Consider the following 57,671-nt stretch of genomic DNA (forward strand, 5'->3'; position numbering starts at 1 on the left):
TCGTCCTGGGGCTCTCCGGGATCCTCTGTGTGTGGCTCCGGAGGCGGGAGCGGAGGTGGGGGCGCTCCGTGTGGATCCTGATCGCCTGTGATCTGGGCATGCTGCTCGCGGTCCTCTGGCCGGTCCAACTGCTGCTCGGGGGAGTGGCGTTCGCGGCACGGGGCGTGCCCTGGAGGGGACGGCGATGGTGGCACGGGGCGGTCGCGCTGGCCGGGGCCGGTGCGGCCGTCGCCGGGTCGCTGTGGGGATACACCGGGTACGAGGCCGACCAGCCGTGGCGCGGAGCGCCGACCAATCTGGTGTTCACCGGGATCTGGCGCAGCGGGGACGGCGGGACGCTCCGCCTGGACCGGGACGGCCGATTCACCACCCACGGGGCGGATCCGATGGGCGTCGCCGTCGGTGACTGGCCGGACAGACTGACGAACGCCGAGGGAACCTGGGCGGTGGGCATCGGTGCGGAGGGAAACCTGCTGATCGACCTCACCCCGACCGGTGACGGGCTCGACGGCGCCGACCCGGTGCACCTGTGGCTCGCCGGGGCCCGGGTGCCGTCGTCCCTCATCGCCGAGAACGACGCGTCCGTCTTCGACGACGCGATGCCCGGATTCCATCGTTGAGCCGACCCGGCAACCGGTCCTCCACCGGGTCCGGCGAACGTGTGCGAAAGAAGAAGATTCGTGTGGAACCGGGTGGTGGGAAGTGACGTCTCATCCTTTGCACAGCGAGCACACACTGCCGAGGCACGGTGTTCGGCCGGGGGGATATGAAGCCGGCGGTGCATTCGTCAACATCTGAGCCATTGAGGGGTACCGTCATGCGTTTCTCCACCCGATTCACCCGTATCGCCACGGCCGGTGCGCTGGCCGCCGGAATCTGCCTGGGCACCGCCGGTATGGCGTCGGCGGCCGTGCCCGCCGTCTCCAGCCACCAGGCGGTCGCCCACGCCTCGATCAGCGCCCACGCCAACCGGACCTCGGTGGGCGCCTGGCAGCAGCTGGTCATCTCCGGCAGCACCGCCCACATCACGGCCGGGACCCGCCTGACGCTGCAGCAGCTGCACGGCCGTACCTGGGTCTCGCTGCCGGCGGTCACCACCGTCACCCGCAGCGGCGCCTTCACGCTGCGCGCCGAGCTGGGCCTGAAGGGCGCCGAGCAGCTCCGCCTCGTCGGCGCCGGCGTGGTCTCCAACACCCTCACCGTGACGGTGCGCTGACCGGACGCGGAAGTGATCACTGAAGGGATCGCTTCAAGGATCACTTCTCCAGCAGTACGAGCACGAATGGTGTGGATCGACGGGAATTCTCACTCCTGCCACGACGGCGTGACCGTCGATCCACCGTCCACACGGGTCCGGTGTGATGCCCTGCACGGCGCAGGGCATCACACCGGACCCGTCGGCACAGGTGAATGCGGGAGAGAAGGCGCGATCGACCGGGGAATTCGCCGCGCGCGCGTCCGGCGGAAAGTGGTCGGACGGCGGTGCCGGCAATGACGGCGAACGGGGCGCCGAACGGGTCGAGCAGCATCGCGAGCCGGCCCGCCCCCGGGGTGTCGACGGCCGGGACGATGGCGGTGGCACCCAGCTCCTGGGCCCTGGCCACGGTCGCGTCGCAGTCCTCCACCTCGAAGTACGGGCGCCATTCGCTGGTCGATCCGCGTCGCAGGTGCTCGGCCGGGAGTTGCATGATGTCGCCGTGCACGGTCCGCTCGCCGCCGCCGGGGGGTCCGGCGGGGGTGTAGGCGATTCCCGCTCCCGAGCCCATGGTCAGATCCCGGGTGTCCCACGACAGGACGGTGCGGTAGAAGTCCTTCGCCGCCGCCGCGTCGGTGGTGCAGAGCTCGATCCGGCTGACGCTGCCGGGCCTGTCGACCAGTTCCAGGCCGTCCGTGTCCCCGGGTTCCCACACGGCGAACTCGGCGCCCGTCGGGTCGGTGAGGCCGGCCGTCCGCCCGGCGGTGAAGACCTGTGTCGGCGGGACGCGGACCGAGCCGCCTGCCTGCTCCACGGCCCCGGCGGTGGCGTCGGCGTCCACGGTGCGGAAGTACGGCGTCCACGCGGAGGCCGCGCCCTCCTCGGTCGGCGGGCCGACGGTGCCCACTGTTCGGCCGTCCTGCTGCAGGAAGCCGTAGCCCCGGCTTCCGGCCCTGCCGACCGGAACCGCCGGCCGAACACGCCCTGGTAGAAGGCGACGGCCGCGTCGATGTCGGGTGTTCCCGGGTCGAGCCGGTTCAGCCCGCCCGGAACCGGTGCGGAGGTCAGCATCCGGTGCCCCTGTCGCGTGCGTCGTGCCTCCCGGGGACGGCAGCCCCGGGAGCTCCGGCCCAGGGTGGCAGCAGGCGCGGCCCGGCCGCAGCGCGCAACGCGGAGCGCGCAACTCGGGGCGCAGGGCGCAGGGCTCAGGGCCGGGTCCGCAGTCGGACCGAGCGGTCGCGGACCCGACCCGGTCGCGCAGTGTTCACCATTCCCACCTGGCGGCGTCTTGGTTTGTACATCGACAATCGCGCCTGGCCCACGATCAACATCGCTGGGCCGAGTACCCGTACCTTCCGGCACTCGCTGCCCCTTTGAGGAGTAGTCATGCAACGCAGTCCTGAGCGGCCCGGCCGTCGGCCTCTGGTCTCCCGGATCGGATGGCCTCTGGCACTGGCGGCTTCGGCGCTGGTCGCCGCCGCCGTCGCGTTCCAGCCGCACGGCTCTGACCCGCAGGTGAAGCTCGCCGCCAGCACCGTGCCGACGCCTTCGCACGTGGTGGTGGTGATGGAGGAGAACCACTCCTTCAGCGACATCATCGGCAACACGGCCGACGCGCCGTACATCAACAGCCTGGCGTCCCAGGGCGCGTCGATGACGAGCTACTACGGCATCACCCACCCCAGCGACCCGAACTACCTGGCCCTGTACGCCGGCAGCACCTTCGGCCTGACCGCCGACGAGTGCCCGCTGGCCGAGGGGAACACCGCCAACCTCGGCTCCGAACTCCTCGGGGCGGGCGACACCTTCGTCGGCTACTCCGAGGGCCTGCCCTCGACCGGCTCGCAGACCTGCTCCTCGGGCGAGTACGCCAGCAAGCACTCGCCCTGGGTGAACTTCACCAACGTCCCCGCCGCCGACCAGCAGCCCTTCAGCGCGTTCCCCAGCTCCTCGAACTACGCGAGCCTGCCGACGCTCTCCTTCGTCATCCCGAACCTGGACGACGACATGCACGACGGCACCATCCAGGAGGGGGACACCTGGCTCCAGAACAGCCTCTCCTCCTACGCCACCTGGGCCAAGACCCACAACAGCCTGCTCGTCGTCACCTGGGACGAGGACGACTACACCGAGAGCAACCAGGTCCCGGCGATCATCGTCGGCCAGGGCGTCACCCCCGGCACCTACGACGAGACCGTCAACCACTACAACCTGCTGGCCACCCTGGAGGCCATGTACGGCCTGGGCCAGGTCGGCGGCAGTGCCGGGCTCTCCCCGATCACCGACATCTGGAGCGGCGGCAGCACCGGCACGGCGAACACCGTCACCGTGACCAACCCCGGCGCCCGGACCGCCACCGTCGGCACCGCCGCCTCGCTCCAGCTCGGCGCCACCGACTCGGCCTCGGGCCAGACCCTGACCTACACCGCCTCGGGCCTGCCCGCCGGACTCTCGATCAGCAGCAGCGGCCTGATCTCCGGCACCCCCACCACCTCCGGCACCGATGACGTCATCGTCACCGCGACCGACACCAGCGGCGCCACCGGCTCCGCCGCCTTCGCCTACAGCGTCAACCCCGCCACCGGCGCCGACACCGTCACCCTGACCAACCCCGGCAGCCAGACCGGCACCGTCGGCGCCGCCGCGTCGGTCCAGATCACCGGCACCGACTCCAACTCCGGCCAGGCGCTGGCCTACACCGCCACCGACCTCCCGCCCGGCCTCTCCATCGGCTCGGCCAGCGGCCTGATCTCGGGCACCCCCACCACCGCCGGCAGCTACGACGTCACCGTCAACGCCGACGACACCACCGGTGCCACCGCCGGCACCACCTTCACCTACACCGTCGACGCCGCCACCGCCACGGACCTGTCCGGCACCTCCGTGCTGACGGTCTCCGGTCAGGCGCTGGACGACCTCAACTACTCCAGCAGCTCGGGCACCCAGATGGTCACCCGCTCGGTGGACGGCAACACGGACGAGGACTGGCAGCTCTCCCAGAACAGTGACGGGAGCTACGCCCTGGTGAACGGCTCGTCGGGGCTGTGCCTGGACGTCAAGGGCTCCTCCACCAAGGCCGGGGCCGAGATCATCCAGTCGACCTGCACCGGCAGTGCGGCCGAGAGCTGGGTCTTCACCCCGGCGGCCGGCGGCGGCTACACCGTCGCCGCCGAGGTCAGCGGACTCCCGATGACCACCGCCTCCACCGCCAAGCACTCCCCGGTGACCCAGCAGGCGGCCAGCACCTCCGCCCTGCAGACCTGGACGCTCCAGTAGTGCACCGGCCCTCGGCATCCGGACGGATGCCGAGGGCCGCCAGCAGCACGAACCAGTCGTGGACCGGGTCGCCGTCACCGCTCCGCGCGCCGCTCCGCTAGGGGCGATGGGCGGCGACGAGGGGCATGAAGAGGTCGTCCACGATCGCGAGGACCCGCTCCGGGGGGATCGGCTTGTAGGTCATCAGCATCTCGTGGCGCATCAGGTCGAACGGCATGGCCAGGACGGCCGGGGGGATGCGGTCGAGGTCGATCTCGCCACGCTGGTGCGCCCGGACGAAGATCTGGTCCGACGACAGCGGACGGTCGGCCATGATCTTCTCGCGGACCTCGGCCGGGGTCAGGCCGGTGCTGGCCAGCAGGCCCGAGAAGGTGGCGCTGACGATGGTGGCGAAGCCGACCCGCAGGCCGCTGGTGTTGTTGAGCAGCGCGATCAGGTCGTCGCGCAGGTCGCCGGTGTCGGGGATGTCGACGGGGTGCGTCGTGCCGTAGTGGCGGATGGCCGCGAGCACCAGGTCGTCCTTGTTGGGCCAGCGGCGGTACAGCACCGCCACGCCCGTCCTCGCGCGGGCCGCGACCGACTCCATGGTCAGTCTGGCGAAGCCGACCTCGACGAGGTCCTGCCACGCGGCGTCCAGCAGCGCGGCCTCCAGTTCCTCCCCGCGCCGCCGTTGCCGGGTCCGTTGTGCCTGCTCCGTCATGCCGACCAGGATAGCGGCTCGCGAAAAATAAGAGAGGCTTGCACTCCTTAATGGCCCGCCCTACTCTCAATAAGAGAAGAGTTCATATCTTATGGAGGAGAGTGGCGTGGCAGCGACACCAGCGAAGCCCGCAGCCGAGAAGCTGGACCCGGCAGTGGTCAAGACCGCTCTGATCCTCATCGTCGGCGGCATGGCCGTCGTCTTCGACACCACGATCGTCAGCGTCGCCCTGCACACGCTCTCGGCGAAGCTGGACGCCTCGGTCAGCACGATCCAGTGGGTCACCACCGGCTACCTGCTGGCACTCGGCATCGCGGTGCCGCTCAGCACGTGGGGCCTGCAGCGGTTCGGCGGCAAGCGGCTGTGGATCTTCTCCCTCGCCGTCTTCCTCCTCGGCTCGGTCGGCTCCAGCCTCGCCTGGAACGTCGACTCGCTCATCGGCTGGCGGGTGGTGCAGGGCCTCGGCGGCGGCCTCATGCTCCCGCTGATGAGCACGCTCATCTTCCAGGCCGCCGGCGGCAGGTCGCTCGGGCGGCTCGTGACCTACGTCGCGCTGCCGGCGCTGCTCGGCCCGGTCCTGGGCCCGGTGATCGGCGGTGCCATTCTGACGCACCTGAGTTGGCGGTTCATGTTCTGGGTGAACGTGCCGTTCTGCGTCGTCGGCATCCTGCTCGCCTGGCGTCACCTGAACGTCGACGAACCCGCCCGCCCGGGCCCTGCGGCCGCCGGGCGGAGGCTCGACGTACCGGGACTGCTCCTGATCGCGCCGGGCACCTCGGTCGTCCTGCTCGGCCTGGCCAACGCGGGCACCGCCGGCGGGTTCGGCCACCCGGACGTGATCATCCCGCTCGTGGTCGGCGCCGCGCTGCTCGCGGCCTTCGCCGGCTACGCGCTGCGCACCAGCAGCCCCCTGGTCGAGGTCCGGCTGCTGGCCAAGCGGTCGGTCGGCTCCTCCAGCGCGGTGCTGTTCTTCTCCGGCTTCTCGCTGTACGGAGCGATGCTCCTGCTGCCGCTGTTCTACCAGGAGGTGCGCGGCACCACCGCGCTCGCCGCCGGAGTCATGCTCGTTCCGCAGGGGATGGGCACCCTCCTGTCCCGCACGATCGCCGGCAGCAGGATCGACCGGTTCGGCTCGCGCGCCATCGCGCTGGTCGGTTTCGCCGTCGTCGTGGCGGCGACCGTCCCGTTCGCCATGGCCGGACCGCACACCAACGCCTGGCTGCTCGCGCTGTGGATGGTCATCCGAGGCTTCGGACTCGGGGCGGTGACCATGCCGGTGATGGTCGCCGGCTACATCGGCCTGGACAAGCAGCAGATCCCGCACTCCAGCGTGCTCACCAGGACCGCACAGCAGATCGGCGGCTCGTTCGGCACCGCCGTCCTGGCGGTGATCCTCGAAAGCGCCGTCGCCGCGCACCCGGCCTCACTGGCGGACGCCTTCCACGTGGCGTTCTGGTGGTCCGTGGGCTTCTCCGCCATCGCCGTGCTGCTCTGCCTGTGGCTCCCCGGCGTCCAACCGGCGGCCCGGGCCGATCGCGACAACGACCCTGCCCGGCGCGCCGATTCCGTCAAGGCCTGAGCGAACGGCGGGGCGGGAGCGGGGCCGGGTGCACCGCCCCTCCCGCCCGCTCGGGGACCGGTCCGTGCCTCGGTCCGGGCCTCGGCGCTGCGCACCCGCTAGTGGTGGGCCAGCGAGTCCGCGCCCCGGTAGCCCTCCGGGACCCCGTTGAGCAGGATGATGTCACCCTCGATGCTGTTGGTGCGCAGCGCGGTGATCTCCTGGTAGGCGGGGGAGTGGTACCAGCCGTGCGCCTGCTCCCGGTCGGGGAACTCGATCAGGATCGCGCCCGGCCCCCAACTGCCCTCGACGACCGTGAAGTCGTCGCCGTGGGCGCGGAACCGCCCGCCGAACGGGTCGAGGGTGGCGTCGATGCGCTGGAGGTACTCGACCACCTCCGCGTTCGGCTGGGCGGGGACGGAGCGGACGTGCATCAGGGCGTAGGCGGTCATGGAGAACTCCTTCGTCGGTGTGGTGCGGCGGGGCCGTGCTGACGGGTACGACACTACGAAGAGGCAGCCGACGGGGAATCAGTCAGCCATAGGTACTTTCCGCGGATCGACCGCAGCGGCGGACCGTGATCCCGTTCCGCTCACCCGGCGTGACCGCCCCGGGCTGCTGTCGGTGATCTGTGCGAGGATCACCGCCAGGGCGGCGCTGCCCATCGCCGTGGGAGCGCACGGCCCCGGCAGGTAGGCGTTCGGACGTTCACGGGGGTCATCGTGTGCACGGTGTTCGTCAGTATCGAGCCGTCCTCGGCCGTTCCGGTCCTGCTCCTCTCGGTCCGGGACGAGTACCTCGGCCGGCGGTGGCTGCCGCCGGAGCACCACTGGCCGTCGCGGCCCGGTCTCGCCGGCGGCCTTGACCTGGTGGCGGGCGGAACCTGGCTCGCGGTCGACCCGGGCCGCGAGCCGGCGGACGGACCCGTGGCCGCGTGCCTCCTCAACGGCTTCGGCCCCACGGCGCCGCCGGAGATCCGGCTCTCCCGTGGAGAGCTGCCGCTCATCGCCGCGAGCACCGCCGGGCTCGACCGCATCGAGCCGGAGCGGTACGACCCGTTCCACCTGGTCCTGGCCCGGTCGACCGGGGTGCGGCTGCTGAGCTGGAGCGGGAACAGGCTGGAGGACCGCGAACTGCCGCCCGGTCTCAGCGTCGTCCTCAACGACGGGCTGGAGGGACGGGCGGAGAACCGGACCTCCTCGCCGCAGGTCAGCGCGATGATGACCGCCCGCGCGGAACACTTCCGGGCCCGGCTGGAAACCGTGGCGCGCCCGGAGCCGGTGGACGGTCCGACCGAGGAGGCATGGGGCGATTGGTTGCCGATCGCCTGCGGCGACGGCCTGGGCCTCGACGATCCGGCCGCCCTGATCCAGCGCCGGGACTTCGGTGACGGGCGGATCTGGGGCTCGACCTCGATCGCCCTGATCGCACTGGCGCCCTCCGGCGCGCGGTACGACTTCAGCCCGGCACCGAGCAGCGGATCCTGGCGCAGGATCGACCTGGCTCCCGGTGGGGCCCAGGTCGAGCGGGAGAGCCGCGTCGGGAGGGGGCCGGCCGCCGGAGCGCCGTAGGGTCGTGCCGTGGACGACTTTGCGGAGCGGGACGCCTCGTCGGCGGGGCTGCCCACCGGGGAGGTCGCCCGGCGCCTCGGTGTCTCGCCGGTGACGCTGCGCTCCTGGGAGCGCCGCTACGGGCTGGGGCCGGCCGACCGTGCGGACGGGCGCCATCGCCGGTGGACCGGTGCGGACATCGCCCGGCTGGCGGTGATGTGCCGGCTGACCGCGGACGGTGTCCCGCCCGCGGAGGCGGCCCGGCTGGCCGCGGGGCCGCCGGCCGGATCCGGTGCGGAGACGGCGCCCGAAGCACCCGGCGCTGCCGGGCGGCAACCTGCGGGGGACGGCGGAGCCGGTGGCCGGGCCCGGGCCCGGGGACTGGTGCGAGCCGCGGAGCGGCTCGACGGGCCTGCGGTGGCGCAGTCGCTGCGCCGGGCCGTCGCCGAACTGGGGATCCTGGCGGCCTGGGAGGACGTGATGACGCCCGCGCTGCGCGCAGCGGGCCGCAGCTGGGTGGCGTCGGGCGAGCGGTACGTGGCGGTGGAGCACCTGCTGTCCTGGCATGTCTCGGCAGCGCTGCGGCAGGCCACCGACTGCCCGGCCGTGCCGGGGCCGCCGGTGCTGCTGGCGGCCGTACCGGGGGAGCGGCACTCGCTGCCGCTCGACGCCCTGGCCGCCCTGCTGTCGGAGCGCGGCGTGGGCTTCCGGACGTTCGGCGCGGCGGTTCCGGCCGAGGCACTGCTGGAGGCCTGTCGACGCCTCGGCCCGGCCGCCGTGCTGCTGTGGTCGCAGACGACGGCGACCGCCGACGCGGGGCTGCCGCGTGCGGTACTTGGCGGCCGCTGGGGCGTCTCCGGTTCCCGGCGGCACCCGGTGCTGCTGCTGGCCGGGCCCGGGTGGCGGGCGGGCTCGGCACCCGCCGGATGCCTGCGCCCGAGGAGCCTGTCCGCCGCCCTGGCCCTGCTCACGGGCCTGCGCCTGCCGCAGCCCGGCGTGGGCGCGTCGACCGGGCCGGAGGCGCGGTAGCGGCAGCTGTGGCCGTCGGCTAGGGGCGGCTGCCGCGGAACCGGCTCAGGCCCTGGTCGAGCTGTACCAGGGGCTCGGGGTAGTCGAGTTCGGCCCGGAGCGCGCGCGGGAGCTTCCAGGGTTCGTGGACGGCCGGCGCCGCCAGCCGGGACAGTTCGGGCAGCCAGCGGCGGACATAGGCGCCGTCCGGGTCGTAGCGCTTGGCCTGGGTGACGGGGTTGAGGACCCGGTTGGGGCGGGTGTCGGTGCCGGTACCGGCGACCCACTGCCAGTTGAGCTGATTGTTGGCCACGTCGCCGTCGACCAGGAGCGACAGGAAGTACCGGGCTCCGGCGCGCCAGTCCAGGTAGAGCGTCTTGCAGAGGAAGCTCGCGGCCAGCAGCCGGCCCCGGTTGTGCATCCACCCCTCCTGCCGGAGCTGGCGCATCGCGGCGTCCACGATCGGATAGCCGGTGCGGCCCTGCTGCCAGGCCTCCAACTCCTCCGGCGCGTCGCGCCAGTCGTCGCTCCGGGTGCGGTAGTCGTGCGCGGCGGCGTCGGGTCGGGCGGCGAGGACCTGGTGGTGGAAGTCCCGCCAGGCGAGCTGGCGTTCGAAGGCTCTGGCCCCGGGGCTGGTACGGGCGCGGGCGGCCTGGACCAGCTCGGTCGGCGAGAGGCAGCCGAAGTGGAGGAAGGGCGAGAGCCGCGAGGTCAGATCGTCGGCGAGGGCGTCGTGTCCCTCCTCGTAGCCGTCGATACGGTCGCCGTACCAGGCGTTCCAGCGCCTGCGGCCCTCGCTCTCCCCACCGGACATGAGCAGCGGCGACAGCAGCCCGGGCCCGGGGCGTTCCGGCAGCGGGGCGGAAGGAACCCCGGCGGGGGTGCCCAGCCGCCGGGGTGCGGGCAGCGGATCGCGCAGCCGCTGCCCCGCCCACTGGCGGAAGTACGGGGTGAAGACCGCGTAGTGGTGCGAGCCCGCCGGTGTCACCGCGCCGGGCGCCACCGCGGTCACCACCTGCTCGTGGACCACCAGCCGGACCCGGTACGAGGCCAGAACCGCCCGCAGCCGCTGCTCACGGGCGCGGGCGAACGCCGTGTGACCGGCCGCGACGTGCACCTCCTGAGCACCGGTCAGGCCGGCCAGCCGGGCCGCCTCGACGGCCGTCCCACCGTGGCGCAGGACGAGTCGGCTGCCGCGTTCGCGCAGCGAGGCGTCGAGGTCGGCCAGACTGTCGGCCAGGAAGGCCGCGCGGTTGGGGACGCCGAAACCGACCGCGGCAATCGCCGGGTCCTGCACGAAGAGCGGGATCACCTGGTCGGCTCCGTGGGCCGCTGCGTGGAGGACGGGATTGTCCCGGACCCGCAGATCGCTGGTGAACAGGCAGATACGGACGTTCATCGAGTGGCTCCAGGTCGTCTTCCGGGCGTGGCGCTGCGGCGGTGGCGGCGCAGCGCGGGAGGTTCCGTACGTTCCAGGTCGTTCGGTCGGTCGGTCGGTCGGTCGGGTCGCGCCGGGCCGCCGTCCGGAACGGAGGTGCTGCCAGTGTTCGACGGGCAGTCAACGCTGCTCCCGCACAGCCTGGTTGGCGATGTTGCGGACCATGCCGCCGAAGACGAGGGCGTGGAACGGGGCCACGCTCCACCAGTACAGGTGCCCGGCCAGCCCGCGCGGATGGAACAGTGCGCGCTGCTGGTAGCGGCAGCTGTGCGGACCGTCCGGCTGGACCCGCAGCTCCAGCCAGGCCAGGCCGGGGAGGCGCATCTCGGCCCGCAGCCGCAGCAGCCGGCCCGGTTCGAGCTCCTCGACGCGCCAGAAGTCGAGGGAGTCGCCGACGCGGAGCCGGTGGGGGTCCCGGCGTCCGCGCCGCAGTCCGACTCCGCCCGCGAGCCGGTCCAGCCAGCCGCGCAGGGCCCACGCCAGTGGGAAGGAGTACCAGCCGTGCTCACCGCCGATGCCCTCGACGACCCGCCACAGGGCGTCGGCGCCGGCGTCCACCGTCACCTGCCGGGTGTCCTGGTAGAGGCTGCCGCCGCTCCAGCCGGGGTCGGTGGGCAGCGGGTCGCTGGGCGCGCCGGGGATCGAGGCGGAGGACCAGCGGGTGGCGACGTCGGCGTCCCTGATCCTGGTCAGCGCGAGGCCGACCGCGTCGTCGAAGCCGAGCAGGCCCTGCGGCGGGTCCGGGATCCAGCGGGCGATGTCGTGCTCGTGGACGACGACCTCGTGCCGGAGCGACTCCACCAACGGGCGCGCGATCCCGGCCGGGACGGGGGTGACGAATCCGACCCAGAGGCTGGACAGGGCCGGTGTCAGCACCGGAACCGGGATCACCACCCGGCGCGGCAGGCCCGCGACGCGGGCGTAGCGGAGCATCATCTCCCGGTAGGTCAGCACCTCCGGTCCGCCGATGTCGAAGCTCCGGTTCACCTCGTCCGGCAGTCGGGCGGCGGCCACCAGGTAGCGCAGTACGTCGCGGACGGCGATGGGCTGGATCCGGGTGCCGACCCAGCGCGGGGTGACCATGGCGGGCAGGCGCTCCGTCAGGTACCGCAGCATCTCGAAGGAGGCGGAGCCCGAGCCGAGGATGACCGCAGCCCGCAGCTCGACCGTGGGCACGCCGCTGCTCCGCAGGATCCGCCCGGCCTCGGCGCGGGAGCGCAGGTGGGGCGAGAGCCGGTCGGTGGGGACGCCCCTGGGCAGCAGCGCACCCAGGTAGACGATGCGGTGCAGCCCGGCGCGGGCCGCCGCCCGGGCGAAGTTGCGCGCGGTCTCGGCCTCGGTCCGCTCGAAGCCGGGCCCGGTACCCAAGGAGTGCACCAGGTAGTAGGCGGCGTCGATGCCGGCGAAGGCCCCCTCGAGGGAGGCGGGGTCCGCCAGGTCGGCGCGCCGGACCTCGACCTGCCCGAACCACGGCTGGTCGCGGAGCTTCGCGGGTTCGCGACTCAGGCAGTGGACCTGGTGGCCCGCCTCCAGCAGCTCGCGGACCAGCCGTCCGCCGATGTAGCCGGTCGCCCCGGTCACCAGCACACGCATCGGCGCGGTGCTCGGGCGGACGGAGCGCGCGGACTCCGGAAGCGTCATCTCCGACTCCTCCCGCCCGCGATCGCCATGTCCTGCGACAACCCTGGAACGTCGGCGCTGCGCCCGCCACCCGCATCGTTGCTGCATCGAAAAACCGACCGGGTGCTCGACCGCGAAGACGCTGTTCCCGGCGGCCCGGAGCCGGCGCAGCGCCGTCAGGAGGAGTTCGGTGCCGCTCGGTCGGCAGGGCCATTCGAGGAGCCGGAATCTACAGGGGCCGACACGACTCAGGGTCGGGGCACCAGCGACGCGTGCAGCGCCTCGAACAGGTCGCAGAGTTCCGCGGTGTCGATCGGATCGATCTCCAGCTGCAGTTGGCACACGTCGTCGTCGCCGTTGGGGGTCAGGCGCACGAGGAAGGCGAAGCCGCCCCCGACCGGCTCTGCGGTCAGGGCCAAGGGGTTGTTGCGGCCGGGGGTCACCGCCTCGGTGAATCGGCGGCCCGACGGAGCACGCAGGTGGGAGAGCATCCGCGCGGCGAAGTCCGCAGCCTCGGAGTTGCTGAGGCAGGCGCTGAAGTCGGCTGTCAGCCGGGCGCACCAATCGGCGGTGACCTGCCAGTCGTCCCCGCCGTTCTGGACCAGCTCCAGCCAGGCTTCGTCGTCACCGAGGCGTATCCGTGGTCTTTGCATGGTCGCCTTCCGACGTCTTCTGCCAGGGATTCATGATCCTGCAAGGGCGAACTCCGCGAAGCCGTGGCCCGGCCGGCGGTACCGGCGGCGGCGGGTTCATCCGCCCGCCAGTGGCAGCAGTCGGAGGAACAGCACCTCGGGTCGGGCGCGCAGATCCACCACCTCGTCCAGTTCCTCCACCTGGCGGTCGCCGACCAGCAGGAAGAAGCCGTTGGCGCGGAAGGCCCGCTCGGCGAGGTCCGCCTGCTGTTCGCGGTCCTGCGGTGGGGCGTCCGGGAAGCGGCCGGCGAACTCCTCACGGGCGCGGAGGCGTATCAACTCCCGTGCGGTCATGGACTGCGGGACGTCGGGGACCTCGATCGCGGCGACGGCCGCACCGCCGACCGTCTCCGTTCGCAGGATTACCGTGGCCATCAGCTGTTCCTCCTGATCTGGGCCAGGATCGACGGGTCGCTGATCTTCGTGTCGGCGGCGAGCAGCGCGGCCTTGCTGAGGATCAGCGACAGCCGCTCGTCCTCGAACGGGAGGAAGACCTTCGCCGGGCCGCTGCTTCGGGCCTGGACGATGCAGAGGTAGCCGCCGCTCGGCTCCATCAGCACGTTGGCCGAGCCCAGGTGGATCCGGTACGTGGCCAGCGCGCCGCGGACCACCAGGTAGCGGCCCTCCAGCGTGCAGTGCTTCGCCAGCCGGAGCCTCGGCAGGATCCGCTCCAGTGCCTCGCGGCGCACCTCCGCCGACGCGGTGAAGTGCTCGAACGCGGCACGCTGCCAGTACGCGGTGTGCCGTTCCCGGCCCCGGTCGGACCAGGTCGGATCGGCGGCTATGGAGGTGACCGCGACGAACAGGTCGACGTCCCGCATGGCCTCGCTGAACACCTGCGGCGGCACCTCCGCGAGCAGGGCGGCGCGCCACTGCCGCCCGTGCCGGCGCTCGAACCGCACCTGGTCGGTGGCGGCCAGCTCCGGGCTGTGCCGGAAGTCGTCCTCGGCCGGCTCGTGGTGGAACCGGACCCGCCACTGACCCTCGTCGAACTCGGCCCGGGCGTCGCCCTCGTAGCCGCCGTCGTGGCGGGAGAGGTAGTTCGCCTGCCACCCGCGTTCCTTCAGCAGCGCGTAGAGCTGCTGGTAGCGGACGATGTGCCCGGCGAAGCGGTTGGAGTACCCCTCCGTCGCCTCCTCGGCCGGCGTCAGCAGGTACACCTCCCGGAACGCCTGCTTGAACGGCTGCCGCAGCTCGGCCGTGACCAGGTGCTCGCGCCACCGGGCGGTCTCGTCCGCCGAGGCGCGCACCGGCTGCCACAGCCGTACCCGCAGCGGCTCGGTCTCCGGCTCCGTGCCGGGCGCGACCGCCGCCCACGCGCCGTCGCCGTCCTGGAACTCCCAGATCAGCCCGCGGCTGATGGACCCGGTGAGCGGGTGGTCCCGGTAGTAGCGGCACCACTCCTGGTACGGCCAGGAGCGGTCGGTGGAGAACAGCGCCTCCATCCTGGTCCGCTCGGCCGCCAGCGCCTTCCGCAGTTCCTTGACCGCGGCTTTGACCTCCGCCAGTTGTTCCCTGATCGCGGCCGGCGCGGTGGTGGTCGTCCGGCCGTCCGGCGCGGTGTAGCCGGCCCGCACGGTGGCGCCGCCGACCACGTCCACCCGGACCCGGTGGCCGGCCACCGTCCATTCCACCGTCCCGTCCGCCGACAGCCCGTGGTGCGGCACGCTGCGTTCCACCAACTGCGCCGGGGAGATGCCCAACCGCCCGGCGACCGTGGTCAGCGCGGTGTCGATCTGCTTGCGCAGGCCACGGTCCCTGATCGCGGACCGGAGCCGGTGCAGTGCCGCCATCGCCGCCGGATCGGCGATCTCGGCCAGGGAGTTGACGGCCGCGTTGGCGAGCTTGGGACTGTCCGTCATGCCCTGGCGGGGCAGTCCCACGCGCAGCGCCAGCGCGGTGAGCCGCGGCACCGTGGAGGCACCGCCGAGCAGCGCGGCCGCCCAGACCAGTCCGCGCGCCAGGTCGCCGTGCTCCACGCGGACCAGGCAGGTGTAGGAACGGCCCGGCCAGATCTCACCGACCGGCCCGCCCTCGGCCAGGGCGTCCAGCACCGCGGGCACCACTGCGGCCGCAGAGGCGGCCTCGACCAGGCGGAGGCACTCGCTCCGCCACCGCTGCGACGGCCGTGGCCCGGACAGTGCCACCAGATGACGGAGCAGCTCCGCGAAGGCCGGGGTGGGGTCCTGCTCGCGCAGCGGCGCGGCCCACGGGTCGTACGGGGGGATCATCCCCTCCGGGATCTCGGCCAGGTCCGCACGCGTCAGCAGCTCCTGCACCCGGCCGGTCAGTGACCGGCGCTTCACGGCGTCCACCTGAGCCGACGTCAACAAGGTGTACGCCTGTCGCAGCCACGGCGCGACGGCGCGGCACCCGTCGGGATCCAGCCGCTCCGCCGTGGCCAGGGCGCTGCGCAACCGGGCCGTCAGTTCATCCTGGCGCGACGCGTCGCAGGCATGCCGCAGCAGCTCCGCCACCTCGTCCGCCGACCATCCGCCCACCTGCGGCAGCACCGCCTCGACCGCGTCCCGGGCCCGCAGCGTGTCGGACGGGTCGAGCCCGTCCGCCAGCAGCAGGCACAGGAACGCGGCCCGGTGCTCCTCCTCCGTGCTCACCCTGAGCTGCTCGACCAGGCGCGACCACTGCTCCGCCGCCCGCGCCCGGTGCTCCTGGAAGGCCTCCTGCCCGGGCCGGTTCGACATGTCGAACCGTGGTTCCCCCCGGCGCGCGTCCAGGAAACCCACCACCCACGGCACCCGTGCTGCTGCGGCTGCCGCGACCCCGTCACCGTCGAACTCGTTCATGTCGTGGATGCTGCCAGGCCCCACTGACAGTCCGGCCGCCGGCGCCGGCGCCGCCGTTGCCGCGCGACACCGCTCTCACCGGTCGAGGGCGACCGCGTACAGGGCGAAGGCGAGCACGAGCACGCCCACCCGGAGGTAGTGGTAGCGGTTCCAGCGGCGCTCCTGCTGCCTCCAGTCGGCGGGCTTGCCCTCCCTGTCCCAGGTCTTGGCCCGGTTGTTGATCGGCACCAGCAGCAGCACCGACATGGCCACGCTCACCGCCAGCAGCGCGGTGGCCGCCGTGGCCGGCGGGGCGCCCGCGCCGCCCCAGGCCGCGGCGGCCCAGATCGCGCCGAGCACCGTCGAGCCGATGTACCAGTACGGCATGACGCCGCCGAGTACCCGGGCCCCGTCGCTGTGGGCGGCGGTACGGCTGTCGTCGGGGAGCCGGTCCAGGATCGGGTTGACGAACACCGCAACCGCGAACTCCACACCCACCATCATTCCGACCACGACGACCGTGACGACTGCCAATGCGTTCTGCACGACCCCTCCCCAGGGTTGTATCTAGCGGCGCTAGATTCTGGTTCGATGCTAGACATGTCAGTGCTCACTTGTCTAGCAATGCTAGAATTCCGGTATGTCTGCACAGGAACGCAAGGAGCGGGAGCGGGCCAACCGCCACCAGCTGATCGTCTCCACCGCCCGGGAGCTCGCCGAGGCCCAGGGTTGGGACGCGGTGACCACACGCAAGCTCGCCGAACGGATCGAGTACAGCCAGCCGGTCCTGTACAGCCACTTCCGGGGCAAGCGCGAGATCCTCGGGGCGGTCGCGCTGGAGGGCTTCACCGAGCTGACCGCTGTCCTGCGCGCGGCGGTGGCCGAGCAGCCCGCCGGCCGTCCGGCCGTGGCCGCGCTCGCCCGCGCCTACACCGACTTCGCCACCGGCAGTCCGGCGCTGTACGACGCGATGTTCAGCCTCGACAACGGCCTCCCCTTCGCCGCCGAGACCACCCCCGCGCCCCTGCGCGAGGGCTTCCAGGCCCTGCTGGGCCCGCTGGTGGCCTACGCGGGCCCGGACGAGGAGCCCGGCCTGTTCGTCGAGACCTTCTGGGCCGCGCTGCACGGCCTGATCACCCTCACCCGCGTCGGCCGGCTTCCCGCCGACCGGATCCCCGACCGGATCACCCTCCTGGTCAACCACTTCGTCGGCGCCGAGGAGCAGCGCGAAGGAGCGGGGTCTCCTGCGTCGTGACCGCCGGATCCGGTCTGCATCGACGGGTCCGTGTCCGCGACCACCTCTTGGGCGGACGGGAGCTCACCCCGCTCGGCTCGGAGCACTTCTACTGAGCGGTCCGGCCGTCGCCCGGACGTCCGTCGCCCGGACGTACCCGGCTCAGTGCGGACCGGAGTGCCTGGCAGTGTCCGGGCAGGGCGTTCCGCGTCAGTCGACGGACCGGTGCGCGCTCGGGCCGGGATCCGTGTCGACGTGGATGCAACCTCGCTCGGCGCGAAACGCGTTAGGTGGGTGTGGGCCACTCCACCTCGACAAAGGAGCCTTCTCATCGCCGCCTCGTCCACGAGGGTCACCTCCGAGTCCGCCGCGGCTCCGCTCGGCCCCCGGCTCCACGCGTTCCTCGGTCGGCTTCCCGGGGGCCGGTCGGTCCGGTGGATCGTGCTGGTCGCGGTCCTCTACACGTGCTCGCAGCTGCTCCTGGTGTCGCCCTCGATGCCCCTGGGCTGGGACGAGACGGTCTATGCGAGCCAGGTCTCGGCGCATGTGCCCGCCGAGTTCTTCAGCGCCCCGCGCTCGCGCGGAATCACCCTGCTGGTGGCCCCGGTCGCCCTGTTGACCCACTCGACGGTTGCGCTGCGGGTCTGCCTGTCGGTGCTGTCCGGGCTGGGCCTCCTCCTGGCGCTCCTGGCCTGGCGCCGGGTGCGGGACACCCGGGTACTCGCGCTGGCCGGAGGGCTGTTCGCGACGCTGTGGGTCACCGAGTACTACGGGCCGCAGGCGATGCCCAACCTCTGGATCGCCTTCGGCGGCCTCGCCGCCGTCGGTTGCCTCCTCGACGCGCTGCGGCGCCCGGCGGCTCGGGCGCCGCTGCTGGGCCTGGCGTCGGCGCTCGCCGTGGCGGCGCTGATGCGGCCCAGCGACGCGGCGTTCCTGGCGCTGCCGCTGCTGGTGGTGTCCCTGCTCCGGCGGCGGCTGTGGCTGCTGCTGGCCACCTGCGGCGGGTTCCTCCTGGGGAGCGCCGAGTGGATCGTGGAGGCCTACGTCAGGTTCGGCGGCATCGGCGGGCGGCTGCACGCCTCCAGCCTCAACGAGGGCGGGCTCGGGCTGCACTGGGCGGTGGGAGACGCGCTGCGCTCGCTGGACGGCCCGATCCTGTGCCGGCCGTGCACGGTCGGCTGGAACCACAAGCCGCTGGAACTGACCGTCTGGTGGCTGCTGCTGCCGGTGCTGGTGGTCGTCGGCGTCCTGGTCGAGCGGCGGGCCGGCCGACGCGGCGACGCGCTGCTGCCCTCGCTACTGCCCGCGTGGTGCGGATTCTCGGTGGCCTGCCCGTACCTGTTCATGATCGACTACTCGGCGCCGCGCTTCCTGCTGCCCGCCTACGCGCTGCTGCTGGTCCCGGCGGCGGCGCTGCTGGCCAGGCTGGCCGCCACGGCGGCGCGCCGGCGCCGGCCCTGGATGCTGCTCGTCCTGGGACTGGCCCTCGTGCTCCAACTCGCCGGTCAGTACTCGCAACTGGTCCCGGAGGTGGCCTACACCGTCGCCAGCCGCGCCGACCAGCCGTACGCGGTCCCGCAGCTCGCCCGGCTCGGACTCACCGGCACCTGCCTGCTCACCGGCGAGGACGCCGAGCCGATGGGCTACTTCACCGGCTGCCGCGCCGTGGAGATCGACGGCAACGACGCCAACACCACCACCGCCCAACTGGTCCGCGAGGCGACCCGGGAGCCGACCGCCCTGCTGCTCTACCCCGGCGACGCGGTACCGGCCTATGCCCGGCACTGGACCATGCACATCGTCACGGGCCGGAGCGGACAGGCTAACTACCTGGTCTACCGGCCCTGAGTCCGGACGAGCCTCGCGGTGCCGCCCGGATGGACGCGCGGGTCCGGCGACCCAACGAGGGGCGAGTGAGGCGGATCCTGTCACAAGCATTGACATGTATCAACAGATTCAAATAATAACAAACATCAAGCGCAGCCGACTGCGCCGCCTCATCCTGCCGAAGCCCCGTATGCGGTCAGACTTTCGCATGCCAGGTGGGGTGTGGCGGCTCGCATCCCACCTGGCGAAGGGTGTTGCTAAATGTTGGAAATCTGGCCGGATCTATCCCGGTCCCGGCTGCTGAGACTCGGTACGGTGGCCGCGCTCTCGGCCGCCATGTCGATCGCGGCGGTCGCCGTCGCACCGCAAGGCATTGCGGCCACCCGCACGGCCACTCGCACGGCCACTCGCACGGCGGCCGCAGCGGCCGTGACGCCGCCGCTGGACAACGGGCTGGCGCTGACCCCGCCGATGGGCTGGAACTCCTGGAACAGCCTGAGCACCAGCGTGACCGAGCAGAACGTCGTCGACACCATCAACTTCATGTCGGCCAACGGTATGGTGGCGGCGGGCTACAACACCGTCACCATCGACGACGGCTGGTCGCTGGACCACCGCAGCGGGCAGACCACGGACACCGTCAAGAACCAGTACGGCGCCATGCAGCTGTACGACGCCAACGGCAATCCGGTCAGCGGACTCGACGGCTCCGGCAGCGACCCGACCTCGGGCGACCTGATCCCCAATCCGGCCAACTTCCCGAACCAGACCGTCAACGGGCAGACCGTGAACGGCATCCAGTACCTGGCCTGGTACGCCCACAGCAAGGGCATGAAGTTCGGGCTCTACGCCACCGACACCTATGTCACCTGCCAGGGCCACCCGGGCAGCCTCGGTCACGAGACCACTGACGCCAACGACTTCGTCTCCTGGGGCGTCGACTACGTCAAGCTCGACAACTGCCCCTACGGCCCGTCGATCACCGGCCCGGACGGGCACAACTACGGGATGCAGGGGGAGGGTCGGGAGCTGACCGAGTCCATCTACGCCCGCGTGCAGACCTTCCAGAAGGCGCTGGACGCCGCCTCCGCCGCCCAGGGCAAGCCGAAGCTGGTGCTGAGCGTCTCCGCGCAGCCGGCCCACAGCGGCGTGCCGTACCTGGAGTCGCCCACCGACCCGGCGCTGTCGGACTCGGTGGTCCAGGCCGCCGGTACCCCGCAGTACGACGCGCCCGGCTACGCCCCCACCGGGGCCTGGTGCGGGCAGGTCGCCAACCTCTGCCGGATCGGCGGGGACCGCGACAGTGACATCACCGGGGTGTTCTACGGTGCTGCGCTGGGGACGGCGCTGCAGTACTCGGCCAACGTCCGGCCGGGTAGCTGGAACGACATGGACATGATGTTCACCGGCTGGAACGACGTCGACGGCGACTACGGGGTCACCGACACCTGCACCTGCCACGCGCCGTTCACCGACACCGAGTCGCAGACGGAGATGTCGGTGCTGTCGATGATGGCCTCGCCGCTGATCTCCGGTGCCGACATGCGCACGGCGGCCGAGTCGGAGCACACCTCGGACGGCTACACCTGGTCGACCGGCATCAATGCCGACAGTCTCGCGATCTACGAGAACAAGGACGTCATCGCGGTCGACCAGGACTCGCTCGGCCGGCCGGCCACGCTGGTCGGCAGCCCGCCGAACAGCAGTACCGCCCCGGTGGTGCTCAGGCGGACCCTGTCCAACGGCGACACTGCGGTGCTGCTGCTCAACCAGAATCCCAGCAGCACCACGACGATCAGCGCCAGCCTCAGCTCACTCGGGCTGAACGGCACGGTCTACGACTACGAGAACCTCTGGACCAAGGGCACGGGCACGGTCTCCGGCACCCTCAGCGCGAGCGTCGCGCCCGACGGCGTGGCGATGTTCCGGATCAGCAACCCGCCGCAGACGGTCACCCCCTCGCTCGTGGGGGACGGCAGCTACCACACCATCGCCGACGGCAGCTCCTCCGGGAACGTCCTTGAGGTCAACGGCGAGTGCAGCGCCCCGGCCGGGGGCGGCGCCGACCTCAACACCTGGTGGAGCACCCACACCTCCGAGCAGTGGCAGTTCGCCCGGAACGCGGACGGCACGGTCAGGATCTACGACAACTGCTGGACCGGAACCCAGCAGAACGGCACGCTGACCGAGAGCAGCGGGGCCGGCGGACCGGTCACCGTGTCCAACACCTATACCGCAGGCGACGCCTACCAGGAGTGGGCGGTGACCGAGAACAGCAGTACCGGCGTGATCACCATCACCAACCGGGGCACGGGCTACGTGCTCGACGCCACCGGCGCCGCCGCAGGATCGACGGTGGTGACCAACTCGCCGACAACCAGCCCCACTCAGGGGTGGGTGGCCATGAATTGACACTACGTCACTTCATGGGTGGGCGGCTGCCGGACCCCGCTCGGACGCGGCGCCCCGGTTCCGCGCGGGAGCGGGAGGCGGGCGCGTCAGGTGATCGCCGTCCACGGAATCGATGACGATACGACGGAGCGCCCCGGCCGACCCGCCGGGGCGCTCCGTCGGCCCACCCCGGGGCGGGCAGGTCCAGCCGGTGAACTACGGCCGCCGGTCCCCACCTCCGGCCCACCCCTGCCCCGGCGGCGTGTTGTACCCGCCACCGTCGGCGAGCGCGCCGTGCCGGGCGAGGATCGTGTGCAGGCCGCGCAGGACCAGGGGGTCGGGGCAGTCGATCTCGAAGGCCAGGTGTGCCTCGTGCTGCTGCGCGCGCTCGTGCTCGGCGATGTCGGCCAGCTCGGAGCCGGGCGGGACGGTCAGCGTGAACACCTCGACCGTGCGCTGCTCCCCGTCGGGTCCGAGCACAGGTGGACGCGGGATCTCGATGTCGAGTCCGGCGGCAGCCCGCCCGTGGCGCGCGGCCAGCCGCTCGCGGACCACGACGCTGGGCTGCGGAGGGGTGCCGGCGGCCAGCCCGCAGCCGGCCAGATCGGAGCGCAGTGCGTCCGGTGTCGGGGGAAGACGAGCAGCGCGGCGTGCGAGAAACGGCAGCGTTCGGCCAGCGCCCGCAGTTCCAGGGCATCGAGGCCAGGCATCAGGAGCGACAGCAGTGCGTCGGTGCCCTGCTCCCGGACGAACTCGACTGGCGCTCGCAGGCGGGCGGGACGGTCAGCGTGAACACCTCGACCGTGCGCTGCTCCCCGTCGGGTCCGAGCACAGGTGGACGCGGGATCTCGATGTCGAGTCCGGCGGCAGCCCGCCCGTGGCGCGCGGCCAGCCGCTCGCGGACCACGACGCTGGGCTGCGGAGGGGTGCCGGCGGCCAGCCCGCAGCCGGCCAGATCGGAGCGCAGTGCGTCCGGTGTCGGGGGAAGACGAGCAGCGCGGCGTGCGAGAAACGGCAGCGTTCGGCCAGCGCCCGCAGTTCCAGGGCATCGAGGCCAGGCATCAGGAGCGACAGCAGTGCGTCGGTGCCCTGCTCCCGGACGAACTCGACTGGCGCTCGCAGGCGGGCGGCGTCGGTCGGGATCGTGGTCGTCATTGCGGAAGCATCCTAGGTCTGTAGGTCTGTAGGTCTGTAGGTCTGTAGGTCTGTAGGTCTGTAGGTCTGTCAGGTAAGAGGTCGGACGGTTCTCATACGCCGACGTAGCGCTCGGCGAACCAGTCCTGCTGACTGCGCGAGGTGCGCAGCGACTCGATGCGAGCCGGTCCCAGGGGGCCGTGGAGCAGCGGCCCGCCGTCCGAGTCGGGCGCGCCGTGCAGCAGTTGGATCATCCACTGCGAGAACTCCTGCGCCCGCCGGATGTAGGCCAGGGACTGCTCCGAGTAGCGCTCCAGGCCCGTCGCGTCGCCGTGGGCGAGGTCGTCCACCAGGGCGCGCGCAAGTATCTCCGCCTCCAGTACCGCGAGGTTGGCCCCCTTGGCCGCCGACGGGCTGAGCAGGCTGGCGGCGTCGCCGGCCAGGAGGAGCGATCCGTGGCGCAGCGGTTCGAGGACGTCGGACTCCAGGTCGACGACGGCACGCTGGATGATCGGGCCCCGGTGCAGCTCGCCGTACTGCGCGGCGCGCATCCGCAGCGCCAGTTCGTCCCAGATCCGCTCGTCGGACCAGGCGTCGGCCGACTCTCCGCGCTCGCACTGCAGGTAGTAGCGGGTGACCTCCGGCGTGCGCGCCATGTGCCCGGCGAATCCGCGCGGGTGGATCGCGTAGCCCACGGCGTCCAGGCTCGGCGGCGCCTCGGCGAGCAGGCCGAGCCAGGAGACGCCGTGGTCCCGGTGGTGCCGTCGGACCGCGCCGGAGGGCAGCGAACGCCTGGCCGCGCCGTGCCGGCCGTCGCAGCCGGCGACGTACCTGGCCCGCCACTGCTCCGGGCGGCCGTCGGGCCCGCGCACCGAGACCGAGGGGCGGGAGCTGTCCACCCCGGTCACGGCGACCGCCTCGGTCCCGAAGCTGATGCGCCCACCGATGTCCAGGTAGTGGGTCAGCAGGTCCGTGACCAACTCCTGCTGCGGGTACACGGTGTGGCGCTCCCCGCGCCCAAGGCCGCCGTAGTCCAGCCGGAAGCGGCCGTCGTCGGTGCGGAACTCGCAGGTGGAATGCTCGTGGCCGCGCCGGTGCAGGCCTTCGGCCAGGCCGTGGCGGTCCAGGATGCGCACGGTGTTGGCGGCGAGGAACCCTGCGCGCGCCCGGGTCCTGAGGTGCGCCCGCTCGGCCCGTTCCACGACCAGGCAGTCGATTCCGCTTGTCCGGAGGAGGTTCCCGAGTACCAGCCCGGCGGGCCCGGCACCGAGGATGATGACGTCGGCGGTGTCACCGACCGTTCGGATTCTCTGACTTGCTGTCATAGAGGTTGAGCATAAGCGCCTACAAGCGCATTTATCGTCGGAATTCCCCCGCATGCAGTCAGTGTGACAACTGTTCCACCATTATTCAGGCAACCCGGCGTCGCCACGTCGGAACCGTTCGGTGGGCACTTTCTGACGACCGGTCACCCCGGATCCTGCGCGGATGGGAGCCTCCTCCCGCCGACGTGATTCTGCCGCCGGTTCCAACCGGCCTGCCTTTCGGTGTCCTCGATCGCCCGACTCAGGGTCTGCCGGGCCAGCGCCAACTCCTCGGCGCGCCGGTCGAGGTGGGCGAGCTGGGTGCGGAGCTTGTCCAGCACCCCCGGGCACGGACGGAGCGAGCCGTCCGGCTGTCCGCAGGGCATCAGCTGCCGGATCAGGCCGGTCGACAGACCGGCCGCCAGCAGGGCGCGGATCCGGCGGACCGTCTGTTCGGCGTCGGCGTCGTACTCGCGGTAGCCGTTGCTGTGGCGGTCCGACGTGAGCAGGCCGACGCTCTCGTAGTAGCGGAGCAGGCGCTCGCTCGTCCCGGTGGCTCTGGCCAGCTGCCCGATCAACATCGCCCCTCGCTTCGTCCGGTGCCTTCGGCCGGTTTGACCTTGCCATGGTGTCAACCTTCAACACTGGTGCCGGCAGCCACATTCCGTCGCCTCCGGCGGCCGTGACCAGGAGAATTCATTGATCATCGATGCGCACAGCCATGTCCACGACCCCGTGCACACCCATGTCGCCCTGCTGGACGAGGCCGGAGTCGACCGCGTCGTGCTCTTCGGCACCCGTCCGCACCCCGAGCGGGCCACCGATCTGGCCTCGTTCCGGCGCGAGATGAGCGTGCTGAACGAGACGGTCAGCGGGCGGTCCACCGGTGCGGACGGGTACCGGGCCGCGTGGGAGGAGCTCGGTGCGGCCTGCGCGGCCCACCCCGACCGTTTCATCGGCTTCGGCAAGGTCCGGCTGGACCGGCCGGCCCAGCAGATCGCGGCGGAGGTCGAGCGGGAGGTCGTCGGCCGGGGCTTCCGGGGCATCGGCGAGCTGACCCCGCCACCGGACGGGGCGGGCCAGGTCGAGCCGGTCCTGCAGGCGGCCGCCGACCAGGGCGGGCTGCCGGTGGTCGTGCACGGTTTCGCACCGACCACGGCGGGCGACCTGGCAACGCTGGCCGGTCTGGCGCGCCGGTACCCGAGCGTCCCCCTGGTGATCAGCCAGCTCGGCGGACTGAACTGGTTGACGGCGATCGAGCTGGCCCGGGACACCACCAACGTCTACCTGGACCTGTCGACGGCGAACATCGTCTTCGCCGTGCGGCTGGCCATCGACGAGGTACCCGACCGCACCCTGTTCGGTTCGGACGCCCCCTATGGCGACCCGGTCCTGGCCCGCGCCACGGTCGAACGCGTGACCAGGCCGGGTGCGCTGCGCGACCGCGTCCTCGGCGGCACCCTGGCGGAGCTGCTCGGCCTCTGACCGTGCTCCCGGGCGCCGCCCGCCGGCACCGGCGGCCGACCGCGAAACGGCCGACTGCGAAACGGCCGACTGCGAAACGGCCGACTGCGAAACGGCCGACTGCGAAACGACCGGGCCGGACCGTCCGCCGCGCCCGCCCGGCGGACCGGGCGCGGGCGGCGGGCGTGGCGGCCACCGGCGTCAGTGGTTCAGCACCCGGGACAGGAAGCGCCGGGTCGACGCGTGCTGGGGGTCGTTCAGGACCTGCTCCGCGCTGCCCTGCTCGCGGATCACGCCGTCCTCCAGGTAGCAGACCTGGTCGGCGGCGTGCCGGGCGAAGCCCATCTCATGGGTGGCCATCAGGATGGTCAGCCCGCGCTGCTTGAGGTCGGTGACCACGTCCAGCACCTCGCCCACCAGCTCCGGGTCCAGCGCCGAGGTGATCTCGTCGAAGAGCAGCAGCTCCGGCTCGGTGGCCAGGGCGCGGGCGATCGCCGCCCGCTGCTGCTGGCCGCCGGAGAGCCGGTCCGGGTAGTCCCGCGCCTTGTCCGCCAGGCCCAGCCGCTCCAGCAGCTCCAGCGCCGACTCCTCCGCCTGCCGGCGGGCCACCCCGTGCACCCGGCGCGGTGCCAGCGTGATGTTGTCCAGCACGTTCAGGTGCGGGAACAGGTTGTACGCCTGGAACACCACGCCGATCCGGCGGCGGGCGGCGTTGGCGTCCAGCCGCGGATCCGTCAGCTCGGTCCCGCCGAGGTGCACGGTGCCGTCGTCGACCTCGTCCAGCAGGTCCACGCAGCGCAGCAGGGTCGACTTGCCCGAACCCGACCCGCCGATCAGGCAGACCACCTGGTGCTCGGCCACGTCCAGGTCGATCGAACGCAGGACCAGGCGCGAGCCGTACTGCTTGCGCAGGCCCCTGATCCGCAGCAGTGCCTCGCTCATCGTGCCGCCTCCGCCCGCTGCCGCTGTGCGGCCCGCCGCTGCAACCGGTCGGCGTACCTGCTCAGCGGGATGGTGACCGCGATGAACAGCAGTGCCGCACCCAGGTAGGGGGTGTAGTTGAAGTCGTAGTCCGCGTTGATCTGCGCCTCCCGCAGGGCCTCCAGCGGGCCCAGCACGGCCACCATGGCGGTGTCCTTCTGGAGCGCGATGAAGTCGTTCAGCAGCGGCGGCACCACGTTGCGCACCGCCTGCGGCAGGATCACGTGCCGCAGGGTCTGCGGCTCGCTCAGCCCGAGCGCCCGGGCGGCATTGCGCTGCGCCGGGTGCACCGAGTTCAGCCCGGCCCGGAAGACCTCGGCCACATAGGCCGAGTAGGACAGCACCAGCGCGATCGTGCCCAGCACCCACGGCTGCGAGGGCGTGCCCTGGAGCTGGAGCGCGGGCAGTCCGTAGCCGATCAGGAAGACCAGCAGCAGCGTCGGCACACCCCGGAACACGTCCACGTAGACGGTCGCGGCCAGCCGCAGCGGCTGCAGCCCCGGCGCCCGGGTGGCCCGGACCAGGGCGATCAGCAGCCCGAGGGCCAGGATCAGCACCTCGGCGATCAGGAACATCTGGATGTTGAGCCAGAAGCCGTGCAGGACCGTGGGAAAGGTCTTGCGGAACTCCGCGCCGTTCAGGAACAGCGTGTGCACCCGGAACCAGCCCGGCGAGGCGACCACGGCCACGCAGAGCGCCACCAGGAACGCCGCCGTGCACAGCGCGGCGATCCCGATGTCGCGCCGCTTGCGGGAGCGGCGGAACCGCTGCCGCTCCTCCTGCCGGGGGCTCGGCCGGAAGTCCTCGTCCGGTGCGGTGGCCTGCTTGTTCAGCGCAGCCGCGGTCTCGTTCTCCACCGTCCGCTACTGCTTCAGGTGCGGGACGTCGGCGGAGGCCGACAGCCACTGTTCGGTGATCTTCGCCAGCGTGCCGTCGGACTTGAGCCCGGCGATGGCCTGGTCCACGCAGGAGGTCAGGCCGCTGCCCTTCTTCAGCAGCAGGCCGAACTGCTCCGGCGTGCCGCTGTCGTAGTCGAACTCACCGAGGATCTTGCCCTGGTTCAGCTCGGCACTGGCCAGGTAGAACACGGTCGGCATGTCGGTGACGATGGCGTCGATCTGGCCGTCCTGGAGCGCGTTCACCTCGTCGTTGGTGGTGTTGTAGACGCTGGGGGTGTGGGTCGGCTTGATCTCGTCCTGGACGGCCTGGTAGCTGGTGGTCGCCACCTGCACGCCGATCCGGGCGCCCTTGAGCTCGGCCAGCGAGGTCGCCTTGGCGTACTTGGAGTTGTTCAGCACCAGCACGCCCTGGTCGGCGGTGTAGTAGCCGGTGGAGAAGTCCACGGCCTGCGCCCGCTGCGGGGTCACCGAGATCTCGTTGATGTCGAAGTCGAAGTTCTTCGCGCCCGGGGCGTAGGAGTTGTCGAAGGGCTCGACCACCCACTTCACCTGGCTCTTCGAGAAACCGAGCTTGGCGGCCACCGCGTAGGCCACCGCGCTCTCGAAGCCCTTCCCGTCGGCGGGGCTGTTGTTGTCGAACCAGGGGGCGTACGCCGGGGAGTCGGTGGCGACCGTCAGCTGACCTGACTTGTAGAGGTTCGGGCTGCTGGTCGAGCAGGCCGCGGCGGCGGCACTGGCGCCGGTGGAGGAGCCGGCAGAGGCGTTCGCGGTGCTGCTCGGCTGCGGCGCGCACGCGGAGGCGGTCAGCACGAGCGCCGCCCCGACGGAGGCAGCCAGGGCTATACGGGCACGGGTCACGGGTGGTTCCTTTGCGGTGGAGTCCGGGAGGGACGGTACGGGTCGAGGGGCGGCGGCTGTGCGCTCAGCGACACAGATCGGCGGCGCAACGTGCGTGGTCAACGTGGCGGCGACGTACCAGGGTGGGGGCTCCGGACATGCGTTTCAGCATTCCGGGACGCCGCGTGCGGTGTCAATCGGGTCGGCTACCATCCGGTAACGCGAAGGTCTCATGTCAGCTGGTGAGACGCCCGGGCAGCGGAGAGTCAGTTGGTCAGCCCGGCCGGCTGGGGGAGTCCGACGGTCAGCGGCAGCGGGTTGCCCTCGCGCAGGCCGAACAGGTCGGCGGCGGAACCGCCGCGCACCACCAGCTCGGCGAAGCCGACGCCGGAGCTGCCGGTGGTGATGCCGGGCTCACCGCGCGGCACGTCCGGCAGCCGGTCGAAGCCGCGCACCGTCACCGTGCCGCCGTCGTGGCTGCGGCGCAGGCGCAGCGAGTCCGCGCCGGCCCGGCCGAAGACGGCGGCGGCGGGCCGGTCCAGCTTGCAGTTGCCGAAGTTGTCGATGACGGCGACCCGCACCGGTCCCGTGTCCTCGGCGGCCTGCGCCACCGGCTCGGTCCGCGAGGGCACCGGGTGGCCGTCCACCAGCCAGCGCGCCAGCAGCGGCACGTACCACAGGCTGCGGAACTGGGTCCGGGCGATCTCGTCGACCTGATCGGCGGTCAGCTCGGCCCACTGCCCGGCGGCGGCCTCGACCACCTCGCGCACATCGGTGACCTGGACCTGCTCCAGGCCCAGCCAGGTCCGCAGCGGCGCCAGCACCCGGGGGGTGAGCGTGCTGACGACCAGGTGCTCGCCGTGCCGGAAGTAGCAGAAGGGCACGCCGTTGGGCCAGTGGCCGTCCCGGGGCGCGATATTGACCAGGACCACCGAGGGGTGCACCGGCCCGCCGACCAGATCGGTGGCCCGGAGCAGGTCCAGCAGGGTGAGCGCGGCCACGCCCTCCGGGTCGGGACCGGCCAGCGGCAGGATGGTGGGCGTGGCGCCGAACAGCGCCGCGATCCGGGCGGACTGCCGGGCGACGGCGTTGGGGTCGGCGCAGTCGGTGAGCGAGATGACCGGGTGGTGGGTCATGAGGGGGTCCTTCTGGTCTTCGGGTTCCGGCGTTCGGGTTCTGGTCTTCGGAGCAGCCGTGAGGGCAGGCCGCGGGACATCGAGAAGCGGGGGACCGGCAGGTTTCGGGGCAACAAAAAACGGACCCCCGTTTCCGGAGGTCCGTGGCGTCCTGCGCGCACACCGCTTCGCTAGCGAAGCGCCTCCGGTAGCGGGGGCATCATTCGCATCATGGCGAGGGCGGCGGTGTTCAGCATGGGACGGACCCTAGCATCCGGGACGACGCAACCGGACCGACCGCCCGAAGCGTGAGACGGCCCCGCCGCCCGGCCGGGCGCTGCGGGGCAGGGCAGGCCCTGGAGCTGTACCCGTCGGTGCACTGTCCACGATGGGCCGTGCGCCTGGGCCGCTTCTGCGACGAGGTGACCACAACCGGCCTTCCCGAGACCACCGCCTTCGTAGAACGCTATGACGTACTGACCGCCACCTGACAGGGAGAACCCGACCGTGGACGCCGCCACACTGACTGTGAGCTACTACACCGCCGCCGACCTGCCCGCCATCGAGGACAAGCTCGTCGCGGTGTACGCGGAGGTCTACAGCGCCGAGGCGGCCACGGACCCGTTCTTCACCGTCGACCGCGACACCGAACGCTTGCGCGCGCACGCGTCCGCCCCGCGCTGGGGCTGCGCGTTCGTCGACGTCGAAGGCCGGCCGGTCGGCTACGCGTACGGCTTCGCCCGCACCGCTGCCTACCACTGGCACGGACTGGTCACCGACGCGCCGGCCGACCAGCTCGCCGAGACCGACACCCGCACCTTCGCCCTGTGCGAGGTCATGGTCCGCGACCCGTGGCGTGGAACCGGCATCGCCCGCCTCCTCCACGACGAACTCCTGTCCCACCGCATCGAGGAGCGCTCTCACCTCCTGGTCGAACCGGACCACCCCAAGGTCCGGGCTCTCTACGAGCGGTGGGGATACCAGTGGATGGGCGTCATGCAGCCCTACACCGACGCCCCGAGGTACGACTCCCTGCTCCGGCCTCTCGGCCACTGAGAACGAAGCAGGCATACGCGAGCCCCGGACAGGCAGCGTGTTGACGCTCAGTGATTTAGGTACGTCGGTGGCGCCGGCAGTGCAGCAGTACCTCGACGGGGAACTGTGGCAGTCGGGGGTCAGCACACGGCCAGTGATGACACGGTCGGCTGGTCGGCGAAGAAGCGGTAGACGGTGGTGGATCGGTAGGGCAGGCCTGGGCGCAGCACGACGGTGGGGAAGTCGGGCCGGTTGGGTGAGTCGGGGAGGGGCTGGGTTTCCAGCGCCACCGCTGAGTGGCGGAGGTAGGGTCGGCCGCCGAGGCCGGTGAGCGTGCCGTCGAAGCCATTGGCGGTGTACACCTGCAGTCCTGGCTCGGTGGTGGCGATGCTCAGTCCGCGACCGCTGCCGGGGTGGGTGAGCCGGGCCACCGTGCGGCAGTCGGCTGCGCGGCCGCCGTCCAGGATCCAGCAGTGGTCGTAGCCGCACGCCGGGCCCAGCTGCTCGTCGCCGGAGCCGATGCGCGCACCCAGGGTGTCGGCTGCGGTGAAGTCGAACGGGGTTGCGGCCACGGGGCGTGGGCGATCCTCCGGTATCAGGTGCCGGTCCACCGGAAGGTAGCGGTCGGCGGCGATCTGCAACCGGTGGTCGAGCACGCTCGGCGAGCCTTCCCCGGCCAGGTTGAAGTAGGAGTGGTTCGTCATCCCGACCACGGTGGGTGCGTCGGTCGTGGCCTGGTAGTCGATGCGCAGCTCCGCCCGGTACAGGGTGTAGCGAACGACGGCGTGCAGGGTTCCGGGGAAGCCCTCCTCGCCGTCGGGGCTGGTGCGGCTGAGTTCGACCGCCGCGCCGGGACCGGCGGACAGGGGCCTCGCCTGCCACAGCCGCTTGTCGAAGCCGTTCTGACCGCCGTGCAGGGTGTTGGGCCCGGCGGGGTCGCTCAGAGGCAGGGCGTACTGCTTCCCGTCCAGGGTGAAGCTGCCGCCGGCGATTCGGTTGGCGTAGCGTCCGACGGTCGCCCCGAGGTAGGGGTGGCTGCCCAGGTAGTCCTCCAACCGGGGCAGGCCCAGGACGACACCGGCGAACTGCCCCTGCCGGTCGGGGACGTCGAGGGACTGGAGGATCGCGCCGAAGGTGAGTACGGAGGCGGTGACGCCCGAACCGTCGGACAGGGTCCACCGCTGGACTTCCGAGCCGTCGGGAAGTCGTCCGAAGGCCTCCACTCGGGGCGGCGGGGTGGAGCGGTGAGCTGACAAGGCTGACTCCTGGCTCGGGGAAGGGGTGTTGTTGCGGAACTTCTGCGAGTGGTTGGTGTTAGCGATAACAAATGGGTGATCGCGTGAGTCGGTCGATGGGGGAGAACGGGGGAGGAGTTCCTGGACGGCCGGAACCGGCATGACTATCGTGCTCGCCGGAGTGGCTGTCAATCAGCCCGCGTGGGAGCGGGCGGCATCCGCTCCTCCAGGGGCGGAGCCACGGCCCGACGTGTTGCCCGCAGGCCGACAGGCAATCGAGGGAATCGTGTGTGATCTCTTGCGATCCCCATCTGTGAGCGCTAACAATAGGTCGTCGCGTCAGGGCGGCGGGCGGTTCGGGGCTGCGTCAACCCCCGTCCACTGCCGTGCACTTCCGACCTGTGCCCGTACCTGGAACCCGGAGCCACTGCCGTGGTTCCCGCCCTTCACCTCGCGCTGTGCCGATCGCCGTCCGCGCCAAGCCCGGAGAAATTGTGAGCGTTAACAAAATGCAGGTGACCGTCGGGGTCGACTTCGGCACCCTGTCCGGACGGGCCGTCGTGGTGTCCGTCGCGGACGGTACGCAGCTCGCCGACGCCGTGCACGAATACCGCCACGGCGTGCTGGACCGCACGCTGCCGGACGGGGTCACCGGGCTCGGCCCGGACTGGGCGCTGCAGCTCCCCGACGACTGGCGGGACGTGCTGCGCATCGCCGTCCCCGAGGCGCTCGCGCTGGCCGGGGTGACGGCGGATCAGGTCATCGGTATCGGAACGGACTTCACCGCCTGTACGGTGCTGCCGACCACCGCCGACGGCACGCCGCTCTGTGAGCTGCCGGGCCTGGCGGCCCGTCCGCACGCCTACCCCAAGCTGTGGCGGCACCACGCCGCCCAGCCGCAGGCCGACCGGATCAACGCCCTGGCCGAGGAGCTCGGCGAGCCCTGGCCGGCCCGCTACGGCGGGAAGATCTCCAGCGAGTGGCAGTACGCCAAGGGCCTGCAGCTGCTGGAGGAGGACCCGGAGCTCTACGCCGTGACGGAGCGCTGGATCGAGGCCGCCGACTGGATCGTCTGGGAGCTGACCGGCGCGGAGAGCCGCAACGTCTGCACGGCGGGCTACAAGGGCATCGTCCAGGACGGCGCCCCTCCCTCGCGGGAGTACCTGGCCGCGCTCCACCCGGGCTTCGCGGACTTCACCGCCAAGCTCGACCACCCGCTGTCGCCCCTGGGCGCGGCGGCGGGCACCCTGACCGCCCGGGCGGCGGCGATGACCGGGATCAATGAGGGGACCCCGGTCAGCGTGGGCAATGTCGACGCCCACGTCACCAACGCCGCCGCTCGGGCGCTGGACCCCGGGCACATGCTCGCCATCATGGGCACCAGTACCTGTCACATCCTCAACTCCGAGGTCCTGGCCGAGGTCCCGGGGATGTGCGGGGTCGTCGACGGCGGAGTCGTCCCGGGTCTGTGGGGCTACGAGGCCGGGCAGTCGGGCGTGGGCGACATCTTCGCCTGGGCCGTGCGGACCGTCGCCACCGCGCCGTACGCGGCCGAGGCCGAGGCGCGCGGGCTGAGCCCGCACCAACTGCTGACCGAGAAGGCCGCCGCGCAGCCCGTCGGCGGGCACGGCCTGGTGGCCCTGGACTGGCACAGCGGCAACCGCTCCACCCTGGTCGACCACCACCTGTCCGGACTGGTCCTCGGGCTGACCCTGGACACCCGTCCCGAGGACGTCTACCGGGCGCTGCTGGAGGCCACCGCCTTCGGCACCCGGGTCATCGTCGAGGCGTTCGAGCAGTCGGGTGTTCCGGTCACCGAGTTCACCGTGGCCGGGGGACTGCCGAAGAACCGGTTCCTGATGCAGATCTACAGCGATGTGCTGCGCCGCCCGGTCAATGTGATCGGCTCCGAACAGGGGCCGGCCCTGGGCTCGGCGATCCATGCCGCCGTCGCGGCCGGCGCCCACCCCGACATCCGCACCGCCTCGGCCGCCATGGGCCGGATCGACCTGGCCGTGCACACCCCCGACCCGGCCCGCGCCGACGCCTACGACCGGCTGTTCGCCGAGTACCGCGAGCTGCACGACCACTTCGGCCGGGGCGGAAGCGACAGCATGCACCGGCTGCGCGCCCTGCGCGACGCCGCCCTCGTGGAGGAGACCCGATGACCACCGAGTTCCACGCCCCCGACAACCCTGAAGCCTCCGCGCCCCACAGCCCCGACAGCCCCAGCACCCCCGCTGCCTCCGACAGCCCCGACGCTCCCGACGCCCCCGACACCTCCGCGCTGGACGCGCTGAAGGCCGAGGTCTGCGCCCTGCACGCGGAGCTGCTCCGCTGGGGCCTGGTCGCCTGGACCAGCGGCAATGTCAGTGCCCGGGTGCCCGGGCAGGAGCTGATGGTGATCAAGCCGAGCGGCGTGTCCTACGAGGACCTGACGCCCGAGCAGATGATCGTCTGCGACCTGGACGGCAAGCAGCTCGCCGGCGAGCTGTCGCCCTCCAGCGACACCGCCGCCCACGCCTACGTCTACCGCCACCGCCCCGACGTCGGCGGCGTGGTCCACACCCACTCCCCGTACGCGACCGCCTGGGCGACGGCGGGGGAGCCGATCCCCTGTGCGATCACCGCCATGGGCGACGAGTTCGGCGACGACATCCCGCTCGGCCCGTTCGCCCTGATCGGCGACGACTCGATCGGCCAGGGCATCGTCGCCACCCTCGCGGGCAGCCGCTCCCCGGCCGTGCTCATGCGCAGCCACGGCGTGTTCACCATCGGCAGGGACGCCAAGGCCGCCGTCAAGGCTGCGGTGATGTGCGAGGACGTCGCCCGCACCGTCCACCACGCGCGGCAGTTGGGCCGGGTGGACCGCCTCCGGCAGGAGCAGATCGACTCGCTCCACGACCGCTACCAGAACGTCTACGGCCAGCACGCCGCAACGCCCCGAGGAGACCGAGGATGACCAACCCCCCCAGCCGCGAGATCTGGTTCCTCACCGGGAGCCAGGGCCTGTACGGAGCGGAGACGCTCCGTCAGGTCGCCGCGCAGTCGCGCGAGATCGCCGAGACCCTGGGCTCGGGTCCGCTCCCGGTTCGGGTGGTGTGGCAGCCGGTGCTCACCGACGCCGACGCGATCCGACGGGTCTGCCTGGAGGCGAACAGCGACGACGGGTGCGTCGGCGTGGTGGCCTGGATGCACACGTTCTCGCCGGCCAAGATGTGGATCGCCGGACTGGACGCGCTGCGCAAGCCGCTGCTGCACCTGCACACCCAGATCAACGTGGAGCTGCCCTGGGCGTCCATCGACATGGACTTCATGAACCTGAACCAGGCCGCCCACGGCGACCGGGAGTTCGGATACATCCAGTCGCGTCTCGGCGTCGCCCGCAAGACGGTCGCCGGACATGTCAGCGACCCCGCCGTCATCGCCCGGGTCGCGAGCTGGACCCGGGCCGCGCTCGGCCGCGCCGAGCTCGCGACGCTGCGGCTGGCCCGCTTCGGCGACAATATGCGGGACGTCGCGGTCACCGAGGGCGACAAGGTCGAGGCCCAGCGCCGGTTCGGGGTCTCGGTCAACACCTACGGGGTCAACGACCTGGTCGAGGCCGTCGACGCGGCCTCCGACGCCGCCGTCACCGAGCTGGTGAAGGAGTACGAGGAGGTCTACCGCCTCGCCCCGGAACTGCGGGCGGGCGCCGACCGGCACGAGTCGCTGCGCTACGCCGCGCGGATCGAACTGGGACTGCGCGGCTTCCTGGAGGACGGTGGATTCCGGGCCTTCACCAGCAACTTCGAGGACCTGGGCGGGCTGCGGCAGCTGCCGGGGCTGGCGGTGCAGCGACTGATGGCCGACGGCTACGGCTTCGGCGGCGAGGGCGACTGGAAGACCTCCGCCCTGCTGCGCACCCTCAAGGCCGCCGCCGGGGGGCTGCCGGGCGGCACGTCCTTCATGGAGGACTACACCTACCACCTGGACCCGGGGCGGGAGTTGATCCTGGGCGCGCACATGCTGGAGGTCTGCCCCAGCATCGCCGCGGACATCCCCTCCTGCGAGATCCATCCGCTGGGCATCGGCGGGCGCGAGGATCCGGTCCGGCTGGTCTTCGACGCCGCCCCCGGCCCGGCCGTGGTCGTCGGGCTGGCGGACCTGGGCGACCGGTTCCGGCTGGTCGCCAACGAGATCGACACGGTCGCCCCGCCGGAGCCGCTGCCGGCCCTGCCGGTGGCCCGTGCGGTCTGGAGCCCGCGCCCGGACCTGCGCACCTCGACGGAGTCCTGGCTGACCGCCGGCGGCCCCCACCACACCGTCTACACCAGTGCGTTGGGCGCCGAGGAGCTGGGCGACCTGGCCGACATGCTCGGCACCGAACTCGCGCTGATCGACGCCGGGACCAGCACCCGCCGGTTCACCCAGGAGCTGCGCTGGAACCAGGCCTACCACCGGCTGGCGCAGTCCCTGTGACGGCCCGCACGGCCGGTGGGGTCCGGTCTCGGCTCGATAACGTTGGCTGCGCGACCTGTTGACGCACTGCCATGTGAGCGCAAACAATGTGGCATCCGAAATCCCGGCGAAAGAGGGCCTCGACGGATTCACCGCCACTGAGTCGTTTTCTCGGAGACCCGGACCCGGAAAGAGGAAGCCATGAACACGACGGTAGCCGCCGCCGGTCGGCAGCCGGTCATGGCCGACGTCGCCAAGCTCGCCGGGGTCTCGCACCAGACGGTCTCCCGGGTGCTGAACGACAGCCCGCACGTCAAGGAGCAGACCCGGGACCGGGTGCTGGCGGCGATCCGGGAGCTGGACTACCGTCCCAACTCGGCCGCCCGGGCGCTGGTCACCCGCCGCTCCAAGACCCTGGGCGTGGTCAGCTTCGACACCACCCTCTACGGCCCCGCCTCCATGCTCTACGGGATCGAGCAGGCGGCCCGCAGCGCCGGGTACTTCGTCAGCATCGCCAGCATCCGCTCGCTGGAGGGGCGGTCCATGCAGGAGGCCCTGGACCGGCTGCTCGACCAGGCCGTCGAGGGGGTGCTGGTGATCGCCCCGCAGACCTCGTCGGTCGGCGCACTGGCCCGGGTCCGCAGCTCGGTGCCGGTGGTCGCGGTGGGGTCGGGGGCGCAGGCCCGGATGCCCGGGGCGGCCGTCGACAACGAGGCCGGCGCCCGGGCCGCCACCCGGTACCTGCTCGACCTGGGCCACCGCACGGTGCACCACATCGCCGGTCCGGCCAACTGGCTGGACGCCCGCGCCCGGGAGACCGGCTGGCGCGAGGTGCTCGCCGGGGCGGGGGCCGAGGCGCCCCCGCCGTTCGGCGGGGACTGGAGCGCCCGGGCCGGGTACGAGGCCGGGCTGCGGCTGCAGGCCGACCCCCGGGTCACCGCCGTGTTCTGCGCCAACGACCACATGGCGCTGGGCCTGCTGCGGGCCCTGAACGAGTCGGGGCGCGGCATCCCGCGGGACATCAGCGTGATCGGCTTCGACGACATCCCCGAGTCCTCCTACTTCACCCCGCCGCTCACCACCGTCCGCCAGGACTTCGGCGAGCTCGGCCGGCGCGGCCTGGAACTGCTGGTCTCGCAGGTCGAGGCAGGCGACCGGCCGAGCGGCCGGTCGCTGGTCGCCACCGAACTCGTCGTACGCGGCAGCACCGCCGCCGTCAGGTAGACCGCGCCGGCGTCCCCCACCGACTTCCCCACCCCCGCACCGCTTCCCACCCGTCACCGACCCGGCATTCCACCCTCATTTGTTAGCGCTCACAATTCTGTGTGCCACCCACCCTGGTACCGCCCAAGGAAAGGCAGAGATCAATGAACCTCGCCAAGTCCGGCAGATCGACCGTCGCCCTCGCCGCCGCCGTGACGGTCGTCCTCGGGGTCGCCGGCTGTTCCAAGTCGGCCACCGGCAGCACCGCCTCCGCCGGTGTTCCGGCGGCTTCCGCCACGGCCGCCGTCGCGGCCTGCGGCTCCTCCCCGTCCGCCTCCCCGGACCCGGCCAACGACCCGGTCGCCTTCAACAACGCGAACCTGACCGAGCTCGACGCGGCGCTGGCCTGCGCGCTCAAGGGCAAGAGCCTGTCCGGCGTCAACATCGCGATGGTGGTCAACGTCGCGGCGGACTACTGGAACGCGGGTCAGACCGGCTTCAAGGCCGGCTGCAAGGCGATCGGCCTGTCCAGCAGCGACTGCACCTTCTTCGCACCGCCGAACGGCACCCTGACCGAGCAGAACTCCGAGCTGGAGACCCTGCGTTCGCAGGGCATCACCGGCTACTCGATCTCCGCGATCGACCCGGCCTCGGCCAAGGGCACCATCGCCACCGACGTCTCCAACGGCGTCGACGTCCTCGCCATCGACTCGCCGCTGCCCGGCACCGCCGCGGCCTCGCTCTACCTGGGCACCGACAACTACTCGGCCGGCTTCGAGGCCGGTACCGAGATGAAGACCGCGCTGGGCAGCGCCGGCGGCAAGGTCGCGATCCTGGTCGGCTCGCTCACCGCCGCCAACGCCACCGGCCGGATCGCCGGCTTCGAGGCCGCGATCAAGGGCTCGAACATCACCGTGGTCCAGAAGGTCAACGACAACCTCTCCGCCAGCACCGCCCAGACCGACGCCGAGACCATCCTGGCCAACAACTCCGGCATCAACGGTCTCTACGGCGTCTACTCCTACGACGGCCCGGCGCTGGCCCAGGCGGTGCTCACCGCCAAGAAGACCGCGACGGTCAAGGTGGTCTGCGACGACTCCGACACCCAGACCCTCGGCTTCATCAACTCCGGCGCCATCTCCGGCACCGTCGTGCAGATGCCCTACGAGCAGGGCTACACCGGGGCCTACCTCCTCGCCGCCGAGCACGTCCTGGGCACCGCGGCCACCATGGCCCTGGTCAAGCCCTACCTGGAGTCCGACGGCTCGACCCTGAGCTCCGGCGTCGGCCTGATCACCGGCTCCGACCTCAGCGCCTACAAGGCCCTTGAGGCCCAGCTCGGGATCGGCTGACCATGACCAAGTCCGCGGACAGCCCGGGCCGCGTGGTCACCGCGCGGCTGCGGGGGGTGCACAAGTCATACGGTCCCACCCGGGTCCTGGACCTGCCCGAACTGGACCTCTACGCCGGCCAGGTCATCGGCGTGGTCGGCGAGAACGGGGCCGGCAAGTCCACCCTGATGGGCACCCTGGCCGGGTCGGTCCACCGGGACGGCGGCGAGATCGAGATCGACGGCAAGCCGCTGCCGTCCGGCTCCACCCAGGCCGCCCAGCAGCTCCGGGTCGCCCTGGTCTCCCAGGAGTTCCCGCTGGTCGGCCAGCTCTCGGTGATCGAGAACCTGATGCTGGGACGCCGCCCCAAGGCGTCCCGCCGCCGGATCCTGGTCGACCACAAGGCCCAGCGGGCCGAGGCCGCCGCCATGCTCACCGACATCGGGCTGCCGGCCGACTCGGTCCCGCTGGGCCGCGAGGTCCGGCTGCTGCCCGCCCCCACCCGCCAGCTGCTGGAGATCGCCAAGGGCTGGGGCCGTTCGCCCCGGCTGCTGATCCTGGACGAGCCCACCTCCTCGCTCGGCCCGGTCGAGGCGGCCCTGGTGCTGGCGCTGACCCGGCGACTGGCCGACGAGGGCGGCACCGTCCTCTTCATCGGCCACCGGCTCGACGAGGTCCGGCAGATCTCCGACCGGGTGCTGGTGCTGCGCAACGGCCGGTTGGTCGCCGACCTGGACCGCGAGGAGGCCGACGAGGACCGGCTGATCCGCGAGATGGTCGGCGGCGAGATCAGCCACATGGCGCCCAAGGAGCAGCTCACCGAGGGCGAGGTGCTGCTCGGACTGTCCGGCGTCACCGCCGACGGACTGGGCCCGGTGGACCTGGAGATCCGCCGCGGCGAGATCCTCGGCGTGGCCGGACTGATGGGCTCGGGGCGCAGCCGGCTGGTCCACACCGTCGCCGGGGCCCAGCCCGCCACCGGCGGGACGATGGTCCTCGACGGCCGCCCCTACCGTCCCCGGCACGCCATGGACGGCGTCGGGGCCGGGGTGGCGTTGATCCCGGAGGACCGCAAGGAACAGGCGCTGGTGCTGTTCGCCCCGATCAGGGCGAACGTCACTGTCGGAGTGCTGCGCGAGATCAGCACGCGCGGCCTGCTGCGGCCCAGGCGGCAGCGCGCGGAGGCCCAGCGGATCGCCGAGGGCGTCAACGTCCGGATGCAGTCGGTGGACCAGCCCATCGGCTCGCTGTCCGGCGGCAACCAGCAGCGGGCCATCTTCGGCCGGGCGTTCGCCGCCGGACCGAAGCTGCTGCTGCTCGACGAGCCGACCCGGGGCGTCGACGTCGGCGCCAAGGCCGAGATCTACGAACTGGTCGACCGGGCCGCCGAGGCCGGGACAGCGGTGCTGGTGGCCTCCTCCGAACTGGAGGAACTGCTGTGGATCTGCCACCGGATCGCGGTGATGAACCACGGCCGCGTGGTCGCCGTGCTGGACCGGGCCGAGGCCACCAAGGAGCGGATCATGACCGCTGCGGCGGGCACTGCGGCGGGCACTGCGGCCGGGCCCGAACCAGGTGCCGTTCCGGAAGCCGGGTCGGATGCCGATCCGGATGCCAACCCGTCCACTGAACAAGGTACTTGGGGTGCCCTATGACCACTCATCTGACCCGGCCCGCCACCGGGACCGACAAGTCCGCACCTGCGGCGGCGAGCAGGCTCCGGAGCCTGACCCGGGTACTGGTGGAGACCCCGGAGGCGGGCATCATCGCCGCCTGCGTCGTGGTCTTCGTCAGCATCGCCGCCAACGCCTCGACCTACGCCTCGATCGGCAACCTGCAGGTGATGGGCCGTGACCTGGCCCAGGTCGGGATCCTGGCGATCGGCGAGTCGCTGGTGATCCTCACCGGCGGGATCGACCTCTCGGTCGGGGCGCTGGCCGGCCTGGCCGGGATCCTCGCCGCCTGGTTCAACGTCTCGGCCGGGATGCCCGCGCCGCTGGCGATCCTGCTGACGCTGGTGATCTGCGGGGTGATCGGCTGGTGGCACGGGATGATGGTGACCAAGCTGAACGTCCCGCCGTTCGTGATCACCCTGGTCACCTACACCGTCTCCATCGGCGCGGCGCTGGCCATCACCGGCGGGTCGCCGATCAACGGGATCGACCCGCTGTTCGGCAACCTCAGCGCCTACTACGTGGACGACGTCCCGGTGCCCGCGCTGTTCTTCGTCGGCGCGGCCGTGATCGCCTGGTTCGTGCTGGAGCGCACCTATTTCGGTCGGCAGGTGTACGCGGTGGGCGGCAACAAGGAGGCCGCGCGACTGGTCGGCATCCCGGTCGCCCGCCGGATCACCGCCACCTACGTGGCCAGCTCCTGCCTGGCCGCAGTGGTCGGCATCCTGGTCATCGGCCGGATGAACGTGGCCGACCCCTCGGTCGGCGGCTCCGGCTGGGAGCTCACCGCGATCGCCGCGGCCGTGGTCGGCGGGGTCTCGCTGTTCGGCGGCGAGGGCCGGATCATCGGCATCGCGGCCGGGGCCATCCTGCTGGAGTTCATCAGCAACGGCCTGCTGGCGCTGAAGGTCAGCGCCTACGACCAGGAGATGGTCCAGGGCGCGGTCCTCGGCGTCGCGATCCTGCTCGACCGGCTCCGGGCCCGCCGCTTCACCCGAATCCGGAGCTGAGCCCGGCCGGTCGCGGCCGGCCGCAGCCGTCGAACCGAGCCCCGGGTGGGGCCGGTCCCACCCGGGGCCGACTCCACCCGGGGCTCGGGCACGGCCCGGACCGGCGTCCGCACCGCCGGGGGTAGTAGCCTCCGGTCATGGGCCGTCAGAAGCAGAACAAGCCGCGCCGCGAGCGTCCGTCCGCCCCGAACGCCGCGTTCGCGGCCGGGCAGGGGCAGGGGCAGGGGCAGGGTCCGGGGCGCGGGCGGATGTCGGACATCGCCGCCATGCTCGACCTGCCGACGGCCATCGCCGAAGGGGGGACGGGAGTCGCTCTTGAGGTCGCGGGCGTCGGCTTCGCCGGAGACGGCGCCGACACCGAGGCCGGGACCGAGGGCAGGCCCGCGTACGTCCGGCTCACCGACGGCTCGGTCAAGCTGCTGCCCGAGGGGCTCCGCCCGTGGGCGCGCAGCGTCATCGCCGCCGAAGCCGAGCTGCGCACCGCCGGCGAGGCGTCGGCGTTCCCGCGCCGCATCGAGTTCGGCGTCACGGACGGCGCGGAGTACGCCGAGCCGGTCTGAGCCACTGGCGGCAGCGCCCCGTGAGAACCCGGTCCCATCCAGACCCCCGGCGGCACACCGGGCGTCGCCCACGCCACCACCCGCACCGCCGGCACCTCCTTCTCGGTCGCCGGCACCGCGAGCGACACCTCCACCGTGGCCTGGATGATCGTCGAACCTGCGTAGTACCGACCACCCCACCACCCGCGCGGAGCACCGACGCAAGAGGCGGGCCTGAGCGGGCATCAGGCCACCACGCCCGGGCTGCACTGCGGCGGGAAGCCACGCGCCTCCCGCCGCAGTGCAGGGCCGTACGGACCGTGGCCGACCCTCCGGTCAACTCGCCGTGCCGAACGACCCGGGCGATGATCGAAGCCGGATCGCAACCTGGCACCGTGTACACAGGTCTGAGGGTTTCCTATGCTCACGACTCGTGATGATCGCCTTCAGTACGGAGTCAGGCGCCTACAGGGCTGGGCAGGACGCCGGCCCGTTCATCGACGCCGCCATCTTCCTCGTCATTCTCTGGATCTCTACCCGCGACTGGCGTCGGCCCAAGCCTGCCAGGATCCCCGAGGATCTGGAGTCAACGGCCCAGCTCGCGCGAAAGCGCACCCGCGTGGTGGCTCTCTGGACCGTGGCCGCCATCGCGGCGGCCGTCGTGGCTTCCGTGATTCAGAGCCGCCAGCCCTGACGCTCGAAGAGTCGGCTCAGGCCGAAGAGCGTGCCACCTGGTCCTACTGACGCCCCGCGGGCTGCGGTCCGCAGCCGTGACGGCGCGTCACCTCCGGCCCGGCGGAGGGGACGCGCTGCCTGCACGGCGGAGGCCACGTCCGGCTCCGTCTGCCTGGACGTCAGAAATCCCACTTCATCATGCCTACGAAGAAATAGAGTGCGACCAGGGCGATGATGAAGCCCGCAACGGCCAGGGCGCCTGCGGCCACCAGCCCCACGACCGACCACGAGCCGGAGGTGCGGAGGAGGAACACGAACCCGCCGGTGCCCAGCACACTCACACCGAGTGGAATCCCGCAGGCCACCAGCAGGAATGCCCTGTGTCGCCGCCACATGCGTCCTCCACCGACAGTCGCTCTCCGGAACCGGTGTCCGCGCGGGCGCACGTCAGCACTACTCCTGGGCAGGGACGGGGCCGCCGGGCCGGAACCGCTCGACCCCGACGATGTGCCGCACCTTGACCGGGCGCACGACCACCGCGACCCGCTGCTCACCCGGCATGGTCCACTCGAAGCGCTCGACGCCCAGGTACTTGCGGGCCAGCCGGTCCATCCGGTGGTGCGCCTCCTCGCCCTCGATGAAGCGGGCCACCACACCACTGATCTGCACGCGGTCGAAGGGATCGGCGGCGTCCGCGTGCGAGAGGTAGACGCGCGGGTCGCGACGCAGGTTCTCCTCCTTCACCCGCCCGGCCGAGGTGTTGAACGTCAGCTGCGCCTCTCCCTCCAGATCCACCCACATCGGGCTGACCTGCGGTGCCCCGTCGGCGAACACCGTGCCGACGTACCAGATGTTGGGCGCCTGCAGCCGGGCGCGGACGGCTTCGTCGAATGTCGCAGTCATTCCGGGAGGCTACCAACCGCCCGCGAGGACACCGCCCGCCCCGGCCGGCAGGTGCGCGTGCTGATTCGTCCTCACGAAAGCTTGACGCAACGTCTCGGTGAACGTCGACAGGCGAAGGGGTCAAGCCAGTCCCGGGGCTGCGCACGGCCGGTGGGGTCAGCGCCGGCCGACGTCGCCCCGGGCCGACAGACCGATGGGGTTGGGGGAGGGCAGCACCGCTATGGCCGCCTCGGCCAGGGGTTCCAGCAACTCCTGGAGCCGCGTCACGGCGGTGTCGTCCAGTGCCTGCCAGGGACCGGCCGCCAGCGCGTCGGTGTGCGCCTCGATCTCCACCCGGGCAGCCAGCGCCACGTCCGTCGGGCGGCCGTCCGGGTGCAGCCAGCCGCGAGCCGTCAGCCGGGAGACGGCGGCCTCCCACTCCAGGTCCGACCAGCCCCGGGCGGGCTGCAGCAGCCGCCGGTCGTTGTCCAAGGCCGCGCGCCACACCAGGCTCTCGCAGCCGTCCAACCCGGCGACCAGCAGCGACGCGACATGGCCGTCACCCCGGTGCTCACGCAGCACGGTCGCCGCCTGCCAGAGCACATCCAGCGGATCCTCCGGCCAGGGCAGCGCGGCGTTCGCCGCCGCCAGGACCCGGCCGGTGAGGTCGGCCGCCTCCGCCGCCTCCCGGCACAGCCCGGCCGCCTCCGCGACGTCGACGTCACCGAGGAGGTCGCGCAGCGCGGCGCGGGCCCCGGAAGAGCGGGCGGCGAGGGCCTCCGCCGGATCGGCCAGCTGCCACACCGCCGGCAGGGCACGCTCGACCATCGGGCGGGCGAAGCCGTAGAACGCGGCATACACCGGTCCCGGACCGACCGGGCCGAGGGGTGCGCCGCGTCCGGCGAAGTAGCCGCGCCAGAAACCGCGCAGGCCGACCTGCTCGAACGCGGCCCGTGCCTGCGGGGCGAAGTAGGTGACCGCATGCAGCGGTTCGAACAGGGTCCACATCGTCCGCGCGGTCCGCGCGGGATTCCGGTCGAGGCTCACTCGGAGCACTCTAGCCCCGTTCGCCGGTGGCGCTCCGGCGAACATGGGCGGACGGTGCCGCCCCACGCCCTCACCGTCCCGATGGGGACTCCAGCAGCCGAAGCAGCAGGGCGTCGAGGTCGAGATGGTCGCTCTCGGACCCGAGGGGAACGAGGCACTCGGTGCGCCGGACGAACGTCCTGATGTCCTCCTCCTCGGCCTGCAGCAGGGCCTCGCGCTCCTCCCCACGAAGCAGGATGAACACGGTCCGGGCGTCGCCCGCGCCCGGGAACACCGACACGTCGCCCGTGCCCGCCCGCTCGCTGAGCCCGGTGGCCAGCAGCTCCCGGGCGAAGAGCCAGGTGACGGTCTCGTCGCGGTCGACGTAGTTGTCCATCCGGACCGCGTAGGGGTCCGTGGTGTCGTACTTCAGGCAGGCGGGTGCGTGCACCTTGAAGCCGGGACAGACCACGGACCACAGGTCGAGGCGTACGGTCACGGCCGAGTCGGCGGAACGCTGCACCGGTACAGAGGGCATCTGATCCACGGTCACCGCTCCACTTCTGCGCTGCGGTCCTGCAGCGGGGCAGGGGGGTCGGGCTGCTGGTGGCGAAACCTGAGCGGCGCGGTCAGACGCTGCCACTCCGGATCGGGTCGGCCCGGCACTATCCGTCCGCAGGCGCTCCAGGACACGGCAAGGTGAGCAAAGATCGGTACCTGCTGCAGAAACGTTTCTTCAATTGTCCGTGCGTCACGACTCATGCCTGGATGAACGAGAGTGCCCGCGAAAGGTAACCGCCATATCGGTGAATTCACTTGGACCGGACGGTAATTGCCGCAGTGGTTCGGCGCCGGAGGTCGACCTGGTGGTCGGGGCTCGGGCGTTCGGTCGACCCATGGCGAGACGCGGAGCTCGGTGCGGAACGCACCGTCGCGCGGGCCCGGCGGTGAAGCCCGGCCCGCGCGACGGCGTTCGCCCTGCGCGTGCGATCACGGTGCCCCGAGCAGCGGAGCCACCGCGCTCACTGCACGACGGACCAGACGAAGGTGGCCGTGCCGGAGACTCCCTTCGGGTCGGTCGCGGTGACGGTCACCGTGTAGGTCCCGAGGGTGCTGCCGGAGCCGGAGACGGTGCCGTTGGAGGCGATGGTGATGCCCGGCGGCAGCCCGGTCGCGGTGAAGGCGAGGCTCTGCGAGCTGTCGGAGTCGGTGGCCTGTACGGGGAAGGAGACCGCCGCGCCCTTCGGGCTGCTGTAGCCGAAGGGGTTGACCACCCCGACCGTCTCCGCGCCCGGCGCCCCGGAGTTCGCGGTGACGCCGGCACTGACCGCCGTGTTGGCCAGGGACACCCCCGCACCCGAGGCACCCGCCGCGACCTGCCCGGTGAGGGTCTGGGCCAGGCTGGTCGAACCGGTCAGCGGCAGGCTGCTGGACGCGTCCCCGACCCTGATCGAGTACGTGCCCGCCTGCGCCTCCCACTGGTTGCCCGCCGACGACCACGAGGCCAGGTCGTGCACGGTGAGCGGAAAGGTCACCGTCGCACTCTGCCCGGGACTCAGCACCACCCGCTGGAACCCCCTCAGCTGTTCCGGCGGGTCCTGGCTGGCGGCCGGGTCCCCGACGTACAGCTGCGCCACGTCCGCACCGGCCACCGAGCCGGTGTTGGTGACGGTCGCGGTCGCGGTGGCGTTGCCGTCGGCGTTGAAGGCGCCGACGGCGAGGTCGGAGAAGGAGAACCTGGTGTAGGACAGCCCGAAGCCGAACGGGAAGGCGGGGGTGATGTTCTGGGACTGGTACCAGCGGTAGCCGATGTCCACCCCCTCGCTGTAGACCACCCCGGTCGAGGTGCCCGGCCACTGCGCGGTGGTCTGCGCCGGGACCTGGCTCAGGCTGCTCGGGAAGGTCACCGGCAGCTTGCCGGACGGGTCGACGGTGCCGAACAGCAGGGCCGCGACGGCCGCCCCGGTCTCCTGTCCGCCGTACCAGTTCTCGAAGACCCCGGCCACCGAGTTGAGCCACGGCATGACCACCGGTGAACCGCTGTTGATCACCACGACGGTGTTCGGGTTCGCCGCGGCCACGTCCTCGATCATCGTCTCGTCCGCACTGGAGAGGTCGAGCGTGGTCAGGTCGCTCTCCTCGCCCTCAGGGGCGCTGACGTAGATGATCGCGTCGGTGGCGGCCTGGGCCGCCGCGACGGCCTGCGGGATGTCGGTGGTGCCGTTGTCGTCGCCCGGGGTGTAGGTGACCTTGGAGTTCGGTCCGACCGCGTTCTGGATGCCGGTCAGCGGCCAGACCGCGTTCGTGCTGTCGACCCCGCCACTGCCGCCGCCGGCGATCTCGACTGCCGCGCCACCGTCGGTGCCGATCACGGCGATCGACTCACCGGCGTTCGGGTTGAGCGGCAGCAGCCCGTTGTTCTTCAACAGGACCGTGCCCTCCTCGCCCATCTGCAGCGCGGTCTGCTGGTGCGCGGCGGTGGTGACGGTCGCACTGAGCGAACCGGTCTGGGCGTTGTCGAACAGGCCGAAGGCGAACATCTGGGTCAGGATCCGGGACACGATCGCATTGACCGTCGCCTGGTTCAGCGTGCCGGCCGTCAGGGCGGCGGACACGTCGCTCGCGTCGGAGAACGGCATCGCTATGTCCATACCGCCCTCGGCGTCCGCCACCGCATTGCCGGCGGCACCCCAGTCGGAGGCCACGAAGCCGCCGTAGTCGGCCTGTTCGTCGAGTCCGTCCTGCAGCAGGTCGGCGTTGGCGCAGGAGGAGGCGCCGTTGACCACGGCGTAGGAGCACATCACCGAAGCCGGCGCGGACTTCTCGATGGAAGTCTGGAAGGGCGCCAGGTAGAGCTCCTCCAGGGCCTGCTGACCGACCGTCTCGTTGTTGGTGCCGTTGGGGTACTGCTCCTGGTCGTAGGCCGCCGCGTGCTTGACCATGGCCATCACGCCCTGGCTCTGCAGACCCTCGACCTCGGCCGAGGTGACCTGGCCGGCCAGGTACGGGTCCTCGCCGTAGGTCTCGTAGGTCCGGCCCCAGCGCGGGTCGCGCACCAGGTTGGTCGTCGGGCCGAGCGAGATGTTCACGCCCTTGCCGGCGAACTCGGCGCCCTTCGCCGCGCCCTCCTGCTGGATCAGCGCCGGGTCCCAGGTCGCGGCGGCGTTCTCGCCGTCCGGGAAGGCGGTCACGCCCCCGTTCCCGTCACCGACGCCGGACGGACCGTCCTCCATGTTGTCCGGCGGGATGCACAGGTCGGGGACGCCGGGAACCTGACCGATGTAGGACGAGGCGCCGTCCCCGGACAGCAGGGTGGCCTCCTCCGACTGGTCCATGGTGTTCAGCACCTGCTGGACCCGCTGGGCGACCGGCACGGTGGAGCCGACCCAGGGACAGACCCCGTTGCCGCCGTTGCCGTTGCCGCCGGTGATGGGAGCGACGGTGGTGAGGCCGTAGACGTCGAACTCGAAGATCGAGTAGCCGAACTGGGTGCCCCGCGCGGTGCCGTACATCCGGACGTAGCGGGCGGTCACCGAGACCGGGAAGGACTGGTTGCCGCCGGTGCCGGTGGTGGTGGAGTAGACCGTGGTCCAGGTGGAGTTGTCGTTGGACACCTGGACCTGGAAGGCCGTGGCGTAGGCGGCCTCCCAGAGGATGCCCACATTGCAGATCTGCTGCTGGGAGCCGAGGTCGACCTCCAGCCACTGCGGGTCGCTGGATGCGCTCGACCAGCGGGTGCCGGGGTCGCCGTCGGTGGCGTCGGCCGCCGGGTAGTCGGTGGCGTCCTGGGTGGAGGAGGCCGTGGTCGGCTGGTCCAACGCCAGGTCCTGGGTGCCGCAGTACTCGGTCGGACCGGTACCGCCGCCGGTACCGCCGCCCCCGGTGCCGCCGCCGCCCGAGCCCTGGGTGAAGGCGAGGTAGTGGAAGTTCCAGCCGTTGGAGTCCTGGTCGACGGTGAGCGTCTGTCGGCCGGCGGGCAGGGTGACGCTGGCGGTGACGGTGGTCCAGGTCTCGTAGCCGCCGGTGTTGGGGACGGAGACCGAGCCGGTGAGGTTGGCGCCGGAGGCGTTGGCGATGTGCAGGGCGTCGGCGATCGCGTAGGGCGAGGCCACCCGGAGGCTGACCGTGTAGCTGCCGGCGGTCGCCACGTTCACCGTGTAGTCGAACCACTGGCCCGGCGTGGTCCAGCCCAGGTCGTAGCCGCCGCCGGCCGGACTGGTGTCCGCCGTGTCAGCGGTGGTCTCCAGGTCGATGCCGTCCGAGCGGTAGCTGTTGGCGGTGCCGTTGGTGGAGCTGACGCTGTAGGCCACGCCCTGGCCGCCGGTGTCGTAGTTGGCGGCCTGGAGCGTGCCCGGCACGGCGGCCGGGGTCCCGCCGAACGGTTGGCCGCTGCTGGAGCCGCCGCCTGCCGCCTGGCTGAACGAGAGGTAGTGGAAGTTCCAGCCGTTGGAGTCCTGATCGACCGTCAGCGTCTGTACTCCTGCGGGCAGGGTGACGCTTGCGGTGACGGTGGTCCAGGTCTCGTAGCCGCCGGTGTTGGGGACGGAGACCGAGCCGGTGAGGTTGGTGCCGGAGGCGTTGGCGATGTGCAGGGCGTCGCTGATCCCGTACGGCGAGGAGACGCGGAGGCTGACCGTGTAGCTGCCGGCGGTGGCGACGTCGACGGTGTAGTCGAACCACTGGCCCGGCGTGGTCCAGCCCAGGTCGTAGCCGCCGCCGGCCGGGCCGGTGTCCTGCGTGTCCGCGGTGGTCTCCAGGTCGACGCCGTCGGCGCGGTAGCTGTCGGCGCTGCCGTTGGCGGAGGCGACGCTGTACGCCACGCCCTGGCCGCCGGTGTCGTAGTTCGCGGCCTGGACCGTACCGGGGACGGCGGCCGGGGTGCCGCCGAAGGCGGCGCTGCCGGCAGCGCTCGCCACGGTGGGCGCGCCGGCCAGCGACAGGGCTAACAGCGCCGCGACTGCGAGCAGCGCGCGTAGGCCCGGCCGACGGCGGCGCGGTCGCGGTCCGCGGCGCGCAGGCGCTGGCGACCGCAGGAGAGGGAGTGGCCTCATTCCGTTCCCTTCGGTTGACTGATCTGCTTCCCCGGCGCCGGGCCGTTGGGCCGGTCGGCGGGTGGGACCGTGGTGGCGCAAAGAACCCGCCGCCGAACGTGGTTGTTCTGCGGCGGGCCGTCGAAGCGGCAGTTGCGCGCGCCGGATGGCGTCGTGCCTGCCGGGGGGATCGTGCCGTGTGCGGTGGTGCACATCGGGGTGGCTCTGCCACCGTCCGGGGCGAACCCCGATCGGCGACCGACCTCAGCGGTTCGGCGCGACAGTCGGGAGGGTGGCGGCCGTCGTCAACCGAGGAGGAACCGGTTCACGACGCCGGAGTTGCCGCCGGAGCCGAGGGTGGGGGCGATGCGTGGGCGCCGCCGTTGACGGCCGGTTCGATGTGCTTCCGAGCCGTGTCGAGGCCGGCGTCGGACAGGTTGACCACCGAAGACCCGACAGGGCGCACGGCCGAGGCCGAGGCCAGCCTGCGGCGAGACATCATGGGACACTCCTCTTCACCCCGATCTCGGGAGAGCGCTCTCTCTGCCACAGCGCAGAATCCTCCCGGGCCCGCAGAGTGTCAAGAGAAGCCACAGAAATCCGGCGGCACCGCCGACTTCCTTGCGCAGGATGTCCCTCTCGGCAGCCGGCTTCCGTTCGCTGGCTTCAAGCTCGGCCGACCGGGCCTCCAACTGCCGGACCGCTCGTCTGGATCATCGGGCGCAGCTGCCTGTCCCGTCCGGGCCGCAGCCGACCCGCTGGTGCGCGTGCCGGTGGGAGCAATGCGGCGGTGTTCGCGGTCCCGCAGCACCCACTCGCGCAGCGTCGCCCTGTTGATGCTCAGGTCAGCGGCGATGTCCTTGTACGTCGCCCCGGGCGTGGAACAGCGTGTCCACCCCCCAGGCGATCTCCAGCGCCTTGGCCGGATATTCAGCCGCAGGGCGCGGTAACCGGCAGTCCTGGGGCGTCGCGCGACCAGGCTTGCTTGTCCAGGGCCTGACCGAGATCAGCGCACAGGTCGCTCTGGGCTGCGGTCGGCTTTGGCACCCAGAGCCGGACGACGCCCTCGGCACCTCCGGCGGCCAGGAGGTTCCCGTCAGGGCTGAACGCCACGGTGTACAACGCGTCGGTGGCTCCGGTGAGGGTTGCGGACACGCTTGGGTGGCGCAGGTTCTTGACGTTCCAGAGCCATACGTCGTCGTCTGTGTCGGCGGCGGCGAGAGTACTTCCGTCGGGGCTGAAGTCGATCGCGTAGGTGTATCCGAGCGGCCCGGTCAACGGCTGCCCGAGGGGTTCCGGGCGCGGCGGGTCGCCCAGGTTCCACAGTTGGACGGTGCCGTTGGCAAGCCCGACGGCAAGTGCGATCCCGTTCGGTTGGAAGGCCACGCTGTAGACGTAGGCGGGCAGGCGGGTCAGTGCCGCGAGGGGCCGGGCGATGCCGTTGGCGTTCAGTGACCACAGACGAACGGATCGGTCGATGCTCCCCGCTCCCAGTAACGTGCCGCGCGAGTTGAACGCGAGGCTGTAGACGCCCGCCGTGAAACCGGGCAGAACCTGCCGGAGTGTCAGCCCCCGGGCACTCGTGACATTCCACAGCCGCACGAGTGTGTCGTCGGAGCCGGTGGCCAGCAGCGTGCCGTCGGGACTGAAGGCGATGTTCTCGACGATTCCCGCAGTGGTGGCCGGTTGCGGCGGTCCGACGGGGACGGGCGCGGCGGGGTCGGAGACGTTCCATAGCCGCACACTGCCGTTGGAGAGCGCCGTGGCGAGCAGTGGCGCGGTCGGGCTGAACGCGACCGCCTCGGCCGGGAGGCCGCCTGTGCCGATAGGCGGGGATGCCGGGGTCCGGTCCGCGGCGTACCAGAGTTGGAGCGTGTTGCTGGCAACTGCGATCAGATGGTCGTCGGATGAGAAGGAGACCTCGTTGATCACGCCCTTTCCCGGGAGTTGTGGGACCGGCAGCGACCAGAAGCGGAGCACTCCGTCGGCGCATCCACTGATCAGCGTGGAGTCGCGGTCCCAGGCGATGCTCGCTACCGGCTCGGGATGCGGCAGGGTGGTGATGAGAGCGTGAGTGGCGGGGTCCCACAACTCCACGCTCTTTGCGCTGGTCGCCACGGCGAGTTGGGAGCCGTCCGGACTGAATGCGAGCGCGTTGATCCAGCTGTTGCCGATGGTCAGCGCCGGTCCGTCGGGGCGTGTCCCCCCTGACGTGGTGACCGTCCACAACTGCAGTGCCGAGGTCTTCGTGCCGGTCGCGAGGGTGTTGCCGGCCGGGTTGAACGCCAGTCCCAGAACCGGGCCGCCGAGGCCGGAGTGGTCGGCGGTAGGAGCCGGGGCCAGTGTGGCGTCGGGTGCGACGGGCCAGGTCAGCAGCTGGCCGTCTGAGGTGGTCGCGGCGAGCATCGTGCCGTTGGGGTTGAACGCCAGGCTCTGTACGTACGCGGTGGGGCTGACGGTGACTGTCTGCGTCGGGGTCAGTGCCGTGCTGGAAACGTGCCACAGCCGGATGGTGCCGTCGGCGCTGCCTGCAGCCAGCAGCGTGCCGGCCGGGTTGAACGCGAGTGTGTACACGGTGTTGGTCGGCCCGGTGAGTGCGGGCAGGGCGTGTACCACCGCCGGATTGGCGATGTTCCAGACACTGATGGTTTCTTCGCTGCCGGACGCCGCCAGCAGCCGGCCGTCCGGGCTGATCGCGACGGCGAAGAGCTGCCGGTCCTGGAGGTGCAGCAGTGGCTGGCCGATCGCGGTCGGGACACCGGGGCGGGAGATGTTCCACAGCCGCAGGGTCCCGTCCGCATCGGCTGCGGCAGCCAGATTGCGGTCTGCCGTGCCGGCCAGCGCCTCGACGACCGAGGCTGCGTCGACCACACGGCTGGCCTGCGCTGTGCCGGTGGATTCGAGCAGCGCCGAGCGGGATTGGATGGTCGGGTTCATCCGGTAGGAGGCCAGGCTCAGTTGGGCTGCGGCGGTCGGGTCGAGCCCGCGCACTGCACCGGCCGCCTCGGCCACGGCTCGCGCATCCGCCGTGCGCGTGGCGCTCTGCGCGTCGCCTCGTTGTACGAAGGCGTAGAAGGCCATACCGGTGGCGACGAAGAGCAGGCTCGCGAGCGCTCCTGCCAGGATCCGAAGGCGGCGCGCGGCCAGTATCCTGGCTCGCTCCTCAACACTCCGCTGCACGCGGGAGGCTTCGAGGAACTCGCGTTCGAGCGCTGTCGGCCGCCAGCGTTCGCCGGCCTCCTGCACGCGCAGGTCCATGACGGTCAGCGGGCCGCCGCGCAGCAGTGCGGCCGGATCGCGACCGGCCTCCACCCAGTTCTCTGCGGCGAAAGCGAGCCTGCGCTGAGCAATGAGCACGGCCCTGTCAGTGTCGAGCCAGGCACGCAGCCGAGGCCATGAGCTGATCAACGCCTCGTGTGCGATCTGCACGGTGCCCGCGTCGACGGTCAGCAGCCTACGGTCGATGAACTCCTCCATCGGCTCCGGCAGTTCACTGCCGGCGTGCGTTCCGCCGGGCAGACTGTCGAAGGCAACCTTGCGCGCGGTGTCGGCAACCCCCTCGCCGACATGTACGAGGTGCACGAAGATGATGCGCACGAGCTCGCGGTCCGGGGGACCGAGCCCGCCGTAGGCTTCCTCGGCCGAGTGGGCGATCGCGTCGGCTATGCCACCGGTGGCCAGATAGTCCTGCGATGTGAGGATGTCGCCCTCGTGCCGGGACCAGGTCGCGAGCAGGGCGTGCGAAAGCAGTGGCAGCGTGCCGACATGGTCCCGGCCGAGCCGGAAACACTGTTCGATGAGCAGCTCCACCAAGCCGTCGGCCACCTCCGCGCCGGCCAGTCGAGCTGGACGGACGATCGCCTCACGGATCTGTCCGGTGTTCATCGGCCCGACGATCACCTGGCCATCCTGCATGGCTGGCGCGAGTCCGGGTTCGACGAGCGCCGCCGCATAGAAGTCCGCTCGCAGGCCGATGACGACTCCGCTGCGCGAGCATCGGTGCAGCAGCTCCTCGATGAAGGAGGCACGCTCCGACGTGGGTAGCTCGTGCGTGAACACCTGCTCGAACTGATCAACCACGATCCAGTCCGCAGGCTGCTCCAGCGGTGCGGCTGCTGCCAGGGCGGCGAGCGCATCGCGGCCCGGGGTGAGCAGGGCGGCGGTTCCCTCGGCACGCAGCGACGGGATCAGGCCGGCCCGTAACAAAGAGGACTTGCCCGAGCCGGACGGTCCGACAACGAGCAGCGGCAAGCCTTCCCGGCGCCGCTCTGCAGCGCGGCGGCGCACCGTCGCGACGAGTTCAGCGCGTCCGAAGTACCACTCGGCATCCTCGGCCTCGAAAGGAGCCAGGCCACGGTACGGCGGTCGCCGATCCCCTGTGCGCCGCCGCCCGGACCTGCGCAGCCGACGCGCGGCCTCTCGCCAGGCCTCCAGCTGAGCCTCATCACGCACTCCGAGAGCGATCAGCAGCTGCGTGAACTCCGAGCCCAGGAGCCTCAGAGCCGGCAGGTGCGTTCCAGCGAAGTAGCCGCCGGCCGTCGCCGGCGCGAGGCCACTCTTGCGCGCCACCTCGCGAACGGTCAACCGGGCTCGTTCGCGTAATTCCGTGAGCAGAGCGCCGAATTCGGCCGCGCTGCTCACGCCGGCCAGGCGTTCCTCCGGCATTGGCATCGCAGGCCCACCAGGTGATTCGAAGGTGCAGAGAGGCTGCCGTACGCACGGTAACACCGACACCTGTTGGTTGAGGGACCATCACAAGCACGATCAAGGGGGCACCGCACGGCCAGCGACCTGTACGAGCTTGTCCGAGGTCTGTCCGGAGCTGTACGAGGTCGGCCCTGTCCATTGAGTCGATCGCTTCCGCCGACGAGAGTCCCTGGTCAAGGGTCTCAGCCAGCAGACCCGTCCACTTCGAGAGATGGAAGAGGGAATCGCCATGAACATCACGAAACCCCGCCCGAATCGGGCCGGCGCCACGGCCGTCCTGGCCAGCATGGTGGCCGTCGCCGCACTGTGTGCGGCCGCCCCCGCGTCGGCTGCCACGAAGCCCGCCCGTCCCGCCGCAGCCGCCGCGCACGCCGTCCGCCCCGACGACGGTGTGGTCGGCAGCTGCGCCGGCAGTGGTGACCCCGACCACAACACGTGCATCACCGTCTACACCGAGACCAAGAACACCACCAACCACACCCAGTACGTGGGCCAGATCGTCGTCACCGCCCCCGATTCCTGGGCGCCGGGGGGCCTGTTGGAGGCGTGGGCCGGGAACGGACCCACCGGCATCGCCTGGTACCAGTCCGAGTACGGCACCTACCAGGTGTGGACGATCGACCAGTGGATCAAGAATGGCTCCGGCATCTGCGGTTCCTACACCGCGGGTTCGTCCCGCTCGGTCGCCTGCATCAGCATCTCGGTGTGACTCGGCAGTGAACCATGAAGGGCGGCCCGGTCGCGACTGGGCCGCCCTTGTCGGAACAGCTCCCCGTGCGGTCGGCCCGCCACGCGGCCGACCGCACGGAACTGCCTCAGACCACCCAAGAATTGGCTTGAGGCTGAGCTGAGAGACGGCCCGAACCCGGTGCGGCACAAAGGCGTCCACTGGCCGCACCGGTGCAGCCGGCCGGACGGCCCCAGGCACCCGGGCCAGCGCGCCGCCCCTCGGGTACGCCCGACGCGCCCCGCCCGCCCGTCACAGCAGCGGGCGGGCACGGGAGGCTCGGATCCGGGCAACGCAGCGGGTCGCGCAGGCGGGTACGTAGCTTTGAGCGCCAGGTGTGCGAACCATGCCGTGTGACCTGCATGCCAACTCCCCTTATGGGGGCGCGTGTTGACGCTGCTTCAGCTGCTGGCAGCATGGCCTGCCCATAGAAGTCGCAAGGGGGTGCCCATGGGCGAGACCATCGGCGTTTTGCTGTCCACCGGTGTATTGGTGTTTGTCGTTGGCTTGGTAGGCGGGACTGCGCCGGTGCGGTGGGTTCCCGCGATCAAGGACATGCACCGGGCGGAGAAGGTCACCTGCGAGGTGCTGGGTGCGCTCCTGATGCTGGCAGGGGCCGCACTGATTTTCGTCGCGTTGACAGCCAAGACCGGTGACGGCTCCGCCGCACCCGAGCCGGTCCCTTCGGCGGCCGCTCTGTCTGAGAGTCCGACGCCGACGCCTATCCAGACGCCGACGCCTATCGCGGGGCCGACGCCCACGGCAGCGAGCGTGCCGTCCGACTCGCCCTCGACAGGAGATTCGTCCGCCGCACTGACGCCGGTCGCGCTGGCACAAATTTCGCCAGTGAGTCACGCCGAGAATATCAACGTTCAGGAGGTGAAATTCGGAGGGACTGACTACGGCCAGACCTGGATAGAATCCTGCGTCTCCACGGAGGAGAATGGTCCGCAATACGACACGTGGGATGTGAGCGGTTATACGAAACTGACACTCACTCTCGGTGTCCCCAGCGATTTGCCACCGAGCGGTGTCGGGGCTGTCGCAAGGTTTACCTTCACAGACAACGGCAAGGCGCTTACGCCCACGGTAACGGTCTCCGCCAGTCAATCGAGAACCTTGACGATTCCCTTGGCGGGTGTTGACGACTTGACCATTGGGTGCCTGGATGAACCGGGACCGAGCGAGGATCCAGGTGGGGCCGTCATCACGTTCGGGCTCGGAAACGCGACCCTCAGCTGATCAGCCGGCACCGGCAGTGGCCAGCCCGACCTGGCGGCGTGCTATTTGCCCGCCCGACCCACCGGGTCGGGCGGGTACTGGACGCCGGCTGAAGGACCGCAGGTCCCAGGTGATCCACCGGCCCTGTCTGTCCGCACGTCAATACGGAGGATCGTGAGGGTGCGGGACTCGCCGCTACTCCCGCTACCGACTGCGCATCGCCGCCCGCGCCCGCGACCTGGTCACCACCGGAAGCTCCGTCGAGGGCGCCTGCCGCATCGTCATCCTCGAAGACCAACTCGCAGAAGCCCTAAGCCTCATCGAAGAGCTCCGGGCCGCAGCCCCACCCAAGGACGCGGCTCCGGCGTCCAGCGGGCCGCGCTGGTCGTGGAAGGAGGGGTCTGTACTCCCGGTGCGCGTTGCCCACTCCTGGGGCGGCGCGCACCGATGCCGTGCCCTCCAAGTGGACTGGGGACCAGTGGCCCTATGGCCGGAGACGACCGGTCCCTGCTGCCGCGCACCCCGCCGGACGCACCATGAGTCCGACGGCGAGCGGCGCCGTGACCCTAGGAGGCGAACGGCGATGGCGACACCCGCAGCGACACCCACTCCACCCTTCCCCGCCGGGCGGCGCTCCCGCCTGGGCACTGCCCTGGCACGGCGGCGCAACCCGCTGTGGCGGCCCAGCGACAGCCTGCGCAGCCGACTGCGCGCCCTGATCGTGATCGGGCTGCTGGCGAGTGTCGGGGTGTCCGCCGGCTTCGCCCTGGCCCTGTACCGGGACGACCGTGCGGCAGCGCTGCGCCGCGACGCCCAGCTGCACAGCGTCCAAGCCGTGCTGGTGACCGCTCCGAGCAGGGCGCCCGCGAGTGACCCCGATGCGCAGTCCGCAGCCCGGGTCCGCTGGAGCGCTCCCGGCGGGACGGCCCGCGAGGCGAGCGTCGACGTCTGGGACGGTGCCGTCGTCGGTAACCGGATCCAGCTGTGGCTGGACGCCACGGGCAAGGTCAGCGCCGCACCCGTCACCGCCGGCGACTCGGTGACGTCTGCGGCCTACCTGGGAGTCCTGTGCCTGCTGTGCTCCCTCGGCCTGGTCACGAGCGCGGACAGCGCCGTGAGGGCGTGGGCGGACCGCACCGACGAGAACCACTGGGAGCGGGACTGGCGGCTCTTCGAACCCGTCTGGTCCCACCGCAGCTGACAGGCGGCGCAACCGCGCCACGTCTCCAGGCCGCCCAGCCTGCAGGGACCTGGAAGCAGCAGCACGTCGACGGATGCGACCCCGTCCTGGCCGTCGGCCCACAGGGCCCGATGGGCGAGCGGCTCGCACGCCGGCGAAGCACCTACCTGACGCACCGTCAACAAGTGATCGAGGAGCCGACAGTGAACCAGTCGCCCGTATCCGGAGTCGTCGTGGGAATCGATGCCTCCCCCCGCGCCCAGCAGGCCCTGGACTGGGCCGCCGACGAGGCGGACCGGCGCGGGGTACCGCTGCACATCGCCCACTCCTGGAGCCTGGCGCCCTACCAGGAGCCGCCCGGGGACCGCGGCGACATCCCCGAGGACCTGCTGCAGGCCGCCCGGCAGCTGGTGCACGAGGCCGAGGCCCACGTCCGTGAGCGGCAGGTCGGAATCGAGGTGCACAGGCACCTGCTGTCCGAGCGGACGGTGCCAGGCCTGGTGCAACTCGCCCAGCACGCACAGCTGCTGGTCGTCGGAACCCGTGGACGCAACCGTCTCTCCTCCACCCTGCTGGGCTCGGTCAGCCAGGGCCTGGCCGCGCATGCCGCCTGTCCGCTGGTCGTGTTCACCGGCCCCGAGGGGACGGCCGGCCCGGGGGAGTGGACTGGTGATGACGGAGTGGTGGTACTGGGGGCCGGCCCGGGGGAGGCGGCCGCTCCGGTCGAGTTCGCCTTCGCCGAGGCCGCGCG

Annotated in this window: 48 protein-coding genes and 1 pseudogene (2 of these 49 cut by a window edge); 26 read left to right on the top strand and 23 right to left on the bottom strand. The window is 71.6% G+C overall.

The genetic code is table 11. The annotated features are described in order from the left end of the window. Both BS75_RS38880 and BS75_RS38885 read left to right on the top strand, forming a co-directional pair. Positions 1–620: the 3' portion of a hypothetical protein gene (locus BS75_RS38880; protein ID WP_034091583.1), read on the top strand. The gene continues 202 nt to the left of window position 1, outside the view; 620 of the gene's 822 nt are visible here — the last part of the coding sequence; the start codon falls outside the window, past its left edge; the stop codon is at positions 618–620. A 197-nt stretch (positions 621–817) separates the two neighbouring features. Further along, positions 818–1,216, top strand: coding sequence for a hypothetical protein (locus BS75_RS38885; RefSeq protein ID WP_034091584.1), 399 nt, complete (start codon positions 818–820; stop codon positions 1,214–1,216). 40 nt (positions 1,217–1,256) lie between these two features. On the opposite strand, the gene BS75_RS43715 is transcribed toward BS75_RS38885, so the two are convergent. Further along, positions 1,257–2,102: a VOC family protein gene (locus tag BS75_RS43715; protein WP_063771607.1), complete on the bottom strand. Its 846-nt coding sequence runs from the start codon at positions 2,100–2,102 to the stop codon at positions 1,257–1,259. 479 nt (positions 2,103–2,581) lie between these two features. On the opposite strand from BS75_RS43715, the gene BS75_RS51750 reads away from it, so the two are divergent. After that, entirely contained in the window at positions 2,582–4,471 is a 1,890-nt protein-coding gene (locus tag BS75_RS51750; RefSeq protein ID WP_063771608.1) for an alkaline phosphatase family protein, read from the top strand. A gap of 97 nt (positions 4,472–4,568) precedes the next feature. Here BS75_RS51750 and BS75_RS38900 read toward each other — a convergent pair whose 3' ends face one another. Then, positions 4,569–5,171, bottom strand: a complete 603-nt coding sequence (locus BS75_RS38900) for a TetR/AcrR family transcriptional regulator (RefSeq protein WP_034091585.1) — start codon at positions 5,169–5,171, stop codon at positions 4,569–4,571. 106 nt (positions 5,172–5,277) lie between these two features. Between BS75_RS38900 and BS75_RS38905 the strand changes: the two genes are divergently transcribed. Continuing rightward, entirely contained in the window at positions 5,278–6,750 is a 1,473-nt protein-coding gene (locus BS75_RS38905) for an MDR family MFS transporter (RefSeq protein WP_034091586.1), read from the top strand. 98 nt (positions 6,751–6,848) lie between these two features. Here the strand turns inward: BS75_RS38905 and BS75_RS38910 are convergent, their stop codons facing one another. Continuing rightward, positions 6,849–7,181, bottom strand: coding sequence for a DUF1330 domain-containing protein (locus BS75_RS38910; RefSeq protein WP_034091587.1), 333 nt, complete (start codon positions 7,179–7,181; stop codon positions 6,849–6,851). A gap of 279 nt (positions 7,182–7,460) precedes the next feature. On the opposite strand from BS75_RS38910, the gene BS75_RS38915 reads away from it, so the two are divergent. Both BS75_RS38915 and BS75_RS38920 read left to right on the top strand, forming a co-directional pair. Then, on the top strand, positions 7,461–8,300 hold the full coding sequence (locus BS75_RS38915) for an NRDE family protein (RefSeq protein WP_197092002.1): 840 nt from the start codon (positions 7,461–7,463) through the stop codon (positions 8,298–8,300). A gap of 9 nt (positions 8,301–8,309) precedes the next feature. Further along, complete coding sequence (locus BS75_RS38920; protein WP_042440549.1) at positions 8,310–9,308, top strand: MerR family transcriptional regulator; 999 nt, start codon at positions 8,310–8,312, stop codon at positions 9,306–9,308. A gap of 19 nt (positions 9,309–9,327) precedes the next feature. Here BS75_RS38920 and BS75_RS38925 read toward each other — a convergent pair whose 3' ends face one another. From BS75_RS38925 to BS75_RS38950, 6 genes are all read right to left on the bottom strand, one after another. Further along, entirely contained in the window at positions 9,328–10,686 is a 1,359-nt protein-coding gene (locus BS75_RS38925; protein ID WP_034091588.1) for a cryptochrome/photolyase family protein, read from the bottom strand. A gap of 159 nt (positions 10,687–10,845) precedes the next feature. Continuing rightward, a complete protein-coding gene (locus BS75_RS38930) occupies positions 10,846–12,366 on the bottom strand; it encodes an SDR family oxidoreductase (RefSeq protein WP_042440551.1) in 1,521 nt (506 codons plus the stop codon). 227 nt (positions 12,367–12,593) lie between these two features. After that, a complete protein-coding gene (locus BS75_RS38935) occupies positions 12,594–12,998 on the bottom strand; it encodes a hypothetical protein (RefSeq protein WP_034091589.1) in 405 nt (134 codons plus the stop codon). Between the two features lie 96 nt (positions 12,999–13,094). Continuing rightward, positions 13,095–13,412: a hypothetical protein gene (locus BS75_RS38940; RefSeq protein ID WP_034091590.1), complete on the bottom strand. Its 318-nt coding sequence runs from the start codon at positions 13,410–13,412 to the stop codon at positions 13,095–13,097. Beyond that, positions 13,412–15,841 carry a DUF4132 domain-containing protein gene (locus BS75_RS38945; RefSeq protein ID WP_052070275.1) on the bottom strand — a complete coding sequence of 810 codons (2,430 nt, stop codon included), beginning with the start codon at positions 15,839–15,841 and terminating at the stop codon, positions 13,412–13,414. The genes BS75_RS38940 and BS75_RS38945 overlap by 1 nt, the downstream gene beginning before the upstream one ends. 75 nt (positions 15,842–15,916) lie before the next feature. After that, a complete protein-coding gene (locus BS75_RS38950) occupies positions 15,917–16,366 on the bottom strand; it encodes a DUF1772 domain-containing protein (RefSeq protein ID WP_034091591.1) in 450 nt (149 codons plus the stop codon). A gap of 94 nt (positions 16,367–16,460) precedes the next feature. Here BS75_RS38950 and BS75_RS38955 point away from each other — a divergent pair, with 94 nt between their 5' ends. The 3 genes from BS75_RS38955 to BS75_RS38965 all read left to right on the top strand — a co-directional run bounded on the left by BS75_RS38955 (position 16,461) and on the right by BS75_RS38965 (position 21,293). Beyond that, positions 16,461–17,075 carry a TetR/AcrR family transcriptional regulator gene (locus BS75_RS38955; protein ID WP_042440553.1) on the top strand — a complete coding sequence of 205 codons (615 nt, stop codon included), beginning with the start codon at positions 16,461–16,463 and terminating at the stop codon, positions 17,073–17,075. 420 nt (positions 17,076–17,495) lie between these two features. Beyond that, the gene (locus BS75_RS38960) at positions 17,496–18,902 is read left to right on the top strand and encodes a hypothetical protein (protein ID WP_042440555.1); all 1,407 of its coding nucleotides are present in this window, start codon (positions 17,496–17,498) and stop codon (positions 18,900–18,902) included. Positions 18,903–19,196: 294 nt separating this feature from the next. Further along, positions 19,197–21,293: an alpha-galactosidase gene (locus BS75_RS38965; RefSeq protein WP_034091592.1), complete on the top strand. Its 2,097-nt coding sequence runs from the start codon at positions 19,197–19,199 to the stop codon at positions 21,291–21,293. 195 nt (positions 21,294–21,488) lie between these two features. On the opposite strand, the gene BS75_RS38970 is transcribed toward BS75_RS38965, so the two are convergent. The 3 genes from BS75_RS38970 to BS75_RS38980 form a co-directional block, all read right to left on the bottom strand. After that, positions 21,489–21,827: a hypothetical protein gene (locus BS75_RS38970; RefSeq protein WP_034091593.1), complete on the bottom strand. Its 339-nt coding sequence runs from the start codon at positions 21,825–21,827 to the stop codon at positions 21,489–21,491. Positions 21,828–22,519: 692 nt separating this feature from the next. After that, positions 22,520–23,731, bottom strand: a complete 1,212-nt coding sequence (locus tag BS75_RS38975; RefSeq protein ID WP_042440141.1) for a 4-hydroxybenzoate 3-monooxygenase — start codon at positions 23,729–23,731, stop codon at positions 22,520–22,522. Between the two features lie 143 nt (positions 23,732–23,874). After that, on the bottom strand, positions 23,875–24,291 hold the full coding sequence (locus tag BS75_RS38980; protein WP_063771585.1) for a MerR family transcriptional regulator: 417 nt from the start codon (positions 24,289–24,291) through the stop codon (positions 23,875–23,877). A 118-nt stretch (positions 24,292–24,409) separates the two neighbouring features. Here BS75_RS38980 and BS75_RS38985 point away from each other — a divergent pair, with 118 nt between their 5' ends. Further along, positions 24,410–25,195 (top strand): amidohydrolase family protein, encoded by a 786-nt coding sequence (locus BS75_RS38985; RefSeq protein ID WP_034091594.1) that lies wholly within the window; start codon positions 24,410–24,412, stop codon positions 25,193–25,195. A 180-nt stretch (positions 25,196–25,375) separates the two neighbouring features. Here BS75_RS38985 and BS75_RS38990 read toward each other — a convergent pair whose 3' ends face one another. From BS75_RS38990 to BS75_RS39005, 4 genes are all read right to left on the bottom strand, one after another. Then, positions 25,376–26,116, bottom strand: a complete 741-nt coding sequence (locus BS75_RS38990; RefSeq protein ID WP_034091595.1) for an amino acid ABC transporter ATP-binding protein — start codon at positions 26,114–26,116, stop codon at positions 25,376–25,378. Continuing rightward, the gene (locus BS75_RS38995; protein WP_231608024.1) at positions 26,113–27,012 is read right to left on the bottom strand and encodes an amino acid ABC transporter permease; all 900 of its coding nucleotides are present in this window, start codon (positions 27,010–27,012) and stop codon (positions 26,113–26,115) included. Before BS75_RS38995 ends, BS75_RS38990 begins: the two co-directional genes overlap by 4 nt. Before the next feature lie 6 nt (positions 27,013–27,018). After that, positions 27,019–27,912, bottom strand: a complete 894-nt coding sequence (locus BS75_RS39000; protein ID WP_042440138.1) for an ABC transporter substrate-binding protein — start codon at positions 27,910–27,912, stop codon at positions 27,019–27,021. Positions 27,913–28,157: 245 nt separating this feature from the next. Then, positions 28,158–29,027 (bottom strand): SAM hydroxide adenosyltransferase, encoded by an 870-nt coding sequence (locus BS75_RS39005; protein WP_034091596.1) that lies wholly within the window; start codon positions 29,025–29,027, stop codon positions 28,158–28,160. 486 nt (positions 29,028–29,513) lie between these two features. Between BS75_RS39005 and BS75_RS39010 the strand changes: the two genes are divergently transcribed. Then, positions 29,514–30,062, top strand: coding sequence for a GNAT family N-acetyltransferase (locus BS75_RS39010; RefSeq protein ID WP_052070278.1), 549 nt, complete (start codon positions 29,514–29,516; stop codon positions 30,060–30,062). A gap of 119 nt (positions 30,063–30,181) precedes the next feature. Here the strand turns inward: BS75_RS39010 and BS75_RS39015 are convergent, their stop codons facing one another. Continuing rightward, positions 30,182–31,297, bottom strand: coding sequence for an aldose epimerase family protein (locus BS75_RS39015; RefSeq protein ID WP_231608025.1), 1,116 nt, complete (start codon positions 31,295–31,297; stop codon positions 30,182–30,184). Positions 31,298–31,785: 488 nt separating this feature from the next. On the opposite strand from BS75_RS39015, the gene araB reads away from it, so the two are divergent. The 10 genes from araB (at position 31,786) to BS75_RS39060 (ending at position 42,166) form a co-directional block, all read left to right on the top strand. Next, on the top strand, positions 31,786–33,444 hold the full coding sequence (gene araB / locus BS75_RS39020; protein WP_042440134.1) for a ribulokinase: 1,659 nt from the start codon (positions 31,786–31,788) through the stop codon (positions 33,442–33,444). Beyond that, complete coding sequence (locus tag BS75_RS39025) at positions 33,441–34,238, top strand: L-ribulose-5-phosphate 4-epimerase (protein ID WP_081983049.1); 798 nt, start codon at positions 33,441–33,443, stop codon at positions 34,236–34,238. The genes araB and BS75_RS39025 overlap by 4 nt, the downstream gene beginning before the upstream one ends. Continuing rightward, positions 34,235–35,737 carry an L-arabinose isomerase gene (gene araA, locus BS75_RS39030; RefSeq protein ID WP_034091598.1) on the top strand — a complete coding sequence of 501 codons (1,503 nt, stop codon included), beginning with the start codon at positions 34,235–34,237 and terminating at the stop codon, positions 35,735–35,737. The genes BS75_RS39025 and araA overlap by 4 nt, the downstream gene beginning before the upstream one ends. A gap of 180 nt (positions 35,738–35,917) precedes the next feature. Then, positions 35,918–36,940: a LacI family DNA-binding transcriptional regulator gene (locus BS75_RS39035; protein WP_034091599.1), complete on the top strand. Its 1,023-nt coding sequence runs from the start codon at positions 35,918–35,920 to the stop codon at positions 36,938–36,940. Positions 36,941–37,083: 143 nt separating this feature from the next. Beyond that, on the top strand, positions 37,084–38,271 hold the full coding sequence (locus BS75_RS39040; RefSeq protein ID WP_034091600.1) for a substrate-binding domain-containing protein: 1,188 nt from the start codon (positions 37,084–37,086) through the stop codon (positions 38,269–38,271). Positions 38,272–38,273: 2 nt separating this feature from the next. Continuing rightward, positions 38,274–39,905 (top strand): sugar ABC transporter ATP-binding protein, encoded by a 1,632-nt coding sequence (locus BS75_RS39045; RefSeq protein ID WP_034091601.1) that lies wholly within the window; start codon positions 38,274–38,276, stop codon positions 39,903–39,905. Then, positions 39,902–40,933: an ABC transporter permease gene (locus BS75_RS39050; RefSeq protein WP_052070280.1), complete on the top strand. Its 1,032-nt coding sequence runs from the start codon at positions 39,902–39,904 to the stop codon at positions 40,931–40,933. The genes BS75_RS39045 and BS75_RS39050 overlap by 4 nt, the downstream gene beginning before the upstream one ends. A 137-nt stretch (positions 40,934–41,070) precedes the next feature. Beyond that, a complete protein-coding gene (locus tag BS75_RS39055; protein WP_034091602.1) occupies positions 41,071–41,493 on the top strand; it encodes a hypothetical protein in 423 nt (140 codons plus the stop codon). A gap of 36 nt (positions 41,494–41,529) precedes the next feature. Continuing rightward, on the top strand, positions 41,530–41,658 hold the full coding sequence (locus BS75_RS52450; protein ID WP_439654052.1) for a hypothetical protein: 129 nt from the start codon (positions 41,530–41,532) through the stop codon (positions 41,656–41,658). A 247-nt stretch (positions 41,659–41,905) separates the two neighbouring features. Continuing rightward, complete coding sequence (locus BS75_RS39060; protein ID WP_152646204.1) at positions 41,906–42,166, top strand: hypothetical protein; 261 nt, start codon at positions 41,906–41,908, stop codon at positions 42,164–42,166. Positions 42,167–42,326: 160 nt separating this feature from the next. Here the strand turns inward: BS75_RS39060 and BS75_RS39065 are convergent, their stop codons facing one another. From BS75_RS39065 to BS75_RS39090, 6 genes are all read right to left on the bottom strand, one after another. Further along, on the bottom strand, positions 42,327–42,542 hold the full coding sequence (locus BS75_RS39065; protein WP_034091604.1) for a hypothetical protein: 216 nt from the start codon (positions 42,540–42,542) through the stop codon (positions 42,327–42,329). Positions 42,543–42,600: 58 nt separating this feature from the next. Then, a complete protein-coding gene (locus BS75_RS39070; protein WP_034091605.1) occupies positions 42,601–43,050 on the bottom strand; it encodes a TIGR03618 family F420-dependent PPOX class oxidoreductase in 450 nt (149 codons plus the stop codon). A gap of 156 nt (positions 43,051–43,206) precedes the next feature. Next, positions 43,207–44,037 (bottom strand): SCO6745 family protein, encoded by an 831-nt coding sequence (locus tag BS75_RS39075; RefSeq protein ID WP_042440154.1) that lies wholly within the window; start codon positions 44,035–44,037, stop codon positions 43,207–43,209. A gap of 109 nt (positions 44,038–44,146) precedes the next feature. Continuing rightward, positions 44,147–44,593, bottom strand: coding sequence for an SsgA family sporulation/cell division regulator (locus BS75_RS39080; protein WP_034094676.1), 447 nt, complete (start codon positions 44,591–44,593; stop codon positions 44,147–44,149). Positions 44,594–45,077: 484 nt separating this feature from the next. Continuing rightward, positions 45,078–48,971, bottom strand: a complete 3,894-nt coding sequence (locus BS75_RS39085) for a glycoside hydrolase family 3 C-terminal domain-containing protein (RefSeq protein WP_052070283.1) — start codon at positions 48,969–48,971, stop codon at positions 45,078–45,080. A 1,044-nt stretch (positions 48,972–50,015) separates the two neighbouring features. Then, positions 50,016–53,726, bottom strand: a complete 3,711-nt coding sequence (locus tag BS75_RS39090; protein WP_160312307.1) for an nSTAND1 domain-containing NTPase — start codon at positions 53,724–53,726, stop codon at positions 50,016–50,018. Between the two features lie 295 nt (positions 53,727–54,021). Between BS75_RS39090 and BS75_RS39095 the strand changes: the two genes are divergently transcribed. The 5 genes and pseudogenes from BS75_RS39095 to BS75_RS39110 form a co-directional block, all read left to right on the top strand. Further along, the gene (locus tag BS75_RS39095) at positions 54,022–54,501 is read left to right on the top strand and encodes a hypothetical protein (RefSeq protein WP_034091608.1); all 480 of its coding nucleotides are present in this window, start codon (positions 54,022–54,024) and stop codon (positions 54,499–54,501) included. Between the two features lie 468 nt (positions 54,502–54,969). Beyond that, positions 54,970–55,761: a hypothetical protein gene (locus BS75_RS39100; RefSeq protein ID WP_034091609.1), complete on the top strand. Its 792-nt coding sequence runs from the start codon at positions 54,970–54,972 to the stop codon at positions 55,759–55,761. A gap of 163 nt (positions 55,762–55,924) precedes the next feature. Next, positions 55,925–56,080, top strand: a pseudogene (locus BS75_RS51105) (MerR family transcriptional regulator); the annotation flags it as partial. Between the two features lie 243 nt (positions 56,081–56,323). Beyond that, on the top strand, positions 56,324–56,941 hold the full coding sequence (locus BS75_RS45300; RefSeq protein WP_052070285.1) for an Rv1733c family protein: 618 nt from the start codon (positions 56,324–56,326) through the stop codon (positions 56,939–56,941). A 212-nt stretch (positions 56,942–57,153) separates the two neighbouring features. Then, positions 57,154–57,671 carry the 5' portion of a universal stress protein gene (locus BS75_RS39110; RefSeq protein ID WP_052070286.1) on the top strand. 346 nt of this gene lie beyond the right edge of the window, so 518 of the gene's 864 nt are visible here — the first part of the coding sequence; it begins with the start codon at positions 57,154–57,156; its stop codon lies off the right edge, out of view.

Origin of the sequence: Streptacidiphilus albus JL83, assembly GCF_000744705.1 — a bacterium.
Taxonomy (GTDB): domain Bacteria; phylum Actinomycetota; class Actinomycetes; order Streptomycetales; family Streptomycetaceae; genus Streptacidiphilus; species Streptacidiphilus albus.

Coding starts and splice junctions, on each gene's coding strand:
- BS75_RS38975 (WP_042440141.1), bottom strand. CDS start 23,731: ATGACAGCAAGTCAGAGAATCCGAACGGTCGGTGACACCGCCGACGTC.
- BS75_RS38935 (WP_034091589.1), bottom strand. CDS start 12,998: ATGCAAAGACCACGGATACGCCTCGGTGACGACGAAGCCTGGCTGGAG.
- BS75_RS38925 (WP_034091588.1), bottom strand. CDS start 10,686: ATGAACGTCCGTATCTGCCTGTTCACCAGCGATCTGCGGGTCCGGGAC.
- BS75_RS38885 (WP_034091584.1), top strand. CDS start 818: ATGCGTTTCTCCACCCGATTCACCCGTATCGCCACGGCCGGTGCGCTG.
- araB (WP_042440134.1), top strand. CDS start 31,786: ATGCAGGTGACCGTCGGGGTCGACTTCGGCACCCTGTCCGGACGGGCC.
- BS75_RS39095 (WP_034091608.1), top strand. CDS start 54,022: ATGAACATCACGAAACCCCGCCCGAATCGGGCCGGCGCCACGGCCGTC.
- BS75_RS39080 (WP_034094676.1), bottom strand. CDS start 44,593: ATGCCCTCTGTACCGGTGCAGCGTTCCGCCGACTCGGCCGTGACCGTA.
- BS75_RS39065 (WP_034091604.1), bottom strand. CDS start 42,542: ATGTGGCGGCGACACAGGGCATTCCTGCTGGTGGCCTGCGGGATTCCA.
- BS75_RS38930 (WP_042440551.1), bottom strand. CDS start 12,366: ATGACGCTTCCGGAGTCCGCGCGCTCCGTCCGCCCGAGCACCGCGCCG.
- BS75_RS39035 (WP_034091599.1), top strand. CDS start 35,918: ATGAACACGACGGTAGCCGCCGCCGGTCGGCAGCCGGTCATGGCCGAC.
- BS75_RS38900 (WP_034091585.1), bottom strand. CDS start 5,171: ATGACGGAGCAGGCACAACGGACCCGGCAACGGCGGCGCGGGGAGGAA.
- BS75_RS38990 (WP_034091595.1), bottom strand. CDS start 26,116: ATGAGCGAGGCACTGCTGCGGATCAGGGGCCTGCGCAAGCAGTACGGC.
- BS75_RS51750 (WP_063771608.1), top strand. CDS start 2,582: ATGCAACGCAGTCCTGAGCGGCCCGGCCGTCGGCCTCTGGTCTCCCGG.
- araA (WP_034091598.1), top strand. CDS start 34,235: ATGACCAACCCCCCCAGCCGCGAGATCTGGTTCCTCACCGGGAGCCAG.
- BS75_RS39100 (WP_034091609.1), top strand. CDS start 54,970: ATGGGCGAGACCATCGGCGTTTTGCTGTCCACCGGTGTATTGGTGTTT.
- BS75_RS39055 (WP_034091602.1), top strand. CDS start 41,071: ATGGGCCGTCAGAAGCAGAACAAGCCGCGCCGCGAGCGTCCGTCCGCC.
- BS75_RS45300 (WP_052070285.1), top strand. CDS start 56,324: ATGGCGACACCCGCAGCGACACCCACTCCACCCTTCCCCGCCGGGCGG.
- BS75_RS39045 (WP_034091601.1), top strand. CDS start 38,274: ATGACCAAGTCCGCGGACAGCCCGGGCCGCGTGGTCACCGCGCGGCTG.
- BS75_RS39075 (WP_042440154.1), bottom strand. CDS start 44,037: ATGTGGACCCTGTTCGAACCGCTGCATGCGGTCACCTACTTCGCCCCG.
- BS75_RS38980 (WP_063771585.1), bottom strand. CDS start 24,291: ATGTTGATCGGGCAGCTGGCCAGAGCCACCGGGACGAGCGAGCGCCTG.
- BS75_RS39050 (WP_052070280.1), top strand. CDS start 39,902: ATGACCACTCATCTGACCCGGCCCGCCACCGGGACCGACAAGTCCGCA.
- BS75_RS38940 (WP_034091590.1), bottom strand. CDS start 13,412: ATGGCCACGGTAATCCTGCGAACGGAGACGGTCGGCGGTGCGGCCGTC.
- BS75_RS38955 (WP_042440553.1), top strand. CDS start 16,461: ATGTCTGCACAGGAACGCAAGGAGCGGGAGCGGGCCAACCGCCACCAG.
- BS75_RS38945 (WP_052070275.1), bottom strand. CDS start 15,841: ATGAACGAGTTCGACGGTGACGGGGTCGCGGCAGCCGCAGCAGCACGG.
- BS75_RS39025 (WP_081983049.1), top strand. CDS start 33,441: ATGACCACCGAGTTCCACGCCCCCGACAACCCTGAAGCCTCCGCGCCC.
- BS75_RS38910 (WP_034091587.1), bottom strand. CDS start 7,181: ATGACCGCCTACGCCCTGATGCACGTCCGCTCCGTCCCCGCCCAGCCG.
- BS75_RS39040 (WP_034091600.1), top strand. CDS start 37,084: ATGAACCTCGCCAAGTCCGGCAGATCGACCGTCGCCCTCGCCGCCGCC.
- BS75_RS39070 (WP_034091605.1), bottom strand. CDS start 43,050: ATGACTGCGACATTCGACGAAGCCGTCCGCGCCCGGCTGCAGGCGCCC.
- BS75_RS39005 (WP_034091596.1), bottom strand. CDS start 29,027: ATGACCCACCACCCGGTCATCTCGCTCACCGACTGCGCCGACCCCAAC.